Genomic DNA, 57,671 nt, shown 5'->3' on the forward strand with positions numbered 1-57,671 from the left:
ATCGCTTTTTAATTAACCTGAGCTACCTGCTCATTTCAACTGTACCATTTTACAATGGATTCTGGCTCAGATTGTCCAGGTTCACTTCGCGCTGAGGAATCTGCAGCAGCAATTTGTTTTCGGTTACCTGATAAGAGCCGGCAGGAATGGTAGTTGGTTTCAGGGCAATTTCCCTTTGTCCGTGTGCATTCATGACCGCTACAGCTGTTCCTGTGCGTACCAGGTCATACCATCTGTGGTTTTCAAAGGCAAGTTCCACCTGGCGTTCGTGGTAGATGGCCTCCCTGAAGGCTTGTTGGGAAGTTACGTTCAGGGCAGGGATCGGGTTCCCGGAGGTTTTAGCACCCAGACCTGCGCGTAGTCTCAAGGCATTTAACAGGTTGAAAGCTTCACCATTGGCGACGAAGCCCTGCTCATTTAGACATTCTGCAATCATCAATGTCACATCTGCATACCGGATGATGGGAAAGTTGACATTGGTTTGTCCGGGTTGGACAAAACCATAATTGTACTTTTTGATGTATGGTGCCGCGGTAAATGTTCCTCCATTGGTGAAACCTTCCGCAAGGGAGACGTCCTTTCTAACATCACCAGGCTCGTATGCCGCAATGAGGTCCGCTGTAGGGGTATTCCATCCGGAGTTATAGTTGAGGTTGGTTCCCGGATCTTGTGTGACCACGTTCCCTGAATTGAAAGGTGCGAACTGGTACAGGAAGTTGCTGGCCAGGTCTGGCACCGAGCCCAGGTATTGTATTTCAAAGACCGATTCTGTGTTATTCTTGTTGGTGGGTGTAAAAATGCTGGCATAGGTACCCATTAAGGTATATCCGGTTACCTTTCTGAGTGCGGTTAGGGCATCGCCAAACTTCTTCTGGGTCATGTACACCTCACCGAGGATGGCATTGGCAGTACCCTTGGTTACACGGCCTTTGTCGGCTGCTGCGTAATCCCCGACAGCTGGCAGTTTTTCTGCAGCATCAGTAAGGTCAGCGATAATCTGGGTGTATATTTCTTCTACCGGGGCGCGTCCTTTGGACTGTGCGTCCGCAGGAACTTTGACAACGTCCAGACGTAATGGTACCGGGCCAAACTGCCTGACAAGGTTAAAATAATGAAATGCGCGTAGTGTTTTCACTTCACCGATGGCCTGGTTTTTTGCCTGGTCGGACATCGGAATGCGGTCGACGTGGTCCAACACATCATTGCAGCGCGCAATTCCGTTGTAACTCTGCTGCCAGAATCCTTGCAGGAGTGTGTTGGTAGAGTTCAGCTGAAACTGGTCGACAAACTCCCGGTTTTCCTGTCCGCGTTCCGGTGGATTGTATTGAAAGGTGGTATTGTCGGACCTCATTTCACCAAACATCCAATAGTTCAGCAAGCCCAGGTCGCGGAGGGTACGGTAGGCACCTACAACGCCCTGTTTCAGGTCGGCTTCTGTGCGCCACCAGCTGGCACCATTCAGTTCTGATTCTGAGGGTTGTTCCAGTAAATTCTTTTTGCATCCCGAGATGGAAAGACTGATTCCTAGCAGGGAAAGGCAGATATATTTAGTGTATTTTTTCATGTTGTGTTTCATTTTAAGATTAGAAAGTCATGTTGAGACCGAAAGTCATCACCCTTGGCAGCGGGTAGCTTACAAAGTCGCGACCCGGCGTCAATACACCAGAGTTTGCGGTGGTGGCTTCCGGGTTGGCGCCGCTGTAGTTGGTGAAGGTGACCAGGTTCTGGACGCTTGCATACATGCGCAGGTTTTTGATGAATTTAGATTCTGTGATGAACTTCTGTGTGAAATTGTATCCTAAAGTGATGTTTTGAATTTTCAGGTAATCGGCATCTTCAATCCAGGAGCTGTTGACCTCCCGGTAGAGGGTGCGGCCGCCATTGGTGGTTGGTGTTACGCCATCACCAGGGTTTTCAGGAGATCTCCATCTGTTGAGCACCTTGCGGTCGACATTGAATACACCATCAATGTTTGTAAGGAACTCGTTCGCAGTTTTCATCAGCTGTCCGCCTTGGGAGCCTACCAACAGAATGCTGAGGTCGAAATTTTTGTAGTTGAAGTTGTTGGTGATCCCGTAGATGAAGTCGGGCTGCGGGCTGCCGATGACGTCAAAATCTTTCACCGCTTCGATGATGCCGTTGCCGTCCACGTCTTTATATTTTGCGGATCCGACGATGGAAGAGCTGTGTTTAGGGGAACTGTCCAGATCAGCCTGATCTCTGTATACGCCATCCACGACGAAGCCGAAGAATTGGCCCAGCGGTTTTCCTACTTCTGTCTTATGGGTGAAGTTGCCTTCGCCACTGCGGCCACTGTATATCGGGTCATTTTTGTAGTTCAGGGAAACGACTTTGTTTCTGTTGAAGCTGATGTTAAAGTTGGTGTTCCAGTTAAAAGCACCTTTGATGTTTTCGGAGTTGATGGAGAATTCGAAACCAGTATTGCGTACTTCACCTTCATTGATGAGGGCGTTGGAAAAACCCGACGACAGGGGCACCTCAGAATCATAAAGCATGGCATAGGTAAGCCTGTTGTAGTAGTCGGCAGTAAAGCTGATGCGGTTATTCAGGATACCCAGGTCAAAGCCGATGTCGAAGGAGTCTGACTTTTCCCAGGTCAGCTCATCATTGGCAATGGAGCCTGCTGCACGTCCGTTGGCCAGCTGGCCACCGAAAGAGTAGTTGGCGCTGGTGATCGATGCTGCATAGCGGTAGTTGCCGATGTTAAAATTCCCCGCGCGACCAAAGCTGGTCCTGAATTTCAGGTCGCTCAACCATTTGCTGTCTTTCAGGAAGGCTTCTTCTGATACCCGCCACGCAAAAGCTGCAGATGGGAACAATCCGTATCGCTTAGCTGAGCCAAAACGTGAGGATCCATCTGTACGCAGTGTACCCGTGAAGAGATATCTTCCTTTGTAGGCGTAGTCGATACGGCCCAGGTAGGACAGCAAGGACCACTTGTCTATGCCGGCACCCTGTCCATTGAGCAGTGTTGCGGCGTTGATGGTTTCCACGAGGTTATCGCCATAGTTGGTGGCGTTAAAGTTGTACCCTTCGCCACGTTCTTCCTGTGCGGTATATCCGATCAGGGCGTTGATGTGATGGTCTTTTCCAAGCTGTTTGTCGTACGTGGCAGTCAGCTCAGAAAGCCAGTTGGTGCTGCCGGAATAGGCAGTACTGGAGTTGGGTATGGAAAGGTTTGGATTCTGGTTGCCGGTTTCACCGATAACGAAGTTAGGTCTGAAGACAAAGTTGTTGTTGTTGACATAGTCCACATTCAGGCTGTACTTCACTTTCAGTCCTTCGATGGGCTGGTACTCTGCAAATCCTGTAGCCAGTCCGCGGAAGTATTTTGCTTTGGTGCTTGCAAATTCAAGTGTGTTGAGCGGGTTACCGGCGCCGATGGCTCCTGGGGAGGTAATGAATACCGTCCTGTTGCCGTTTGCATCGGTGATGGGCACAATTGGACTTAACCAAAGTGTTCTGGTCAGGATGTCGCGCTGTCCCGTTTCAAAGGAATTTCGCACCTGTGTGCTTGCTGTAGGGGAGAGGCTCATGCCGACTTTAATTTTCTTGCTCAGGTCGGATTCGAAGTTTGCCTGAATGCTATAGCGTTCATAGTCAGTGTACCTGATGGTTCCTTCCTGCGAGAGACGGCCGAGGGAAAACGAGTAGCGAGTGTTTTCTGATCCCCCACGAACGCTGGCGTCGATGTTGTTCTGCATTGCTGTTTGCAGCACTGCATCATACCAGTTGGTTCCTTCACCGTACTGGGCTGGATTTCTGTAGGCTTCGGGGATGTCTGCATCTGTAGGGATCCTTCCCTGATACCTGGCGGCATCTTCTCTGATTTCTTTTTGAAACTGGGCATACTCCGCGCCGTTCAAAACTTGTGGACGACCTTTCTGAGGGATCACCTGACTGCCGATGTAGCTGTTGACGGTTACAACCGGAGGTCCTTTTTTACCTTTTTTGGTGGTGATCATGACCACGCCGTTGGCTCCCCTGGAACCGTAAATTGCGGTTGAGGAAGCGTCTTTCAATACGTTGACGCTCTCAATATTGTCGGGACTGAGGGTGTTCAGCGGATTATAATCCTGTCCGGCGGTGTTGGTGATTGCAAATCCATCGATGACATACAATGGGCCGTCGCCAGCACCTATAGATCCGGATCCCCTGATTTTCATAGTGGTACCACCACCCGGGGCGCCGGTAGGGGAGCTGATTTGTACACCGGCCAGTTGACCGATCATCTTTTGCTCCACAGAGGCAACCGGCAGGTCTTTTACCTGGGCGGAGCTTAATGAGGCTACCGATCCGGTTAGATCTTTCTTTTGTCTCGTTCCATATCCGATAACGACCACTTCACTGAGCTGGTCGTTCTGCGCGGAGAGGGATACATTTATGCTGGCTTGCTCTGCAACGGTGACTTCTTTAGGGGTATAGCCGATGTAGCTAAAGATAAGTACGGCGCCTTTGGCAGCTTCGATGGTGAAGGCACCATTGACGTCGGTGATGCCACCTTTCTGGCTGCCTTTCACTTTGATAGAGACGCCGGGTAGTGGGCCGCCGTCGGCTGCATCAGTTACTTTTCCACTTATCCTCGGACTTTGAGCGTGTGCCGCGCTGACCCATAAGCAGAAATACAAAAAGAGCATTACAGACCCTTTCTGAAAATTACTTAGTAATTGTTCTTTCATAACATTTAAAATTTGGTTTTTACCACCCGGTTATTTGGTGTTTGCAATAGGAGGACAGATGGTATTGCGAGCAAGGTAGAGAACCCCTTTTTTATTCCCATCCTGTACTGTACTGTTCGCCTTATCGCGTTTTAAATGTTTTAATGACGGTTGTTGTAAGTGTGGTTGGGAATGCTTTTATCTTTTTCTGATGGAAATGAAAATGTTTAACCTGTTCGTTATGAGGGTTTTGTGTATTGTCTCTCTGCTGGGGGATGACATCCGGATTTTCAATTGACAATGGCAGTTGGTGGAGCTTATTTTCGTGCAAAAAAAAAATGCGCAATTTTTGCATTTCAAAAATTAGTGCAGGATTTATTTTCCTTTAACCCAGTCTTTGATCTTTTTGAAGATGTCTTTTTTCAATGGTTTTGGCTTACCATCATGAGTGATCTGTTGGTCGTATTGGTGTTGTAGTTGCTGACCATATTGTGCTTGTTGAGGATCGGCTTTGAGCATCTGGATGAATGGCAATGCCCTATCGTTTAGCGTGGCATTTTGGGAGACGGTACTATAGGCGCTGCTGATTTGATCGTCCTGGTTTTTGTGGTTGGGCAGGTGGCCATTTTCGCAGAAAAGATCGATGTGGTAAATTTCAGGATTCAGCTTTTTCAATCTTTTGGTCCCCTTCCTTTCATTTCTCCAGGGGTGTTCTCCAGGAAGAAGTTGTTGTTTCAGGAAAGCTTTGTTCCAAAGCGTGGCCTGGTGCGACATTAGGAAGCCACTCGCCTGATTGTCGAGGAGACTAAGGTTAAGCCCTTCCAGGAAAAGGTCACTTTGTTGCGTTTTAAAAACTTCAGAAGAGTTGAGCTTTACCTGTTTCCATTGGTTGGCAATGGATAGTTCAATGAGCTCTGCCATTGCTTTTCCGCTCACAGGTTTACTTAGCCACATGTCTTCCTGAAGATAGATGATGTACTCTTCTTCCACAAGATCCAGTAATTTTGAAAGCCTGTCGCTCCATTCTCCTTTGCCAGACTGGATGTTGCTGAAGTTTTCGAGCGAAACGCTCAGTTCTTCAGTGGCAAAATAACAGTTGACAGCAACATCAGAATCCCAGTATTTATTGAAAAAATAACCAAAGGCCCGGTAAAGCAGCTGATAGCGGTCACAGCTGTGTACAATTAAAGCGACCTGGTTTGTTTTCATTGAATTGGATAGGTGTGTTTTGAGTTTCAAAGATAGAAAAAAGATCCAAGCGGCAGATGGTGGGCTGCACGAATTGGTCACATGGTGTGGATTGTATTTAAGTATGATGAAATTACTGATATGTGAAAGCTATTTTTGTTTCATTACGCCCTCTTTAGTGTAATTATTTTCTTTCGTAAATCTAAAGTGTTTTTGTTGTTTAATGATATAGATTAATTTAATGCTGTGTATTAACAGTATGAAATTTAGAAATGATAGAATGGGTAGCGAGTGAAAACATCAAAATTATCTGATCATCATTTTTGTGATCAATATTATGTGATATTGATCTTTTAACGTTCGGTTTTATGCTTTTTGTGTTAAAAAAAATGAATTCCCTAAACGCTTGATCCTAAATTTACTAGGCTTCCATTTATAGCAATTATTTGAAGTTTCTCCGACTTATTTATTTTTTTTCAAAACAATGAGGAACAATTTCTGTTTTTGTACAAACTATGGTAATAATAGCCATCTCAGGCCTTGTTGTTTCCCCCTAAATAAAGGGGGCCGGAATGGATCATCCTTCAGAAAATTTAGATTGATTGATATCGGGTACTGCATTGTTTGGGATGAAAAACTAAAACGTTTTATTATTTATTGATGTCTATCCAAATAGCCCCTAAACCACCACAACAAAGGCAATTCCCCTGCCCTGAACACATGTATTTTACAAATTTCCAATTATATAACCTAAAGAACAATGATGAAACGAAGACTAACTGAGTTCATAAGGCCAGGTTCGGCTTTATCGGCCAGTCTGATGTTTGTTGCCCTGGGATTAAATGCCACGAGCCTGGAAGCTGCAAACCTGAAAGTAATGCCGAGTCCTATCAGAACCATTTCAAACTTCAAGTCCCAGGAGATTACCGTTACCGGTGTCGTAAAAGATGAGAAGAATTTACCTCTGCCCGGTGTAAGTGTAAAGATCAAAGGTCAGCCGACCGGAGTTTCCACAGATGCTAGTGGTAAATTCTCTATTAAAGTGTCCAGCAGTACTTCTATTATCACGTTCACTTTTGTGGGGTATAAAGCAAAGGAAGTGGTTGTTGGCGAGCAGAAGACAATGGACATCAAGCTGGATCCGGAAAGTACAACGCTGGAGAATGTAGAAGTCGTGGCCGTCGGTTATGGTAACCTGTCGCAAAAGGAAGTGACTTCCGCGGTGGCTCACGTAGGTACAGAAGATTTCCGGCAGAGTGGTGCAAGGAACCCACTGGATTTAATCCAAGGTAAAGTTGCAGGTCTGCAGTTGTCACGTCCAGGAGGTTCTAACCCGAACTCATCCGTGCAGGTGCAATTGAGGGGAGCAGTAACCACACAGGGCAGTGGGGCTCCGTTGTATGTAATTGATGGTATCCCTGGAGGTAATCCTGATCTGTTGCAACAAGACGATATCGCCTCTGTAGATATCCTAAAGGATGGTTCCGGTGCTGCGATTTATGGTACAAGTGCCAACGCCGGGGTAATTCTGATTACCACCAAACGGGGTAAAACAGGGCCGCCGACAATTGATTATTCTTCTTATGTGAGGAAGGAGTACCTTCAAAATAGACCGGATTTCCTTACTGCAGCAGAATTTCGCGAAAAGATTAATTCCGGAGCGCTTGATCAGGAGGATTTTGGAAGCAACACAGATTTCTTTGACGGATTGATCAATCATGATAACCTTTCTCATAATCACAACCTGGCCTTGTCGGGGGGAACTGAGCAGACAACTTATCGTGCGAGTCTGAACTACAGAAATCTTGCAGGTTTGAGTCGTGAGAATGGACGTGAAGAATATAGTATGCGTTTCAACGTCAACCAGAAAGCATTTGACAACCGTGTGAATATACAACTGAATCTTGCGACAAATGTGAATAAGGCTAATTTACTAGGTGGTGGCGGATGGGAAAGTGAATCAGCTAAAAATCCTACCTTATCCAATTATAATCCAGACGGCTCTTTCCGTTATGACCTGACCAGTACCAATGAGTTTGCCAGACTTGAACTGGAAACTAATAAACGAAAACAGCAAACTTCTTCTGCTGATGCGAAAGTTGATGTGGAAATCCTGCCAGGATTGAAAGGTTCCGTATTCGGATCGATCACAAGAGATGCCTATACCGATGGCCAGTACCGCTTTCTGAAAAGTGAGGACTCCATGGAAAATACTGATTTCCCAGGCGGCGGTTATGCGTACAAAGGGGATTTTCTTTCGCAGAAATACGCTGTTGAGCCAACCTTGAGCTACTCGAAAAAGTTTCTTGACAAACATGATTTTACTGCCATTCTAGGTTATAGTTACAGGTACGAGATGGAAGAATCCTCGAATGCCTCAAACCGTGGTTTTCTGAACGACCAGTTTCATGAGGATAATTTGGGGGCGGGTGCTGCGCTTGGAACAGGAAGAGCGTCGATGGCCAGTTCGAAATTCGATAATGCTTTTGTTGCTTTTTTTGGTCGTATCAATTACTCTTATAATAATAAATACCTGGCACAGGTTATCCTTCGTAGGGAGGCTGCTGCAAGGTTTGGTGATAATAACAGATGGGGAAACTTCCCTGCAGTATCCTTAGGATGGAACATTTCGGAAGAGGATTTCATGAAGGACATTAAATTCGTTAGTTATCTGAAGCTAAGGGCTGGTTATGGCGAAACGGGAAACTCGCCCGCAAATGCCATGAGAAATGTATCCAGGTTAGTCCTGGGCACAGGAGGGAAATATCTATTCCCTGACGGAAACTACTATCAAACTTATGGGCCGTTGAGGAATCCAAATGCTGACCTAAGATGGGAGCGAAAAAAGGAATTTAACTTCGGTATTGATTACCGGTTATTTGACAGCAGGCTGTCTGGGTCGATTGATGTATTCAGCAGAAAAACATCCGATCTGCTGGATAGCTACGATACACCACTTCCTGCTTATGTCAGGGAAAGCATCTTCACAAATGTTGGAACGATCAAGTCTACTGGTATTGAATTGGGACTCGGTTATCAGGCGATTCGCGAGGGAGATTTCAAATGGAACTTTGATGTGACTGCCAGTACTACAAAAAACACTCTGGATAGCTATTCAAACAGTCTCTTTAAACGTCTGTATATTCAAACAGGAAATATAAACGGCGCTGGAGATCTTGGCCAGGCTTTTACTACTTATGAGGGAAGTAAAATTGGTACTTTCTATGGGAAACGCTTCGCTGGATTTACACCAGAAGGCAAATGGCTGTTTTATAACAGAAATGGAGAAGCGGTGACGAACGATCAGATCAACAATTCAAGAAATGACCGTAGCGTCAGCGATCTTGCTCCAATTGGTAATGCTGTACCTAAATTCTATATGTCAATGACTCAGAATTTCAATTACAAGAATTGGGATTTAAGGATCTTCATGAGAGGTAAATTCGGATTTGACGCTTTGAATACAACTGCCTTAACCTATGGAAATAAAACCTGGAGCGGGAATCTGATTAAAGATACCTTCACCAAATATGCCGAAATTAATGATACTTATATGTACTCTGACTATTACCTGGAAAACGCTAGTTTCCTTAAAATTGATGAGGTGACGTTGGGTTATAATTTCAACTTCAAGTCCAAGGGAATCCGAAATCTGCGCATCTATGCGACAGGACAAAACCTGCTGACATTTACCGGATATTCTGGTAATGATCCCGACTTTATATTGGATACAGGAATTGGAAATGAAGTGGATGGCAGATCGTTAGGTTTAGATACAAGAGGACCTTATCCTAGCTCTAGATCGATACTGCTGGGTGTTAATGTTGGATTTTAAATTAGTTGAAATGAAAGGAAAATATTTAATATATACTACGTTGGTTGCCGCTATGTGCGTCGCCAATGGTTGTACAAAAATCGAAGAAGGTAACTACGATGTGGTGCTTGCTGACGATTTTTACACGAACAAAAATGAGGTGATTTCTGCGGTATTGAGACCTTATACACATGCCAACGCATGGGTAACCCCATCTGGGCAGGATAACTGGTGGAGGGCTTCAGAGCTGTCGGCAGATCAGCTGGCCTGGCCAACAAAAGGGCGTCACGGTGAGGATGGTGGAAAATGGAAACGTCTGCATTACCATACCTGGACTGTAGATGAGGCCGGTATTAACCAGGCTTGGATCCTGTTATTTGGCGGACTTGGCTATTGTAATTCTCCTATAGAGATCATTAGTGCTGCAGACTTGAGTAGAATGGGAATTACGGAAGAGGAAAGACAATCCTATTTGGCTGAACTAAAATTATTCCGTGCATTCCATTATCTGAAAGCCATGGATCTTTGGGGAGGACTTCCAATTGCAACGAATACTACTGATCCGCTTAGACCAGCTACGTCTTCGAGACAGGAGATCTTTAACTTCGTAGAGAAGGAGATCAAAGACAATATTGCGGCCGCACCGAAATTGTCCCGTGCTATGGTTGGAAGAATGTCCCAGGCAGGAGCCTATGCAATGCTTACTGAGCTGTATCTGAATGCTGAAGCCTGGACGGGTACTCCGCGCTGGGATGATTGTATTGCTGCTGCTGATATGGTCATCACAGGTCAGGGTGGTGCCCAAAATGGAACCATGGCCCTGGATCCAAACATCACTGACCAGTTTAAGACTACCAATGACTTATCAAAAGAGGCGATCTTCTCTATTGCTTATAATTATACCATCGCCGCGTTTGAACCTTCATGGCCAGGTGAATTTTATCACTTTAAACAACGTGAGATCTATGGAGGTGGCCGTAATGGCAATGATGGTATCGTATTGATCCCTGGTGTTTATACTACATTTGGCGACAACGATCTTCGTAAGTCAGAGTGGCTGTTGGAAGGACCTCAGTTAAATTTCGTTACCGGAGCGCCGGTTACAGGATCTGAAGAGTATAATAACCAGCCTTTGGTTTTCGTAGACAACATCAGGAAAAACAGATCTGGTTCCACGGTATCCAACATGAGCGAAGGGGAAGAAAACAGCGGTGTTCGTTTTAACAAGTATAAACTTGGTAACCAGGCTGCCGGACTGGGAGGTATTCCTATTGATCCAAACTATAACAATACAGATTGGAATGTTTATCGTTTAACATGGATTTATTTTGCTAAAGCGGAAGCAATCATGCGTAGAAATGGTGGTGTTGCAGATGCAACTGCATTACAGTTGATCAATGACTGTCATTTGAGAGCTTTCGCTCCAGCTAATCAGGCCGCTGCCACGTACACTGCCGCCACTTTGACTATGGATGAGTTGCTTGCTGAACGTGGAAGGGAGTTTATCTTTGAAGGTTTTAGAAGGCAGGATTTGATCCGCTGGAATAAGTTTACTACTGCTACATGGTGGGATCATAATGCGTCGGCAACGACCCGTAACCTGTATCCTATACCACAGCAACAACGTGATTTAAACCCTAACCTGACCCAAAATCCAGGTTACAATTAATCCGGGCTTTCTGCAGACTTCAATCTGAAAATTGTTGTGCAGTTAAATCGACTTAATCATATAAAAACGGCGCCTGAGAATCAGGCGCCGTTTTTATATTTCATTTTGGGCTAGAATTTTTCTTTCATCCCCATCAATCCCAGCAACCCACCCGTATGCAACGCAACGATCCTTTCCTCAGGTCTGATCTCACCGGCCTGCTGAAGGTCCTCTATCGCAAAGCACATCTTTGCTGTATAAACCGGGTCAAGGAGCACGCCATGTTGTGCCACGAAAGCTTTGATGAAGCTGATCAGCTCTGATGTAGTCTTTGCATAACCACCAAAATGATAATCGTAGTGCATGATCAACTGATCGGATTCACCGGTATATTTAATGATTTCTTCCCTGATGAATTCCGCGCCTTTGAGCACGGGGATGACATGCAGTTTAGTTTTTCTATGATGTTTCAGTATTCCTTGTAAGAGTCCTGCTCCAGTGGTTCCTGTGCCTGCGGCACAAAATAGATGTGCTGTATCTTCCGGCAGCTCGTCGATGATCTCTGCACATCCCCTGACTGCTTCTATTCCTGCGCCTCCTTCATCCACATAGATGGCATCGGGATCATTGCTGAAATGCTGTTCAAAAAGTAAGTGTTTGTTCCGATAAGCCGTTCTGTCGGTAAAGAGAAGTTTCATGCCATACAGTTTGCACAGCGTAAGTATTTCATTATTGACGTTTTCGCCACGTACGAATGCCGTGGATTTTAACCCGCTTCTGGCAGCTGCGGCGGCGGTGGCGACAAGGTGGTTGGAGTAAGCACCTCCGAAGGTCACCAGATGATGACGTTGGAGGTGCGATGCTTTTTCTAAGATGTACTTTAATTTACGCCATTTATTCCCTGAGATATAAGGGTCAATTAAATCATCTCTTTTAATCCAGTACTGTTGTAGGCAGGTGTGTTTTAACTGCTGTAGCGGACTGTAAATATCTGTAAACATAGATACAAATATAACAGCCTCTGTTCAGCCCCGGATATTATGGTTTAAAATAGATCTTCCTGATCAGGTAAGGAAAAAAGTTAAGGACAATCTTAACGTTTTGAGTAAAGTTTTTCATAAGCGTAGGTTTTTAACATTTTCATAAGTATTCACTTACAACGATCACGGTTTATCAAAAAGCAGACCAAATTCTTTTTTTTGAATTATGTAATTGTTAAAGATTAGTTTTGTAACCGAAAACAAAAGAGCAGGGCGCTTTTACGTTAGCATAATACTGAAAAAAAATTGATGGAAAATAGCAACAGCGTGCAGGAACTGGAAGAGCAGGATTTATACGAACACTTTAATATTGTTGTAGATAAAGGACAGTCTTTATTGAGGGTCGACAAATTCCTGATGGGACGTATGGAAAATGCTTCACGCAACCGCATACAAAATGCCATTGATGCAGGCAATGTTTTAGTGAACGGGAAAACGGTGAAGTCCAGCTATAAGGTGAAACCTGCTGACGAGATCTCGATTGTCTTTCCTCATCCTCCACGCGATACGGAAGTTTATCCTGAAGACATTCCTCTGGACATCGTTTATGAAGACAATGACCTGCTGGTGGTCAACAAGCCTGCAGGGATGGTGGTACACCCTGGGTACAACAATTACACTGGCACGCTGGTGAATGCACTGGCTTTTCACTTTGAGCAACTGCCGCAGCTTCCAGGTAACGAAGGCCGCCCGGGACTGGTTCACCGTATTGATAAGGATACTTCAGGACTCCTGCTGATCAGCAAGAACGAGATCACCATGACCAAACTGGCAAAGCAGTTTTTTGACCACAGCATCACCCGCAAATACATTGCCCTGGCATGGGGAGATATTGCTGAAAATGGGACGGTTACGGGTTTCATCGGACGTAGTCTGAAGAACAGGATTGTGATGGATGTCTACGACGATGAAGAAAAAGGTAAGTGGTCGGTAACACATTATACGGTATTGGAACGTTTAGGATATGTAACTTTAATCAGCTGCCAGCTTGAAACTGGCCGTACACATCAAATCAGAGCACATATGCAGCATATCGGACATCCTTTATTCAACGACGCCAATTATGGTGGCGACAAAATTGTTAAGGGGACGACCTTCAATAAATACAAACAGTTTGTTCAGAATTGTTTTGAAATCATGCCTAGGCAATCGCTTCATGCGCAGACATTGGGTTTCATCCATCCGACAACAAAGAAATATATGGAGTTTGAAGCTCCCTTGCCTGCAGACTTTGATGGCGTATTGAATAAATGGAGAAACTATATCGTTCAGCCGTCGTAAATGAACCAGGAATACATTTTACATAATGATGAACTGGTCTCGGTAAACCATCCGATATTGGGCGTTAAAAACCGCGCCTTCAGGTATGGAGATGGTCTGTTTGAGTCCATGCGGATGTGTAACGGCAAGCTGAAGTTTCCGGAACTACATGCAGACCGTCTTACTGCGGGAATGAGGGCGCTGAAGATGGATGGTAGTAACCTGATGGATGAGTATTTCCTGAAACAGAAAACTGCAGAGCTGAGCAAAAAGAACAGGTTGAAAGACAATGCCAGGTTCAGGTTGTCTGTTTACCGGGAGGGCGACGGACTATATACACCCGAGAGCAATAAGTTTGGTTATGTGCTGGAAGCTACCGCGATGGAAGACAGTATTTATGAGCTGAACCGGAAGGGGCTGATCATCGACGTATACGATGAGATCACCAAACCTGTAAATAAACTGTCCAATTTTAAGACCACCAACTCACTGCTGTTGTCATGGCCGGACTCTATAAGAAACAACACCGCCTGGACGAGGCTTTTCTATTGAACCAGCATGGTTTTCTTTGTGAAAGTATCAGTTCCAACATCTTCGTGGTGTACGATCAGCAGATTTATACTCCCGCCTTGTCGGAAGGTTGTATTGCGGGAGTGATGCGCAATGTGGTTATGGGTATGGCAAAATCGAATGGTATTCCCATGGTTGAAGCACAGATCAATCCTGAAGTATTGAACGAGGCCGAAGAAGTGTTCATTACCAATGCTACCGGTGGCATCCGCTGGGTGATGGGCTATGGCCGCAAACGATATTTTAATGAAATCTCAAAAGATTTGAGTGCCAGGCTGAATCAGTTGTAGCCTGGTTGCTTTTAAAGGCGCATACCCCTTAAAAACTCTTCTACGGTCATTCTCTTTTTACCTTCATACTGAAGGTCTGTCAACTTGATGAAGCCGTCTTTAGTGCTGAACTTCAGGAAGGTTTTTCCATCAGACAGAAAGCCGCCTGCGGCAATACCAGGTTCTGTTTCTTCCATTTCCGCACTAAAAACCTTTAGTGTTTTGCCATTCAGCAGCGTGTAAGCAGTAGGATATGGGCTGAGCCCTCTGATGAGGTTGTATATTTTCGCAACCGGCTGGTTCCAATCAATCAGGCAATGCTCCTTGAAAATCTTCGGTGCATGTTTCAGTTCGCCACTTTGCGGCTGTGGTTGCTCCTGGTAATCGCCCGACTCAATTGCCTTTACTGTTTTGACCAGCAGACCTGCGCCTGTTGCCATTAGTTTATCGTGTAAATCGCCCGCAGTGTCATTGTTCTGGATCTCGACTTTTTCCGAGAAGATCACGTCACCGGTATCGATTTCATGTTTCAGGAAAAATGTGGTGACGCCGCTTTCCTTTTCTCCATTAATGATGGCATGGTTGATGGGTGCTGCGCCGCGGTATTGTGGCAGGAGGGAGGCGTGGAGGTTGATGGTGCCCTTGGCAGGCATGTTCCATACCGCTTCTGGCAGCATCCTGAAGGCGACCACTACCTGTAGGTCGGCATTGATGGACTTCAGCTCTTCAAGAAACTCAGGGTCTTTTAGTTTCAGGGGTTGTAACACCTTGATGCCTTTCGCTACCGCATATTGCTTAACAGCACTTTCCTGGATCTTCTGGCCTCTGCCGGCAGGTTTGTCGGCCGCTGTAACTACGGCTGCAACATCAAAACCAGCTTCTACCAATGCGTTTAAAGAAGCGACAGCAAAATCGGGGGTACCCATAAAAACTAATTTCATCATCCGTTGTTTTAGATAACAAAATAACTAAAAATTTCACGCATATCCTGCTCAAAATATATGTTTCAGACCCTGGAGGAAATTAAAGAAAGTGGATTGGTCTATGTAACAGATAGTAAACCTGGCATATATAGAAAGGGTAAACCCGGAAAATTCCATTACGAAGATAAGGATGGTAAAACCATCACTGATGAACACCATCTGGCAAGGATCAAGGCGCTGGTACTGCCCCCGGCATGGACTTCTGTATGGATCAGTCCCAGGAAAAATGGTTACCTGCAGGCAACGGGCATCGATGTGGCTGGAAGAAAACAATATCGGTATCATGCCGACTGGACCTCGAGGCGTTCTGATCAGAAGTACTTCCGCTTACTGGAGTTTGGGAAAACACTTCCTGTAGCGCGCAAACGAATTGCCCGTGACCTTCGAAGAAAAGATTTTGATGAACAGAAGGTATTGGCCATCTGCCTGGAGTTTATGCAGAAAACACTGATCAGGATTGGCAACGAGTCCTACAAGCAGCTGTATGGCAGCTACGGATTGAGCACACTCAGGAACAAACATGTTAAGATCCAGGGGAATCAGCTGAAGCTGAGTTTTATTGGAAAGAAAGGCGTACAGCAGGAGCTGAAACTCAATGATAAAACCCTTTCTAAGCTGGTGAAAAAATGCATGGAAATTCCGGGACAGGACCTCTTTCAATATTATACCGAAGATCATGAGCGCCGGGGCATAGACTCAGGCAAGATCAATAACTACATTAAGGAGATCACAGGCGATGACTTTAGTGCTAAGGATTTCAGGACTTGGGGTGGTACGCTGGAAGCATTGCGACAACTTGCAGTCTGCTGTTCCAATGTGGAAGAAATACAGCCTAAGAAGAAGGTGATCGTACAGGTACTGGATTGTGTAGCAAGTAAACTCGGCAACACCAGGGCAGTATGCAAAAGCTCTTATGTGTATCCGCTGCTGCTTGAAGCTTTTGAAAATGATACTTTAGGGAAATATCTCAAAAAGATTGATGTCAGTAAAGCGCATACGAAGTTCGGAATGGAGAACGATGAGAAAGTGCTGATGCAGTTTTTGAGAGCAGCCAGAAAAGCAAAGGTTGAAAAAAAAGCGCGTTAACGCGCTTTTCTATTAATTATCTTTCGGTGCTTTTTTCACCGGGTCTACAGGTTGCTCACTTTTTTCCCTCTGCTTCGCCGGATCTTTAAAATGAGGCTCTTCCTCAGTATAGTCTTTATCTTCAGGCTTTTTTACTGCCTTATCACCAGCGGGAACTTTGTCTTCCGGAATTTCCTCTTTATAATTGCTGCTGGGTTTATCATTCTTTTTCTTTGGCTCGCTGTTCATGATCTTCGCTTTAAGGATATAACAAGTACTGTTCGCGCATTGTTTTATAACGGCTCAGACCTGGTTCCCAGCTTTTACGGATTTCATCTTCCGATTTGCCGGCGACGATTTGTTCTTTTAGGGTGGACACTCCGACGAGCTTGTCAATATTGCCCATCTGGTTGCTTAGCTTGTAGTTGAAAAAATCAGCTTTATTTGGCGAAGCTTTATAGAGCGCTATCAGCCATTCCAGTTTCAGCTTTTTCTCCTTACGGATGATCGCTGTGTCATAATTTCTCAGGTCAAGGCCATAGCATACCTGATCCTTAAAGATCGGCGTCTCGGCCATGCCCTTAATGCCTTTAGGGGTAAATGAAAAACTATATTTTCCTTTCAGTGCAGGTGCGCCCAGCACTGTAAATGGAAATTGGGTGCCGCGTCCATGATTTAGATATACTCCTTCAAAAAGACAGGTGGTAGGGTAAAGTAAAATGGATTGTGCCGTATTCAGGTTCGGTGATGGTTTTACTGGAAGTTCATAAGGCATATCATGGTTATAATTGGCCACTTTAATGACCTTGATGCGGCATTTCACTTTGTCTTTCAGCCATCCTTCGCCATTCAGCATCTGCGCATATTCTCCAACAGTCAGGCCATGGACAATGGGAATAGGCTGCAGGCCGATCCCGGAAACCAGTTTAGGGTCCAGAATCGGACCGTCAATGTAAAAACCATTGGGATTGGGCCTGTCAAAGATCATTACTTCCTTATCGGCTCTTGCACAGGCCTCCATCACGTGCTGCAAGGTGTTGATATAAGTATAAAACCGGACACCGACATCCTGAATGTCAAATATCATAATGTCTACATCGGCAAGGTCTGCTGCGGTGGGTATGGAGGTTTTTCCGTATAAAGAAACTACCTTGATGCCGGTTTTGGTATCCACAGCATCATTTACATGCACACCTGCGCTGGCATTTCCCCGGAAGCCATGCTCAGGGCCGAAGATCTTGACAATATTGACGTCCAGCTTCAGCAGGCTGTCGACAGTCGTTTCCTTTCCGATGATGGAGGTTGGGTTGACAACCATGCCCACGCGTTTGCCTTTCAGATAGGGGAGGTACAATTCAGTTTGCTCTGCCCCGGTGCGTAAGGTTGAGTCCTGTTGCAGGTTGTTTTCTTTGACTGTTACCGGTCTCGGGGTAAGCGTATCTATTATTGACACACTACGTGTGGAGGTTACGGGGGCGCTGGTGCCACAGGCCAAAAGTGTCAGGCTGATCAATGCCGTATGCAGGATATTTGCTAATGGTGGTATCATAGGGATAAAGATAATAAAATGTCAATGATCTGGTTTTCTCTATCAATTACCATGCAGAGATCAAATATTTATCCCATTTTTGCGGAGTCACCAATATTGAAAAACGTTGAACACAGAATATTTCATAGCGAGCCGGATTGCCATTAAATCGTCGCGAACATTTTCTAAGCTGATTGTACGTATCGCCATTGCAGGGGTGATGCTGAGTCTGGCGGTGATGATGCTTTCTGTGGCCATCATTAAAGGCTTCAAAACTGAAATTCAAGAGAAGGTACGTGGATATATTGGTGATGTGCGTATTTTTAAATTTGACCTCAACAACTCCTTTGAGCTGAGCCCTTTTGTGCCGGGAGCAGAAACCATCAGTAAGCTGAAAAAGAATCCGCAGGTGGAGTATTACCAATCTTATGCCACCAAACCGGCCATCATCTCTGCCAATGATGAGGTGGAGGGAATCAATTTTAAAGGTGTCGATAAGAACTACCACTGGGATTACATCCGTGAACACCTGGTGAGTGGCAAGGTGATCAATTTCGCCGACAGCGCGGCGGCGATGAACCAGATCATGATCTCTCAGTTTACAGCGAACCGCTTGAAATTGAAAACTGGCGATGACTTTATCATGTACTTTGTGCAAAATCCGCCGAGGGTGCGTAAACTCAAGATTGTGGGCATTTACAACATTGGTGTCGAGGAGATCGATAAAGGTTTTGTAATCGGGGACATCAACGTCATCCGCCGCCTGAACAAATGGAAATACGATGAGATTGGAGGTATTGAGGTGAGGATTAAGAATTTCTCAAAGCTCAAGACGACTTCTATGGACATCTATACGAATCTGGAAGTCAACCTGAGGTCTGAATCTGTTTCTGAATTCTTCCCGGCCATCTTTACCTGGCTGTCTCTGCTGGATGTGAATACCAAGGTGCTCCTGATCCTGATGATGATTGTTGGTGTGATCAATATGATCACTGCACTCCTCATTATGATCCTGGAGCGTACAAACATGATTGGGATGCTCAAAGCCTTTGGTATGGCGGATTACAGTGTCATGAAGATCTTCCTCTACAATGCATTGTACCTGGTCGGAATAGGTCTGCTGCTTGGGAATATATTGGGATTGGGCATTGGGTTCATCCAGAAATATACACATGTATTCAGCCTCGATCAAGGGTCGTATTACTTGTCTTACGTGCCGATTGAATTCCATTTTGTTGACGTGCTGCTGCTGAACATCTGCACCGTACTGATCTGTCTGGTGGTGCTGGTCGTGCCTTCCCTGCTGGTGAGTAAGATTTCTCCGTTGAAGGCCATCCGGTTTAAATAGGCTTTAATATTGTGCAATCGCACTTTCTATTAGGTATTAATTACCGCAGTTAAAATTTTGCTCAATTCCTGATGCTTGTTGTATACCATTAGATGCCCGCCATTTTGCACCCAGATATCCACCTGATCTGGTTTTAAAGGGAGCAGGTGGTCTGCTGTCCCATGAAGCCAAATCAGGTTGAGTAATTAGATGTCCATATATCAGATCAGATTGCCCTTGGATGTTATTTTTCGCAGACAAGAAAGTTCGACTGCCCCAATCGCTGGGAACCGCGGCTTGCAGGTACCGCAACCATCCCCACAGGAAGATAATTTACTGTAGTTATAGTTCGAGGGACATAAATCACAACTTCCGTTGAAGTATAACCATGAGGAAGGTACTTAATATAGTAGCCGTCCGGATGCAGCCCCCAGATACCTCTCGGGAAATCGGTATTTGGAGTGGCGGAACCATTTAACATGGCCAGGCTCTCGATTTCTTCATAGGATGCATTTGCCCGATACATCAGTCCCCTGATTTTATTTTCTATTTCAACAATCGTTTTTGCTGGCTCAGGAAGGTTGCCGGTTAATTTTTCCATCGCTTCGCTGGACACATAATCCATGATGTTGCTGCTGAGCACAGACATGTCATTACTATTGAGCAATTTTGCAGCAACCAGCTTAAGTTCTGGCGACAGCTTACTGAAATTTGTTTTTGCAATAATGGCCCATAGCAGCAGCTGGACATCATGCTGTTCTACCTCAGGATGTTTTTCCCAGTTGGCAATGAGCGTATGGGCTACTTTTTCCTTAGGCCCGGCAAGAGGGGCAAAGAGATATCCATCACCTTTTCCTGGACCATAAGTACCAGCCTTGAGGCAGAAGCTTTTAAACGTTCCCCTGTAAAAGCCAGGCTTTAGTGTGAAGCCTGTGGTTGCTGAATAGCTGGACATCATACTGCAGAGTTCTTTCTTTACTGAGTCGGCACCAAAGTTTACCGGCATGGTTTCCTTTTTGTTGCAGTCGTCGAAATTGGTAGTGATGGGCTGCGCCTGCAGCAGCTTGAGTTGTTTGCCGTTGAGCACAGTACCTACACTGTTGTTGAGTGCATCTTTCAGTCGCCCGAACTGGGCCTTGGAGCTAATGCCGCAGATCATCATGGTGATTAGCAGTAGCGTAGCGTTGTTTTTCATGGTATAAGAGGTAAGATAAATATCCCCAAATTTAACAATTAAATATTATGTAAATTTGTAGCGATTATTATATTTTAATAAAGGTAAAGTGTCATTAGAAAAATTAAAACTTAGCAAGCAGCTGGTCACCTCGATGACCGATGCTGGTTACATCGCGGCAAAAGAGATTCAGGCGAAAACCATGTCCAGAATCCTTGGCGGGCAAGACATCATAGCTGTTGGTCCTGAAGGATCGGGAAAAACGACCACCTATGTGCTTGGCGTTTTAATGCGTATCAAATATAGTACTGATGAAGCACCGAAGGCGCTGATCCTGGTGCCTACAAAAGAAAAGGTGCTTGAGGTAATTGAGGAATTTCATAAGCTTAACAGGAACAGAAATCTTCGCATCATGGGCCTTCATGGCGTAGGTGGTACGGAGGCAGAGGTTCTTGAGCTGGTGGATGGGGTAGACATCGTAGTGGCATTGCCAACACGTGCGCGCGCCATTTACCTGAAGCTTGGTCTGAACATGAGCAAGCTGCAGATGTTTATCGTAGATGATGCGGAGCTGATTGTCAAACAAGGGATGCAGCTGCCGGTATGTGAGCTGGCACGTAGTGCCGGTAAATGCCAGCACCTGATTTTTACCACTGTTGTACACGAAAAACTGAACAATATGGTAGACCAGTTTCTGAACTATCCGACGACACTGGAAGTGGAAGATCTCGGTGAAAGCCATACCTCAACGCATGAACTGTTGTTGTATCAGGTGCCTAATTTCAAAACGAAAATCAATTTGATGAACCTCCTGTTACGTGATGACGAGGTTTTTGATAAGGTGGTTGTGTTTGTAAACACCAGGCTGACCGCACAGAAACTTGGAAAAAGCCTGCATGCGGGTAAACCGGGTTCTGTGGCCGTGCTGAACCCTTTATTTTTTGATGAAGAAGGTTTTGATCATATTGAAGACTTCAAGGAAATACCCGAAGCAAGGGTGCTGATTGTAGCGAATGAGGGGGCTGGCAGCCTGGACTTGTCAGGAATACCTTTTATCTTCCATTTTGAGCTTCCTGAGAAAAAAGAAACTTTCCTCAGCAGGATTGTGAAAACGGATGACGCAGAAGTGGTAGCCATCACCTTCTCCACTGACATGGAACTGATTGAAGTAAAGAAGATCGAGCAGGCCATTGGTAGCCGACTAAATGTGATGGAGTTGCCTGATGACCTGGTGATTGATCAGGTGAGCAAATCCTCCGGCCTTGACAAGAGCAGGATTGTAAAAGAAAAAAATGATGGCCCTCAGGGTGGTGGTGCTTATCATGAAAAGAAGGAAAGCAATACCAAAAACTATAATTATGGCATTGGCCAGAAGGCAAAGATGACCATGAAAAAGAAACACAGCTAAGGAGCTTTTACAGGGACTTAGCTTCGTTCCAGTAAACGTCCATCTCCGCAAGTGTCATATCCTGTAAAGCTTTGCCATTTTCTTTGGCTTTGCTTTCCAGGTATTGAAAACGTTTGATGAACTTTTTGTTGGTTTTCTCCAGTGCATTTTCAGGATTGATATTGATGAACCTTGCATAATTGATCAGTGAAAACATCAGGTCGCCGAATTCCGACTCTGCTTTTTCAATGTCGATGGCTTCATTGTCGAGCGTATTGAACTCTTCTTTAAATTCCTGAAGTTCTTCTTCTACTTTATCCCATACCTGAGTTTTATTGTCCCAGTCAAAACCTACACCACGTGCCTTTTCCTGGATTCTGCTTGCTTTTACCAATGAAGGCAGCCCTGCCGGTACACCTGCAAGCACTGATTTGTTGCCTTCTTTGAGCTTGATCTGCTCCCAGTTACGTTTAACATCGTTCTCATCCTGCACTTCAACATCCCCGTAAATGTGCGGATGGCGGTTTACCAGCTTATCACATACGCTGTTCAGCACATCAACAATGGTAAAGTTATTGGTTTCCGAAGCAATACGCGCGTAAAATACCAGGTGCATCATGACATCTCCGAGTTCCTTTTTCACCTCATCCAGGTCACCTTCAAGGATGGCATCCGAGAGTTCGTACGTTTCTTCAATAGTGAGGTGGCGCAGTGTTTCCATGGTTTGTTTTTTGTCCCACGGGCATTCTGTGCGCAGTGTATCCAGGACATTAAGTAATCTGAGGAAAGCAGAAGCGGGATCGGAGGCGGTAGCAGGGGCAACATGATTGGGCATTGATGTGCTGTTTTTAAAAGATTTATTTACTTTAGGATAAAGGTAACCATCATTGTGATGAAAAACGAAAAAGCGCACTATTCCTGCTCTTCCAGTTTGATGTTTTTCGTGATGCGGTATACTTTACGTTTCTTCGCCGGTTTATCTTCGCCACCAAGGAGGACGCCCCATGGTTTCAGACTGTCTATCCTGTCAAAGATGATCTTGAGCATGGCCAGGTAAGGGATACAAAGAAACATCCCGGAGATTCCCCATACCATTTCGCCAACGACGATGCCTATAAAGGCAAACAGGGCATTGATCTTTACCTTCGAACCTACCACGAGCGGCATCAGGATGTTGCCGTCCAGTGCGTGGACAGCGACGAAAGCAATGATGACCAACAGCACCTTTGCCACGCCGGCGGTAGCAAAAGTAATCAGCACACTGATCAGCAGGGCTGTGAAGATGCCTATGTAGGGGATGATGTTGAAAATTCCGGTAATCAGCCCCAGCAGTACTGCATATTTGACGTTTAACAGCCAGAGTACAAAGATCATCAGCACGGTGACGATAAACATCTGCAGGAACAATCCGGTGATGTATTTCTTGATGATATACTGGATTCTTTTGACGATCTCCGATACTTTTTCAGTGTGTTCTTCTTTGAATACTGAGGTAAGAAAGGTAAAAAGTACCCTTCGGTAGTTGAGGATAAAAAAAGTGAACAACAGCAGGAAGGAGAGGAACAGAAGTGTCGATGATAAGGTCATTAAGGTAGCGCCAAGCACCGAGGCGCTGGTAGCCAGAGCAGTAGACGTGCTGTCTTTCAGGTAGTCAATTTGTTTTTGTGTATTCACCCCGAAGGTAGCGGAGATCCATCCCTGTACATCATGAAAGGAATGTTCTGCCTGTTGCTTCAATAACGGCCAGTCTGCCCACAGGTCGGTCAGCTGATTGGCCAGGAAAAAGAGGATTGCGGAAATTACAGCAATCATCAGCACCACCGACACGATGGCGGCGAGGCTTCTTTTAAACTTCCATTTGGTTTCCATGAAGTTGGCCAGTGGCATCAGCAACAGCGACAACAGGAAGGAAGTGAGCAAAGGTGCCAATAATGTCTGTCCCAGGATGGCCAGATAACCGACGCAGATGATTGAAAACAGTACCATTGCCAGTTTGGTGTAGAAGGGTTGAGACATAATATTCATAGATGAGTTTAACCAGTGGTAATTTAGATGTAATTTTCAATTAAATACAAATGCCCTGCCATTTTTTGCTGGCAGGGCACGTTTAGATCTAAAGGTTGTTAAGCTGTTTTTATTTCCAGCTGCTTGCCTCATCCAGTATGGCAATGTCTTCGACGTCAAGTGATATGGATGCTGCTTTTTTAAGGTCTTCCAGTTGCTCCAGACTGGTTACACTGGCAATTGGGGCCGTAATAGAGGGACGGGCGATCAGCCAGGCCAAAGCTATGCTCGCCTGATCGGCGCTGTACTGTTCTGATACTTCATCCAGTGCTTTCAGAATCTTAAAGCCTCTGTCGTTCAAATAATTTTTTATGCCACCTCCTCGCTGACTTTTATTTAAGTCAGCCTCAGAACGGTATTTCCCGGTAAGAAAGCCACTGGCCAGTGCATAGTAGTTGATGACGCCAAGTTGATTTTCTACAGCAATCTGTTCGAATTGCTTTTCGTAATCTTCTCTTTTGTAAAGGTTATATTCGGGCTGCAGGGTTTGGTACTTTGGCAGGCTGAGTCGCTCAGAAGTTTCCAAGGCAGCCTTTAGTCCTTCCGGGCTGTAATTGGATGCACCAATCCAGCGTATTTTACCAGCTTTGATCAGCTGGTCATAGGCTTCCAGTGTTTCTTCAATGGGTGTATTCGTGTCTTCGTAATGAGACTGGTAAAGGTCGATGTAGTCCGTATTCAGTCTTTTGAGGGAGGCATCAACGGAGGAGATGATGTAATCTTTTTTCAAGGAGGCTCCATTGCCCATATCAGCACCTACTTTTGTCGCAATGATCACGTCATTGCGTCTTCCGCGTGCTTTCAGCCATTTGCCGATGATGGTTTCGGATTCTCCACCTTGATTACCGGGTACCCATCTTGAGTATACATCCGCAGTATCAATGAAGTTGAATCCTGCATCGACAAAGCCGTCCAGTATTTCAAATGATTTCGCCTCGTCAATGGTCCATCCGAAGACATTGCCACCAAAGGTGATGGGGTAGACAAATAAATCGGTATTGCCTAATTTTCTTTTTTCCATATCGAGTATCTTAAGGTTAAGGATTGAATAACAAATCTAAACAACGAGGGTTTGAGCCATTGTCCTGAATTTGTAATATCCGGCTTATTCTCCGATAAGATTAACTTATGGATGACAAATGGGGGTTTATAAAGCTTTCGTTGCCCGCAGCATTTCTCTTTTTCCCGGTGCTCCTGGTAGTTTTTCGATGGTAAAGCCTACTGCTTTCAGGGCACGTTTTAGCTTACCGGTAATGGCATAGGTGATAAATACGCCTCCCGGTTTCAGAAAGGTGCCTACATGGGCAATGATCTCATCACTCCACATCTCGGGTTGGTGCTGCACGGAGAATGCATCGAAATAAATCAGGTCGAACAGGGGGGGCGAAGTAAAGTTGGCAAGGGTAGTGTGGGCGATGTAGAACTGCTGATCTGCCGTGATGGAGATCGGCTCATTCAGCGCCAAAGCATAATTGTCTTCCAGTCCCTTCCATACCAAATCGGGTACATATTGCTGATAACCGGTCGATCGCAGCTCTTCCAGGCTCAGCGGAAAGGCTTCAATGCCGGTATAGTTTAGTTGCAGCTGTTGATTGATACAATGATCGAGGGTGAAGAGAAAGTTTAATCCGGTGCCGAACCCAACTTCCAGGATGTTGATGGAAGATTGTCGGAGGGTAACATGTTTCAGACCCGCTTCGATAAAAACATGTTTGCTTTCTTGTACAGCCCCGTGTTTACTGTGGTAATGTTCGCCGATGGTCTCGTTAAAGAGGGTATTCGAACCGTCGGCTGTTGGTGTAATCTTATTCATGGCACAAATTAGCTGCAATAATACCAATTTTTTATGGCAGCTGGTCCCGCGGTGATGAGCGGGCAAAGACAAAATGGCCTGCAAGGCAAATATTGTGCGCCGCAGGCCATTCAGGGTCAGTTACCACATTCTTATCCTATCTTCAGGTTTTTTATACAATTTGTCACCGGGTTTGACGTCGAAAGCCTCATACCAGGCGTCCATGTTTACCGGTGCACCGATGGTTCTATATGGACCTGGCGAATGCGGATCTGTTTTGATCAGCTGAGCGGCAGTTTCGTCGAGAATATTGCCCCTCCATACCTGTGCCCAGGAAAGGAAAAAGCGCTGGTCGGGTGTAAAACCGTCGATCTTTTCTGTCGACTGACCTTGTTTGGTGAGCTTGAAGGCGGTATATGCGGCGTTCAGCCCACCAAGGTCGCCAATGTTCTCGCCCATGGTCAGTTTGCCAATAACATGGATGGTATCCAACACGGTATAGGCATCAAACTGTTCTCCAAGTGCCTTGGTTTTTGCTTCGAACTTCTGCTTGTCTTCGTCGGTCCACCAGTTGCGCAGGTTCCCATCTTTATCGTACTGACTTCCGGAATCATCAAAGCCATGTGACATCTCGTGTCCGATGACGGCACCGATACCACCATAATTTACAGCATCGTCGGCATTGGGATCAAAGAAAGGAAACTGAAGAATACCGGCAGGGAAAACAATTTCATTCATCGTCGGACTGTAATAAGCATTTACCGTTGGTGGTGTCATGCCGAAACGCATACGGTCAACGGGTTTACCCAGCTGGCGGATCATATCGTTGTATCCCCATACACCCGCATTGCGCAGGTTTTGAAAATAGGTTTCGCGCCGTATTTGTAGTCCATCGTAGGTCTTCCATTTTTCAGGATAGCCAATTTTTGGAACAAAGGCATGCAGCTTGGCAAGTGCTTTTTCTTTCGTTGCAGCACTCATCCAGTCGAGGTTTTTGATCCTGATCTCGAAAGCCTTACGCAGGTTGTCGATGAGCTCCGTCATGCGCAACTTTGCCTCTGGTTTGAAGTATTTTGCGACATATAGCTGGCCGAGCAACTCGCCAATGGTGCCATCGGTCAGCTGCGACATGCGTTGCCATCTTGGCGTCTGTACTTTTTGGCCCGACTGTGCCTGGCTGAAAGCAAAACTCGCATTTACGAAGGGACTGCTGAGGTTTGGAGCCGCCGATTTAAGGACGTTCCATTCCAGGTAGGTCTTCCAGTCGGCCACGGGGACGGACTTCAGCATGGCGTCAAGTGTCACGAAAAACTTGGGTGCAGATACAAGCACCGTATCCTGGCCGGTTACTTTAAGGTTGTTGAGCATCGTGCTCCAGTTGATGTTCGGCGTGGTTTTACTGAAGGCTGCAACGGTAAATTTGTTATAGGTTTTATAGGGATCACGCTGCTCTACACGGCTCATCTGTGCTTGGGCAAGCTGCTTTTCGATCGCCATTACTGTAGTGGCTTTTCTGGTGGCCTCATCGGCAGTGCCGCCGGTAAGTGTAAACAGGCTGACCATATACTCTGTATAGGCGCCGCGTATTTTAACACTTCGGCTGTCGTCTTTCAGGTAATAGTCCCGATCCGGCAATGTCGTTCCGCCCTGACTGAACTGTACCATATATTTGGTGACATTCTTGCGGTCCTGGCCCACGTAAAACCCGAACATCGGGCTGCCGATTCCGGAAGTACGCATAAGGGTAGCCTGCATCAAAACCCCCTTCAGGTCCTTTATGGCTTTCACTGTGGCGAGATCCGCCTTGATGGGTTGGTAACCCAGTTTTTCTATCGCTGCACTGTCCATAGCCGCTGCATAGAAGTCGCCAACTCTTCTGGTGACAGATCCTGCAGGGGCGGACTGGTCGGCAGCAGCGGCTTCCACCAATCCTTTCACCGCATTGATGTTGAAGTCGCGGAGCAGGTTGAAGCTTCCCCAGCGCGTTTCCTTGGCTGGAACGGGATTGTTCTTGATCCAGGTACCGCTGGCATATTGATAAAAATCATCGCCGGGTTTCACGGAAAGATCCATATTCGCAGGATCGATAAATTTTGTGGTAGACTGTGATTGAGCGGAATAGCCGACGGCCAGCATCCCGCAAACAGCGAAAAGGCTTTTCAGGTTTGTATGCATAAAAGGTAGTTAGTTAATTCTTGAAATAGCCCTGGCAAAGCGCCATGCCGCTTTACTTGCTATTTCTTAAAGGCCGAATGTAGAGAATGACAGGTAGGAAACCTTAATTCCAATAAAAATATTACTTGTTGAACCAGTAATACAACTTCGCTAACCCAATCTTCCTCATGACATCATGTGTGAAAGAAAATATCTTAATCGCTTTCATAGCTTGGAGTATTTATATCTATTTAACATTTTTTAACATATTTTATTGTGTGCTCTATAAAATATAGGGCTCGGGTCGGGAGGGTAGCTGTTGTTTGCAACCGCTGTTAATTGTTACATTTGGCCCATCAATTCAAAAAAGATGAAGAAATTTTTATTATTAAGTCAGCTGCTCTGCGCCTCACTGTTCGGTGTTGCACAGCAAAAAATGCTGACCATGCAGGATGCAATGACGAATGCGCGTACTACATTGGCACCGCAAACCATGCCTCAACTTCAGTTCATCTATGGAACGGAGGAATACGTGTATGCGAAAAGGTCTGGCGACGTGGTGGAATGGATGAGCGGAAAGGCAAATGACCCCTCAGAACACACCTTCCTCTCCTTATCGCAGCTCAATAAAAAACTTCATACAGCGGGGCAGGATACGGTGCAGGCGATGCCATATATCATCTTTAATGAGGGGCCTGAATGGATCATGTACATCAACGGTGCTAAAGTGGCATTTGACCCTGTAAAAAATACCTACAGGACAATACTGACGGCAGAGCTCGGACAAAAAGCAAATGTAGAAGAGGGAAGTGCCGGTTATGTGGCCTACCTGGATCAATCTAACCTCTTTGTTGCGAAAGGCGCTGATGTAAAACAAGTGACCTCAGATGGCAGCAGCGATATCGTTTACGCTTCCTCGGTACACCGTGATGAGTTTGGCATTTCTAAAGGTACGTTCTGGAGCAACTCGGGCAACCAGCTGGCCTTCTACAGGATGGATCAGAGCATGGTGACAGATTATCCTATTGTCGACTGGACCTCGCGCCCTGCCAAAAATGTGAACATCAAATACCCTATGGCCGGTGATAAGAGTCACCATGTTACCGTAGGTGTTTACAACGCAGCAACAAAAACTACAGTTTACCTGAAAACTGGTGAGCCTGCGGAACAGTATCTTACTAACATCGCCTGGAGCCCGGATGACAAATACATCTTTATCGCCGTCGTCAACCGTGGGCAGAACCATATGAAACTGAACCAATATGATGCAACAACAGGGAACTTCATGAAAACGCTGTTCGAAGAAAAAGACAGTAAATACGTGGAGCCGCTGGTGCCCATGTTGTTTCTGAAAAATGATGCCTCCAGATTTATCTGGCAAAGTAACCGCGACGGTTGGAACCACCTCTACTTATTCGACCTCAGTGGTAAACTCCTGAAGCAGCTGACAAAAGGGAACTGGGAAGTGCTGGAGGTAAAAGGCTTCACTACGAACGGCGATCAGCTATTTTATGTGTCGACAGCGGAATCACCCATCACCAGAAACCTCTATTCCCTGAATATAAAATCAGCTAAATCTACACGGATGACGAAAGGCTTCGCTGTTCATAATGCACAGGTCAGCAGCTCTGGGAAGTCTGTCATCGATCAATACAGTAAGCCTGATCAGCCCCGCATCATACAGGTGCTGGAGCCTGCTACAGGAAAAGAAAAGGTGCTGCTGAAAGCTGTAAACCCATTGGCCGACTACGCCACGGCAAGCTCTTCTATATTTACCATTAAAAGTGATACTGGCGACGACCTCTATTGTAGCCTCTACAAACCGGTAGGCATGAGTGGCGCCGACAGTACTAAAAAACACCCCGCAGTGGTGTATTGGTATGGTGGCTCCCATGCCCAGCTCATCACCAACAGCTGGAACGCCGGTGCTGGCGACTACTGGTTCCGGTATATGGCGCAACGTGGTTATGTGGTGCTTACCATCGACACCCGTGGTAGCGATAACAGGGGCAAGGCTTTTGAACAATCGATGTTTCGCAGGGTTGGCGATGTGCAGATGCAGGATATGATGAAAGCAGTGGGATACCTAAAGGGTCTTCCTTATGCAGATACGGAGCGCATGGGCCTCTTTGGATGGAGCTTTGGCGGTTTCAATACAGTCGACTTCATGCTGACACACCCCGGTGTGTTTAAAGCCGCGGTTGCGGGCGGTCCGGTCATCAACTGGAACTTCTATGAAGTAATGTACACCGAACGTTATATGGATACTCCTCAGGAAAATCCTGAAGGCTTCGCCGCAACCAACCTGTCGGACAAAGTGCAAAACCTGAAAGGAAATCTGCTCCTGATCCACGGCCTGCAGGATCCGGTAGTGCTACAACAAAATACGGTAGATTTTGTGAAACATGCAGTCGATAAAAATGTGCAGGTTGACTATATGATCTACCCTGGACATGAGCACAATGTGACCGGCAAAGACCGGGCACATCTGTATCAGAAAGTTACGGATTACTTCATGCTGCATTTGCTCAAATAGTCTTTCTTCTTTAAAAAAAAAAGCCGGTATGCGCTTCGGACTCAAAATCTTTTGAAGGAAAGATTTTACATGTCCTCATCGCACACCGGTTTTTTTTTGCATCATCCATTGGTAATTTCGCATATGCAGGTGGCAAATCCGAATTTGTGAAACAGATGTGATGGTGGTTTTGCCGGAAAGGAAGGAATCCGGTATGGCGCAGGTTGGGAGCGGAAAAAGGTTTTTGGGAATGTGGTTTGTGTATGATTTTGAGATGTGAAATATTGACGAGAGATGTTTTTTTGAGTGTGATGCATTTTATTGAGTGTGTTGAGGTGTCCTCATTCAATGTTTGATGCATTTTATTTGAGTGTGTTGAGGTATCCTCATTCAATGTGTTTAGGGTGTTTTTCCAGACGATATGCCAGATGTCTTTTTGATGTGAAATCAATAGTAGGGTTAGACATGGATGAAAAAGAAAGCGGGAATGATCTCCGACCACTCCCGCTTCATCTAAATTAACGCTCTCACATATAAAGACGTCAATCCAGGTCAAATATTGTATGCGGGTTTAAAAAAAATGTGCTGAAGTGGAGATTGTCGTGAATGCTGACCGGAGGACCGGATAAATTACTGGCGAATATATTTTAGGTTGAATTTTTATTTATTTGCGTTTTTTAGGCCGTTTTTTATGTTGAAGCGGAAGTAATTAATTTTTTTTTTCACTTTCAAAAGTAGCTGACAGGCGCGTTTATTTTTCAAAAAAAGACTTTGACAGAAAAGTTGGAATTGATTGGCTTTATGGCAGTACACCAGATATAATACTCATTTTCACTGTCTTTATGTTCCTTTGAGCATCTTTAGTAGCTTTTTTGTTCTTTAAATTAAATCTTTTGTCTTTAAAGTTTGTTTATTAAGTTTGTGTTCTTGTTGATGAAATCTGGTTTCCTATTAAGGTGTCTGTGTTTTGTCTTAAGAAAACAAGATTTATTATTATGCTACTAAACATTCAAGTTTCTGAACAATTACGTAACTTCAATAGAAGGCCACGTATCATGAAAAAAAAGCTGACATTAGTCGTCGAGGAAGAAGTAATTAAAAAAGCAGGCCTATATGCTGAAAGGACAGGGAAAAGTTTGTCTGAATTGGTTGGGCGATATCTGGAAACATTGGGAGAAGAGGGAACGGATACTAGCCAGCTGTCTCCTAAATTAAAAAAGCTAGTTGGAGCGGTTAAGTTGCCTGCTAATTTTGATGAGAAGAAAGAACTCCGTGCTTACCTGGATCGCAAACACTTATGAGAAATGTATTTGTTGATACCAATGTTCTTATCGATCTTCTGGGAGACCGGGTTCCTTTTAGTAAATCCGCGATAGAATTGTTTGATCTTGCAGAGAGGAAGAAAGTCAGGCTTTATACTTCCTCACATTCGTATGCTACAACACATTATGTGCTTAGAAAAGAAATGGGAGAGCAACAATTGCGTGATCTGCTCTACTTGACGATGGATTATATTGATCTGATTGCTATAGATACCTCAATTATCAAAGAAAGCGTTCTCTCCAATCATGAGGACTTTGAAGATGCAATTCAAATATTTGCCGCAAAATCAGTCGCGGCGATGGATATCATGGTTACCAGAGACAAGGACCTGGAAAATTTTAAAGACGCGGGAATCAGGATACTGCCAACAGAGGAAGCGATCCAGTGTTTATTTGAGTAATCATCATGGCTGTTTCCTGGAAAACACCATCGTTCATACGCGAAATGAAGACAGTTTCAAGCATGAACGTAAACGGTATGCCTGCAACAGAAGTTTGGCTAATGATGAAGATTGAAGTGTGATGATTGGCTTGGTTAAATCATCGCAGAAAATTGAGAAAAGAATTGCTGAACCAACAAAAATGAACAACATGCTTTTCCGGATGCGGAAAAAAGCCCGCGGTTATAAGCCGACATGCAAATGTTTTCTCCTTCAAAAAAACATTTGGGAAGGCGAATAACTGACGGCTTTTTTCTTTCCGTATTAAAAAGCTATTTTTGTGCTTCAACAGATACTTTTTCTTAATAATGAGCATTTCTACAAAATACGATCCGGCAGCAACTGAAGATAAATGGTACAGCTACTGGATGTCCAAAAAGTTTTTCCATTCTGAGCCTGATGAGCGCGAGCCTTATACGATTGTGATTCCGCCACCGAATGTGACGGGGGTATTACACATGGGCCATATGCTCAACAACACGATTCAGGATGTCCTGATCCGTCGTGCACGTATGCAAGGTAAAAATGCCTGCTGGGTACCAGGAACGGATCACGCATCTATTGCAACGGAAGCTAAGGTGGTAGCGATGCTGAAGGAACGTGGGATTGACAAAAAAGACCTGAGCAGGGAAGAGTTTCTGAAATATGCATGGGAGTGGAAGGAGAAGTACGGAGGAATTATCCTGGAGCAATTGAAGAAGCTTGGTGCGAGCTGCGATTGGGACAGGACGCGTTTCACAATGGAGGATGACCTTTCAGATGCGGTGATTGACTCGTTCATTCACCTGTACAAAAAAGGACGGATTTACCGTGGCGTACGGATGGTGAACTGGGATCCTGCGGGAAAAACAGCGGTATCTGATGAAGAAGTAATCCGTAAAGAGGTTAATCAAAAACTATATTATATCCGGTATACGGTGTCCGGGGGTAACGATCAGGAATTTCTGACGATCGCTACGACACGTCCGGAGACCATCATGGCGGATGCGGCCATCTGCATCAACCCCAATGATGAACGTTATTTCCACCTGAAGGGTAAGAAGGTTTTTGTACCGCTGATCAACAGGGAGATTCCTGTGATTGAGGATGAATATGTCACAATGGACTTCGGTACCGGCTGTCTCAAGGTGACACCGGCGCATGACCTGAATGATTACGAGCTTGGTGTAAAACACAAGCTTCCGGTGATTGACATTCTCAATGATGATGGTACACTGAATGAGCTGGCGGTGATCCTCGTTGGTGAAGATCGCTTTATCGCAAGGAAGAAGGTCGCCAAACTGCTGGATGAGGCTGGGCACCTGGAGAAGGTCGAAGATTATAAATCGCAGGTGGGTTTCTCGGAACGTACTGATGCGGCCATTGAGCCGAAGCTTTCCATGCAGTGGTTCTGTAAGATGGATGAAATGGCTAAACCGGCACTGGATGATGTGTTAAATGGTGAGGTGAAGCTTATTCCTGAGAAGTTTGTGAATACTTACCGCCACTGGATGGAAAATGTGCGCGACTGGAACATCAGTCGGCAGCTATGGTGGGGGCAGCAGATCCCTGCCTGGTATGACGACAAGGGTAACTGGGTGGTATCTAAAACCAAGGAAGGCGCGCTCGAGGAATTCCTGAAGCTGAAAGACATTGATGGTGTATTTACGGAGGCTGAGGCTGCGGGTTTCAAAAACCAGCTGGCACCATTCGTTCATCAGGATCCTGATGTGATGGATACCTGGTTCTCCTCGTGGTTATGGCCAATATCTGTATTTGATGGGTTTAAAAATCCTGACAATAAAGAGATCAACTACTACTATCCGACCAATGATCTGGTTACGGCACCGGAAATTTTATTCTTCTGGGTAGCGAGAATGATCATGGCTGGACATGAGTTCAGAGGGGCAAAGCCTTTTACCAATGTGTACCTGACGGGTATTGTACGTGATAAGCTCGGCCGTAAGATGTCCAAGTCGCTGGGCAACTCGCCGGATCCAATCGGGTTGATTGAGAAATATGGCGCAGATGGTGTAAGGGTAGGGATGCTGTTGTGTTCTCCTGCCGGAAATGACCTGATGTTCGACGAAAGCTATTGTGAACAAGGGCGTAACTTCGCCAATAAAATATGGAATGCCTTCCGCCTGGTAAAAGGATGGGAGGTCGATGCGTCGTTACCTAACCCTAATGGACAGGCGATCCTTTGGTTTGAAAGCCGCTTCAACGAGGCATTGGCAGAGATTGAAGAAAACTTTAAACAATACCGTTTGTCAGAAGCACTGATGACGTCTTATAAACTGGTATGGGACGATTTCTGTGCCTGGTATCTGGAGATGGTGAAGCCTGCTTATCAGCATCCTATTGATGCAGAAACGCTGCGCGTGACCATTGGCTTCTTTGAGAAGATCCTGACCCTGCTGCATCCTTACATGCCTTTCCTTACGGAAGAGTTATGGCACGATGAGCTGTTCGGCGAAAAAGAGGAAATGGATTGCTGTATCGTAGCTTCCTATCCAACTGTTGGCGCTTCAGATGCACAGCTGCTGAAAGATGTGGATGTGGTGAAAGGCCTGGTTGCTGAAATCAGAAATGTACGCAACACCAAGCAGATCTCTCCAAAAGAAGCGTTGCCACTGTGTATTAAAGTGAATTCGGCTATCGATTATAAAAAATGGCTGAACATCATCTCCAAGCTGGCAAACATCAGCGATGTGGAGTTTGTTGCGGATAAAGTGGCCGGGGCCGCGGGTTTTATGGTAGGGAACGACGAGTTCTTTATCCAGCTGAATGAAACCATAGATGTGGAAGCAGAGAAAGAAAGGCTGACCGCTGAACTGACTTACCTGCAAGGATTCCTTAAATCGGTAGATGCTAAACTTGGTAATGAGCGTTTCGTGCAGAATGCCAAACCGGAAATCATTCAGAATGAAAGAAATAAAAAGGCAGATGCGGAAGCTAAAATAGCAATCATAGAAAGCCAAATGGCATCTTTGGTGTAGCTGCCAGCTGCTCGCTGTTGAAGGTTAAAAAAAGACCTGTATACGCTTCGGACTCAAAATCTTTTGAAGGAAAGATTTTACATGTCCTCATCGTACGCAGGTCTTTTTTTGTCAGCACCATTTTTGGATGCCCATCTTGTTATGAGGCGTAATTCGCCATAGAAGCCAGTCTTTTTATGGAGGTTAATCTTGTGATGTTAAGTTTAGCATCTTATGCTGGTCTACGTGTTATTATAGTTGCGAACTATGTAGTTTACATGTTGTGCGGGTCTGCAGTATTGTAAATTAGCTGGTTTTCCTGTCTTGCTGTCTTTCAGACTGAGATTGATCTTCTGATACTCCTTTCTTCCAGTAGCCGTAAGCGGAGAGTTCTTCCCGCCGGATGCCTATTTCCGTAAAATAATTTCTCAGATGTCTGACCACTCCGGCTTCAGCAGCGGTAAAGATATATCTGGTGCTGTACGAGGGGATGAGCACATTGGTGACGGCTTCCAGCAGGATGTCGAGATTATGGGGCTCGCCAAAGATCCATTTGATCTCTACCTGTGAATTGGTTTTTATGGGCAGCATGTCTTCAGGATCATGAACATGGATCAATGCAATGCCTTTGGCTTCCGCAGGCAGGGTTTCCAGCATCACGCTGATGACTGGTAAAGCAGTATGGTCGCCTGCCAGCAGGTACCAGTCGGCTGCAGGATACAGGGCGCTGGTTTTATCTTTCATGGCCACTTCCAGCTGATCACCTTCCCGGGCATTGATGGCCCAGGCAGAGGCCGGCCCTTCATCACCATGTGCAACGAAGTCGATCGTCATTTCCGCGGCTTCCATGTCGAGTGCACGGAGCGTATAGGTTCTTCGCGAGATGTGCTGTTCCGGGGCTTTTGCCGGTATGAATATCTTGTTGTTCGCGCCTACAGTGAGGTGGGCAAACTGAGGGAGGTCTGCACCGGTCAGGACAACTCTGATATAGTGTGGTGTGAGGAATTGTTTTCGTTTTAAGCTGAGTGTGCCGCGGATCACTCCCGGGCTGATGTTGACGTCTTTCATTTGCGATAGTCAGTTTATTGATTTGTTAAGGGACAAAGTTTGACATTACTATGGGGGTAGTTCAGGTATGATTTTATTATTTTTAGGTATATTTTCATGATGGCACAAGAACGGCAATTTGATTCCCTGGTGATTACAGCGCAGGAAGTAACACATGTGGAGAAGCATCTGCACATTCACAATTACTATCAGTTTATTTTCATCAAATCGGGTCGGGGGAAACATCACCTGAATGGCGAAGTGATGACGTTCGGACCCGGGGATCTGTTTTTTGTAAGTCCTCAGGATGAACATTCATTTGAAATTGATACAGTTTCTGAACTGATCAATGTACGTTTTTCTGAATACGGTAAGGGAAAGCTGAAAACTCTGCAGAAGGCCTGGACAGAAGAATTTGCGGGTCTGAAGAAGGGGCGGTCATTGCTGAACATCAAAGTTACCTTTTCAGCACAGGACCTGCTTGTGGTAGAGCGGATTTTTGAACTGCTGGCCCTGCTCAAAGATGAGGTGCAACATAATGAAGCTGTCATTTATATTCAGCTGATTGCCTTAGTGTCTCTGATTGAGCGGAACCTCAGTTATGGTACTGGCACTATTGCGGAGCTTAAAGTGGCACCAGACCGGAGAAAGTCGGTTGAATTGCTCCTGTCATACATCAACAGGCACATCTCCCAACCAGAAAAGCTTAGTGCTGCAGCGCTTGCTGCCAAACATGGTCTTTCTGTCCATTACATTGGTTTGTATTTCAAACAGCATCTGGGGATGAATCTGCAGGCATACATTAACGAGTGCAGACAAACGATTATTGCAAGGAAATTGCTACAGGGATCGGCATCCATTGCTGAGCTGGCTGCGGAGTTTAATTTTACGGATGTAAGCCACTTCAACAAGCGGTTCAAACAACATTGGGGCCTTAGTCCGCGGCAGTACAGGCTTAGTCGGCTTCGTTCTCCTGAGCCTGATCTACAAATTCTTTGATCTTCAGCAGACGGTCGTAGAAGCACTCATAGGGCCGCACATTACCGTAGATTTTCAGCACATTCAGATGCGTATCCACGCAATGGGCCACATCGTTGAGCTTGGTTCCTGGATATAGTTCCAGGGTCTTTGGTAGTTCAATACCTGAAAAATAGTCTTCTAATTCTGCGACGGTCATATGGCAAAGATACTAAATTGAGTAGGCTGAATGAAGGTTGTTGATAATTGAATGATCAATCAGTCTGTCAGTAGTTCAGTCATTCGGTCAGTAGATCAATCATTCGGTTAGTCATCCCATTATTCAGTTGTTTGGTCAGCAATCGGGATGTCTGGAAACCGGAAGCCGCTGATGTGATGTTCGTAGATGTATGCCTGATTTTAAAGCGCTGTATATTCAGGTAGCTCCTGACTGAAACAGAATCTCTCCTCCAGGTGATCAATTTGTGCATAACAATGTCTCAGACCATTGGTAACGACCAGCCATTTTGCCTTATGTACAGAATTGTAACGGGCGGCCTGATCAAATACTGCCTGTGTGATGCTGACGGAGGGGGCTTTACATTCAATCACCATGATGCGTTGCCCATCTGTATTGAAGATGACAATGTCACTTCTCTTTTGAAGCTGGTTCAGGTTCAGTCCTCCTTCAATCTGTATCAGTGATTTCGGGAATTTTTTCTCCAGGATCAGGTATTGGATAAAGTGCTGTCTCACCCATTCTTCGGGAGTCAGCACGAGGTGTTTTTTACGTACTTCATCAAAAATGAAATGCCTGTTGTCCTTTAGCGTGATCCGGAAAGGGTAGGGCGGTAGGTTGAGTGCAGTGGGTGTAAATGCCATTATGTGCAAAAATAACCTTTAATATTTAGTTTTTAGCCGTTACATTTGGATAAATATATGAGTGCTGCCGACATAATCAAAGATATCAAAGCGAGAAAGTTCAAACCTGTCTATCTCTTACATGGGGAAGAACCTTACTATATAGACCAGATTATCCATTATATGGAGGAACATATCCTGAACGATATGGAAAAGGGCTTCAATCAGACGGTACTTTACGGAAAGGATACCGATATGGCTACAATCATGAATGCGGCCAAGCGCTTTCCGATGATGTCTGATTATCAGTTGATTGTGGTCAAGGAGGCTCAGGATCTTAAATGGGCAAAGGAAACAGAGGGAAGTAGTAAAGAAGCCGGATTTGTACTCAGTTACTTTGAGAAGCCATTGCCCAGCACAATCCTGGTGCTGGGCTATAAATATGCGAATTTCGACAAGCGGAAGAAGATTTATAAGGCCATTGATAAGAGCGGTGTTGTCTTCCAGTCGGATTTGGTGCGTGATTACAAGCTGGCGGGCTGGATTGATGACCTGGTAAAAGAGAAAGGGTATAAGATAGCACCGCAGGCGTCGGCACTGATGGCGGAATATCTTGGTACTGACCTGTCCAAGATTTCCAATGAGCTGGAGAAGCTGATGCTCAACATCAGCAAAGAAACAATTATTGATACAGACCTTGTTCAGAAAAATATCGGTATCAGTAAAGAATATAACGTATTCGAGCTCCAGAAGGCACTGGCGTCGCGAAATGTATTAAAATGTAACCAGATCATCAATTACTTTGCTGACAATCCCAAGGCAAACCCAATGGTGATGGTAATGGCCAACCTGAACGCCTATTTTACAAAAATACTAAAGTATCATTACCTGCAGAATAAAGGTGACGCCGCTAAGGAACTGGGCGTCAATCCCTATTTTGTGAAGGATTATGAAGCTGCTGCCCGGAGTTACAATCTGAACAAAACTTTCGATATCATCAGTTTGCTCAGGGAGTACGACCTCAAGAGTAAGGGCGTCGATAGCACAGGAAATACCACGGATGGTGAGCTGCTAAAAGAGCTGCTTTTCAAAATGATCCATTAATCATTCATTCCTATTTTTTACCAAAAAGGACATTTACACATCCCGGAAAGCGATGTGCGTCGCTTTTGTTGAGTATCATAGTGCAATCGTTGCTGAATTTGTTTCGACAAGATGAAGATTCAGCAGCAGTTCTATTAATGTGAGGAAACTGCCTTTAGGCCAATGATGGAACAGATCAGCGTAGTAATGAAGATTATCCGCCAAAAGCTGGCTGGTTCATTGAAAACGAGAATACCCACCAATACGGTCCCAACTGCACCAATTCCTGTCCATACGGCATATGCTGTTCCGATAGGTAAGGTCTGCGTCGCCTTGAGCAACAGGAGCATGCTAATGGAGAGACAGATGAGGAATCCCGCTCCCCAGATGATAGCAGTATTTCCTGTGGTTTCTTTCATTTTTCCGAGGCAGGACGCAAATGCTACTTCAAACAATCCTGCAATAATCAAAAATATCCAGTTCATGATGCAAAGCTCCGCAATCTGCAGGGGAATGTAGCTAAACAAATGATAAGAAATTACCTGATCCCAGCGCGTATCCGGCTTAATGATACTGGTGTAATGCCAAGATAGGAGGCAATGTAGCTCAGCTGAACTCTCTTTAACAGCTCTGGATGATGTTGCATCAGTTCCTTATAACGGTCGCCGGCATTGAAGAGCAATCTGGAAATCAATCGCTCTTCTACTTTGATGATTTCCTTTTCGACGAGCTTCCGACCCCAGTTAGCAATCTCTATATCGGTGTTGTAAAGCAACTCAAGGTTTGGATGCGCGATCTCATAAAGTATACTGTTTTCCAACAGCTCCACACTCTCGTATCCGCATGTGCCTTTCATGTAACTGTTGTAAGACAACGCAGAACTCCCTTCCATACCAAACCAAAAGGTCACATCTGTAGTAGCTGACTGATTGTAAGCCCTGGCTACGCCGGATTTGATAAAGTAAAGGGTTTTATCGATTTCATGCTGTCGGAAAAGGTGCGTGCCACGAGGATGTTTGACTTCCTGAAATTCGGCAATAAGCCTTTTCATTGACTGTTCAGAAAGGGGCATGATGTCAGTGATGATTTCTTCTAGCAGGTACATACCAGGCCTTGTTGATGATCTGTAAATATAGACAATTTGGAAGGTTATGGATGTGGTTCTTGCATAGATTGCATTGGCCATAAAAAAACCGAAGCAGCATCAGCCGCTTCAGTTCCGGGTTATTATCTGTGTGTTTGAGGATTCGTGTAAGCTAAGCGGCCGGATGCTCTTCATGTTCAATGGAAAGCATGCCATCTCCTTCTATCATAAAACAGATTAGGCCAGCAAATACAATCACCGCAAGCCATATCTGTGAATATGGACTGAGTATACTTTGAGAGAGATCGACAAATACCAGGGAAACCAGCAGTATCGGCAAGTTGAGGAGGCAGAATAACCTTGTGTGGGAACCCAGGACAATCAGGATGCCACCCACCAGGTGTAATACGATGATGACGTGTGCCAGAAGGCTGATGGAAACAGAGGCGCCTAATTGAGAACCTTCCATCAAATCTGTAAAAGCATGAAGGTTGAGTGCAAAGGCAATGCCTTTCCAGATCAATACGATCCCCAGGACTATTCTTAAATAGTCTACCCATTTTGGATGATGCTGATCACCCCATTGCTGAATTTTAGTGAGTAGTTTCATGACGTTTATATTTTGGTGAAGGATGAATTCCTTAGTATAAATCTAGGGAGTCACCTGTTTTTTTTACATGATGCGCGTCATGCTTTGTGATTGCAGTAGTCACAAAATCAAGTTGGTACTGATCACGAATTGCGGATATTCATCTTCACACGCTCAGAGGACATTATTCGGGGCTGAAGCAAGGTCTGTTAGTAGGCCAGGTGGTATAAAAAAGGGCCGTGTGGAAACCACACAACCCTAACATCTACTGTTTATCTATGAAAGTTCAAAGCTACTCTGTAGCAGCTATGCTGTTCTTGCTGTATTCTATAGAGAGGATCCCATCGCCCTCAATAAAAAAAGTAATCAGGCCAATGAGTACCAGGCAGGATAACCACAACTCTGCGTAAGGACGGAATACATCCTGCGAGAGGTTCACAAAGAACACTGCAACAATGAGAATGGGCAGGTTCAGTAAGCAAAATGTACGTGTATGGGATCCCAAAGCAATCAGCAAACCACCTACGATGTGCAGGAAGATGATCAGATGGGCTACGAGACTAATGGATACTGAAGTGCCAAGACCGGCATCTTCCATCAGCGTCGTAAATGCATGCAGGTTAAATGCAAAAGCAAATCCTTTCCAGATGAGTACTATGCCGAGCACGATCCTCAAATAGTCGATCCACTTCGGATGATTGCGGTCACCCCAATGCTGAATTTTCGTGAGTATGTTCATAACGTTTATGATTTGGTTACCTTGAATTTACGAAAAAATATATAGATCTCCTAACCTGACGTTATCTTCTTTTTCTTTGGATTAGCTTGAAGTTCAGAACTATCAGATGCTTCTATCCATCATCTTTTCCCAACTATGCACAACTTTGGTCATCAGCAGTGCATTTTCATTTTGGCGTCAGGGCTATTTGCCTTGTAATAAATTTGTTGGAAATAAAATATAATCGTTTTAGCCCTGTATTTACCTGCTGATTTCTCTATATTGGAGGACACATAATCTAACCAATTATAAAGTATGAAATCCCGATATGCGCTTCTCCTGTCGCTGGTTTCCATTTTTCTTGGAATCGCGGCTTTTACCCCTAAAGATGATGATCCTATTGAAACATTGCTGACAACTTTAAGTAAGTGGACGCAGGACCACCCGCAGGAAAAAGTATACCTTCATATGGATAAGCCTTATTACCTGCTGGGAGATACGATCTGGTTCAAGGGTTATGTAACAACGGGAGGCACCCATCAGTTATCTGCATTAAGCGGGGCTTTATATGTAGACCTGATGACGGAGAGAGACTCGTTAATCCAGTCGCTAAAACTGCCTGTAGTAAGTGGAACAACAATAGGGGAGTTCAAAATTGATGAGAACCTGACCGAAGGTAATTATCGCATAAGAGCCTATACCCGCCTGATGCGGAATGCTGACGCGGAGTATTTCTTCGACAAAACATTTGTGGTCGGAAGTCCCTTCAGCGGGGAACCGCAGGTAAGCGTCGACTATCTGCAGGAAGTAGTAAATGGTGCGCCGGTACTCAATGCAGTATTGAAATACAGAGACAGCAAAGGAGGGGCGCTAGCCAATAAGGAAGTGCAAGTCAGGCTGATGAAAGCCGGAATATCGCAGTGGAACAAGAAGGAGATGACCGATGCGAATGGAAACCTGCGCGTGGTAATCCCTGATAAGCAATTAAAGGATTTGGATGGTAGTTACCTGCGTAGTGCAATAGAGCTGGCGGACAAGAAAATCACGACCAAAGATTTTCCTGTCAAGTATGCCGGCAACTCATATGACCTTCAGTTTTTCCCTGAGGGCGGTAGCTTGTTGAATGGTGCACTGTCGCGCATAGCCTTTAAAGCAGTCGGCGTTGATGGCCTCGGTGCCGCATTGACTGGAGTAGTAACCGATCAGGAAGGCACAGAAGTGGCTACTTTCGAAAGTCTGCGTGCCGGGATGGGCTCCTTCGTGATCAAACCTGAACAGGGTAAAATTTATAAGGCAAACGTAACTTTTAAGGATGGCGGCACTAAAACAATCGCGTTGCCAAAACCGGTAGATGAAGGTTATGGACTTGGTGTATATCAGGTCAATAAAGATAGTATCCTTGTGAGGGTTTATGCTTCCACAAATGTGCTGGAGCAGAGCAAAACCAGCCCTCAACAAGTGAGCCTGGTGGTGCATACCGAAGGGGAGACGATCTTCGCTGCTCCGGTGAAAATTAGCAGGGCAATGACCTCTATCTGGCTGTTGAAGGATAAGTTTCCTACAGGAATTGCACAGTTTACTCTGTTTAGTGCTAATAATGAACCGATTAACGAGCGTATTTCATTTATGAAGGGACACAATGATTTGAAATTAACGCTTGGTAGCGATAAACGCAGTTATGCGCGGCGCGAGAAGGTAAGCATGTCACTCGATGCGAAGAACGAGGATGGAAAGCCCGTAGCTGGATCTTTCTCCGTAAGCGTATACAATGAAGACCTTTTTCCTATTGATGAGAATAAAGAAACTACAATACTATCTAGCCTGCTGCTCAGTGCAGACTTGAAAGGATATGTGGAACAACCTAACTATTACTTTGCAAATAAGGGTACTGAGGTGGAACAGGCATTGGACAATCTGATGATGACTCAGGGCTATCGGAGGTTTATATGGAAAGATCTGCTAACGGGAAAACAACCTGCAAGACCGTTATTTGAGACCGAAGATCTTGGTACTTACATATCAGGAAAGGTGGTTACCCTCGGTAATAAACCCGTTCCAAATGGCTCAGTCACAATGGTGGTCATCAAGACCGGCGAAATCAAAAAAGTGAATACCGATGCTCAGGGGCACTTTAAGTTTGATGGCATCCTGCTGCAGGACAGCGTGAAGTTTGCTTTACAGGCTAATAATGAAAAAGGTGGCAAGAATGTGATGCTACTGATGGATACCGTGGCAAAAACCACGATCATCCGCAATAAAAATATGGCTGATATGAACACGAATATCGGAGGAAACCTGACGGCCTATTTCGAAAAAACTAAGGTTCAGGATGAGGCACTGGGGGAGGTAGGAAAGCGCTACCGTACCCAAAGGCTGAACGAAGTGGTCATTCAGGCCCGCAAAAAGGGGGAGACCATTGCCTCCCAGGGAATGTTTACCATCCCCGATGTGAGTGCCGATCAATCGCTCCGCTTCTCTGCCGCGAATACCTGTCCTACTTTACGTGCCTGTCTGCAAATGCAGATGCGTGGTGTCGTCTTTAAGCGCGGTGAAACCATCAGCGGATACCCTTTTACGGTCAGAGGAACGAAAATGGCAGTGTTTGTTGATGGTCGTAGGGTGGAAACGGAAGAAGATGTGGCTGATTTGCTGGATGCGGGTACCCTGGCGCCGGAGGATGTAGTCAAGGTCAATGTTGTGACGAGCAACCAGGCTATGATCACGTTCCTTGGAGGTCCTGCACTGCTCTTCATCACAAAACGAGGTTATGAGCGGAAGCGTGAGGTAAGGCCTAACCTCGCTACGATCAGCCCAAAAGGGCTAAACAATGCCCGCGAATTTTACAAACCTAAATATGATCTTCCCGCGCAGCAGAGTGCGATTCCGGACATGCGAACCACCGTGTACTGGAACCCCTCGGTATTGACGGGCAAAGATGGCGAAGGTAAGTTTCACTTTTTCAATGGAGACGGCGTTGGAAACTATCGCGTAGTAGTAGAAGGTATTGATGGTGATGGGAACCTGGCGCGTGCCGTTTATCATTATACTGTTGCGGGCGGGCAGACGCTTCCGTTAACAAAATCTGAAGAAACACAGACCATCACTGCTCCGCTGGATTCCCTTCAGGATCGTATGCCCGCAGAAAAGGCTTATCTGCATACGGACAAGGATTTTTATAATATTGGCGATACGCTTTGGTTCAAGTCATACCTCTTTGATGCGGCTTCCCTTGCTGCAAGTAATAAAAGTGGGTTGTTGTATGTGGAGCTGACCGACGACAGCGCGGAGGTCGTGCGGCGCATCAGCATCCCCATCAAATCCGGTTTGGGCTGGTCGCAGCTTCCATTGCCAGCCAACGTCTTCCATGAAGGGGGGTATACGTTGCGGGCATATACCAATTGGATGCAGAATTTTGAGGAACAGCGCTTTTTCAAGAAACGTCTCTACCTCAGTATGCCCGCCAGGGATGTCTGGCTGGTCACTTCTACTACTACGCTGGATAAGGAGGAGAAAGCGCTGGAAGTGAATCTGCGATTTAATCGAACTGATCAAACCGCCGTTGCGGATAAAGAATTAGAACTGAGGCTTTATGAAGGGCCTCTTTTTTTGTATAAAGAGAAAATGACCACCAACTCCAATGGTGAACTGAAATTTACTGGCCGCCTGATGGAGAAATATGATGGTAAAAACATGAAGATTGAAGTTCGGGAGATGAACTCCAATAGGGTGCTTAAAGTGGTCCATGTCCCACTCAGCATCAGGCGGCAGGGAAAAATAGATTTACAGTTTCTCCCTGAAGGAGGGCAGCTGGTGGCTGGGATAAAATCTCTGGTCGGACTCAAAGCACTGGGTGAGGATGGTAAATCAATTGATGTGGAGGGTCAGGTGTACGACAGCAAATTAAATCCCGTAGCCACTTTTAAAAGTGCGCATAAAGGCATGGGAGCATTTGAGCTATTTCCGCTGCAAGGGGAAGTGTACACGGCTAAATTGTCGCTCGCTAATAACGCACTTTCTACCGTTTATAAGCTGCCTGCTGTGCAGGGGGCGGGAACCGTATTAAAAGTCAGCAATCCTGAGGAAGACAGTGCTGTTGAAGTCTCGGTGCTGGGTACAATGGCGACACAGGCTGTGTCTGGAACTTACTATCTTATCGCAACATCCGCAGGTAAGGTCGTCTTTTCTTCAGTTGTCGAGCCCGGCAAAGAAGTCATCTCCATCTCCAAGAAATTTTTCCCTACAGGCATTGCGCGCCTAACCTTGTTGAAAGATAAGGTGCCGGTCAATGAGCGGATATTTTTTGTAGATCATCAGGACCGGCTTCAGGTGACGGTCAGCGGGGAAAGGGATAAGTATCATCAGCGGGATAGCGTCTTATTACTGGTGGAGGTAAAGGATAAAGATGGTGTACCTGTGAAGGGTGGTTTTTCGATGGCCGTGACGGACAATAGTCAGGTGGAGGCAGATACAGCTGGTAATTACAGTGTTGCAGCATCACTATTACTCAATGCTGAATTAAAAGGTTTTGTGGAACAGCCCGGTTATTATCTGAGCCGTAATATTGCCGGAAGCTGGCAGGCCCTGGATCACCTGATGCTCACTCAGGGCTGGACGGGTTACAGTTGGAAAGATGTTTTTTCTAAACCGAAGGATCCAAAGTTTAAAGCGGAAAAAGAACCTGTCATCAGGGGGAGGGTAACGAATGCATGGAACAAACCTGTTAAAGGGGCGCAAATGGTGATATCTTCTAAAAAATCGAGCATGATTCATCACCTGATGACAGATTCTTTGGGGCGTTATACACTCGGAAATATTTCCCAGGCTGATTCAAACTCCTTCTTTATCCAGGCCAAAAACCCAAAAGGAAAGACCATGAACTTTGGCGCAGTGACGGTCGAGAAATTCGAACCTGCCGATGTTCCGGATTCCATTTTATGGCAGGCGATGCCTTTTTACGTCAATGGGAATACCAAGCAATTGAAATATCTTGAGAATAAGGCCATTGTGGAGGGGAGTAGTGTGGACCCACTGGTGTCAGGTATCGCCTTGCAGGAAGTAAACATTTCTGAAAAGAAGGTCATCCCGAAATCGATCAACCCAAATGGCCCAGGCAATGCCGATCTGATTTTTGACAGGAATGATATCGTCGCTTCTGAGACCATAAACCTCTATGATCTTCTTAAACAGAAATTGCCAGGTTTTAGAGTCCGAAATGGTGGGCTTTGGTACAACAACCACATCGCAAAACTTATTATCGATGGTCAGATGCTGATTAACAGAGGGTACTTCGACAGTGCATTGCTTGGAGTTGAAGGTGCTTCGGATGAGGTCATCAGAGATCTTTTAAAAGGTTTTAATAACTCAGATTTTAGGGGTCTGGAGGTTGCCTATAGCGCCAAATATATGCGTAGTATGGAAACGTACAGGTTTTTTCGGGATCCATTAAAGACAGAGGGGCCTGATGGTGATCTTATAGTGGATAATCTGAAACGAGAACGGTTTCCTAATTACAGGGACATCTATATCATGATCACAACTGCATCGGGTGCAGGTGCCAGAATCAATACTCGTCCCGATTATGCGACCTATAAAATGGTTACCATTATGCATCCTAAACAATTTTACAGTCCGAATTATCAGGTTCAATCGGTTAATGACAAGCAACCAGATCTTCGGGCAACGCTACTCTGGGTGCCCAACATCTATACAGATGCAAATGGCAAAGCACAAATCAGTTTTTACACGTCTGATGTGCCTGGAAGATATAACATCAATGTACAAGGGGCAGATATGAAAGGTGCCATCGGTGGCGGAAATAACTCCATTATCGTTGGGAACGAGTAAGATTGATGTTCATCAGTACAACGGCAAAAAGAATGAGAATGATGCCCAACCACTGAAGGAAGCTCACAGACTCTTTTAACAGCAAATGTGCCATGATCACAGAAACAGGGATCTCGACCGCGGCAATGATGGCTCCTAATCCCATACCGGTAAGTGGCATTCCCCTGGTAAACAGTAACGGGGGAAGAATAGTGCCGAAGAACGAAAGGATCAGTCCCCAGCGCAGGAGTATATCAAATGAAAAATTCAGATTCAGGGAGCTATGAAAAATGCACATGATGGTGATGAGTCCTCCCGCAATGAGAAATAGACTGCGCTTTAACGGCGGAAGGTGAAGGGCAATGCTATTTGATGCATAAACTGAAGCCGTGTAGGAGAGAGCTGCCAGTAGTCCCCAGCCTATTCCAATCCAATTGATCTCCACGGACTGCTTAAGCAGATTGGTGGCGAGTACCGTTCCCGCTAAAATAATGAAAACAGCAATGATCTTTCTTGTTCCCGGTGCTTTTTTGTGCAATATCATTTCCAGGATCACCCCCATCCATACGGTCTGCATCAACAGCACAATACCGACACTTACCGGGATGTATTGCACAGCCATATAATAAAAGATACTGGTCAGCCCCATCGATGTTCCGGCAGCAAGAAGTTGGAAGATGCCCTTTGATCCCTGTGGTTTTGAAACGTTCACAGGCTGTCTCTTTTTGAAAATTGTCAGAATGAGCAGTCCAAGGAAACCCAGACTGAATTGTGATAGGGTTACTTCTGCTGTAGTATAGCCTTCATGATAGGCCATTTTAACGAAGGTCGCCAGCATGCCGTAACTGGAAGCGCCCAGCGCAACAAACAGGCTTCCTTTAAGTATTTTGTTATTCATATATGGTTTTGATGGTCCAGTTTATATCAGTGAAAAACACGGATAAACTGAATATTACTTTCGATATGGCTCGTCCATTGACGAAAGATCGGACAAAAGTAGATTTTAAAATTGCAAACCTGGCGATTTAGACAACTTGTAACGGTTGCCTGACAGAGGCAGTGATGAGATCATTAGTCTTTTGCTTGAATTATGGTGTGAAAGGTTTATCGGAGATTGTTACTTTTGCATCAATAACATGAATTAAACAATTACACAAATGAACCATTGGTTAGTAAAATCTGAACCTTTTAAATACAGCTGGGATAAATTCAATGAAGATGGCCGCACCTTTTGGGATGGCGTAAGAAACTATCAGGCGCGCAACAACCTCAAAGCCATGAAGGAGGGAGACCTCGTATTATTTTACCACAGTAATGAGGGGAAACATGTGGTTGGTATTGCCAAGGTTGTCAAAGAATTCTACCAGGATCCAACTACCGATGATACCAACTGGGTAGTCGTTGATCTATCGCCGGTAGAGGCGCTTAAAACACCCGTAACGCTGGAACAAATCAAGGCGGAGGAAAGTCTGAAAGACATTTCTTTAATCCGACAAGGACGTTTGTCGGTAATGCCCCTGAAAGCAGAAGAATTTGACAAAATCCTTGAAATGGGTTCTGTTTAAACAGCCTCTTTCACTGCTTTCTTTGCAGAAAGCAATCCGATACTCATAATGATACTGGAGCCCAGGACCACGAGGAACAAAAACGCGGTGCCTACCTCCGGTATCTTTAAATACGCAGGAAGGTTGAAATACAATAAGATGCTGATCAGCCCTCTTGGTGCAATGAAAGTCTCTGTACCACTGTTTTCCTTCCTGAAAATCTTCAGGTAGAGGAACCTGATGAAAAAGGTGCTGGCCAAAATGATCAGCCCGTTGGCGATCACAATGTGGTCATTCAGCGCGTAGATGTTCATCGTAAACCCGAAAATCACAAAGAAAAATGTCCTGATGATAAATGCACTTTCCGCGGAGAGCTGGTACAGCTGTGTCAGGTCATTGGACAGGTTTTTATAAATGAAGATGCTCCTGAAGTACGCATGTTCAATCGCATCGGCATTGTTAAGGAACAAGCCGAAGGAAAGTACCAGCACGAGCGACGACAGGTGGAAGGATTGTCCGATGGCGTATACCATGATCAGGATAGAGATGATCAGGAAAAACTTAATGTGATGCGAGATCCTGCCCATCAGGTACAACAAAGTCACACAGGAGATCAGGGAAAGAATGATGATCAGTGCCGTATTCAGTGCCAATCCCGTAAATGACGAAAATGAAATGTGCGGGTTGGAAATTGCAAAATTGAAAATGATGATACCCAGGATGTCAGAAAAAGAAGATTCATAGATGATAAACTCCTTGCTCTTTTTATTCAGTGCGGCAGCAGAAGGAATGGCGATGGCCGAGCTGACCACACTGAAAGGGATGGCGTTCGTAAAACACGTATACAGGTCTTTTCCCGTGATCTGGTAAATGATAAAGGTAATGACCAATATAGTAACCGTCAGAATGAATAAAGCGGAGAGGAAGGCCCCTTTGATCAGCTTATTCTTTTCTCTTTCATATTTCAGTTCCAGTGAGCCCTCAAATACAATAAGGATCAGTCCCACAGTACCGAGGGTAGGGAGGATGGTCAGGAAATCAAAGGTGTGCAGTTCCAGGTGATCGATCAACACCCGCAGTCCTATGCCCAGCAACAATAATAACAATACGGAAGGCAGTTTCGTCTTGCTGGCGATCAGGTCGAACAAGTAAGAGAAAATGACGAGACCGCTTAATATGATGAGGATGGTATAGGTGGTCATGAGGTCTTTTTATGATTCAGGATGCTGAGGGCACCTGTTAGTCTTTAAAAAATAGGGCTTTCAACTCTGTCGCATCATGGGCATCCATTTTTCCGCTCAGCACCAGGCGCAGCTGCCTTCTGCGGAGTGCCCCTTCATACAGTTCAATCTCGTCGGCAGTTTCTGCCTGAAGCTCAGGAACCGGAATGGTCCTCCCGCTCTGGTCTACTGCAACGAAAGTATAATAAGCCTCATTGGATTTCATTCGGGTGCCTGAAGGGATATTTTCTGCCCAGACATCCAGGCGAACTTCCACAGAAGTGTTGAAAGCGCGTGTCACTTTGGCTTCAATAGTAATCACATCACCCAGTTTGATGGGTTGCTTGAAGGATACGTTATCTACCGATGCGGTCACAACGATCCTGTTGCAATGTTTCTGAGCTGAGATCGCAGCAGCGATGTCCATCCAGTGCAGCAATCTGCCCCCCATTAGGTTGTTTAAAGTGTTGGTGTCATTGGGAAGTACCAGCTCATTCATGATGGTGAAGGAGTCCTTTGCGCTTTTCATCTTTTTACTCATACCCGGCAAAAGTACGTAAAATTGAACAGACCTCTACTTTTTGAGGGTATTCATCGTGCTGTAACCGATGAGCTCCTCCCATCGGGCGCCGGGTCTGCGGTAATAAACGAAGATCTGGTAGTTGTTCTCCGTCTCGAAAAAAGAGCCTTCAAATACGGTCTGGTCCACTTTTCCGGTTTGCTGGTCCTGCCATACATATTTGTAATCGTACAGACCTTGTTTTAACCTGATATTGCCCAGAAAACGCTTCTTTGAGGCATCATAGGTCAGCCTGCTGGACTCCTCAAGGGTATAGTTGTTGAAACGGCCTACCACAAAAGCTATCCCGTTTGTCGCAGGCGGCGGCGCATTCAGGCTGAACTGTACATCCGCATAATCGCTGTCCGTATCATTGTTCCTGCCATCCTGATTTCTGATGAAGAAGTTGCCATTTTCGTCAAACTGGTTGGTGTACTTGGCCGTGTTGCGGTTGACGTCAGTGAAGAGCAGCACATCAATGTTGTTGCTTTCCCTTATGATGTCATGCACATTTTCAGCTTTGTAGCGGAAGCTGCGGAAGTCAAATTTGCGAAACTCAGAGCCAGCGGGAAAATCATTCGCATTCAGCTCGTTAAATACCAATGCCCCGTTCCTGATGAAAGGAGGTGTGGTGTTGAGTTTTGCCGTTTGAGGAATGCCGTTCTGCATGACCACCGACTTGAGCGTCTGCGCAGGGTTTTGCAGCTGACTGGTCTGATTGATGGTAAAGTCAATTTTCTGATTGCTGAACCTGGTCGACACGTCGGAGCTGGGGGCTACCGTCATGCCAATGCTCACTTGGTTGTCCACGACATAAAAGCGTTGCGAGATGACGGGTTTTTGCTGATTGCCATCTTCATAGATCTTCAAAAGATAGTTTCCGGCAATCTTGGGTTTAATCTGCGCATTGGGCAGCGTCAGGGTATAATTGGTAAACTGTTGAAGTGTACCGAAAGAATATTTGTAATCATTGATGCGGTCGTCGGAAAGTCCCTCCAGATAATCCAGCGTGGATAGGCGGGACGACTTCCAGTCGGACGTGCAGTGTTCAATCGTATACCAGTAGATTTTACTGCCTCCATTGAGGTCATCAAAAGAGAATAAAAGCTGTTCCCTGCTATTCAGGGGTAACACGGGAAGCGACTGTTCTTTCTGCGTGTTGTAACACTGCACCGTTTTGATGTTAGGCAGGTATACCTTGTTATCGTATACAAATTGCCGCTCCTGTGAAACGGCAACCTGTATGCTGAACAACAGCACGAGAAAGAAAGTGCTTATCCTGATCATCTATTTGCTTTCGAGTTCCATAATATCCGCTGCGAGCGCTTCCCATTTATTCTGGGCTTCATCTAGCTGATGTTTGGCATTTACATAATTTTTATTGGCTTCAGCAAGCTTGCCTGCATTGGAGTAGACGTTCTCATCAGCAATCTCGGCTTCAACAGTTTTCACCTTTTGCTCAAGCTCAGCAATCTCCGCTTCAATTTTTTTCAATTGTTCGTTCAGCTTTTTCAATTGCTGCTGATTGTTGGGGGATGCTTTCTCCTCAACAACGACTTTTTTCACTTCCTTGTCCGGACGTACAGGGATGCTGGAAGGTGCCGCAGGCGGTCTTTTGCTGTTCCACTCTTCGTATTCCGCGTAAGTACCCGGATATTCCTTGATGTCCTTATCTTCAATGAACCAGATCTTATTGGCTACGTTGTCCAGGAAATACCTGTCGTGGGATACTGCAATGAAAGTGCCTTCATACTGCGTCAATGCCTGAATGAGGATGTTGACCGACTGGATGTCAAGGTGGTTGGTCGGCTCATCGAGAATCAAGAAGTTGGAATCTGTGGTCAGTGATTTCGCCAGTGCTACCCTCGACTTCTCTCCTCCGGAAAGGACACGTATTTTCTTGAACACATCATCCCCCGTGAAAAGGAAACAACCCAGGATGCCCCGCAACTCCGTGTCGGTATGTTTTGGCGCAAAGGCCTGCAGTTCTTCTAATATCGTGTTGTCCAGGTGAAGGGACTCCAGCTGGTGCTGCGCAAAGAAGGTGGTGCTTACGTTGTGTCCGGTTTCACATTTACCGTCAAAAGATTCTGCTCCGGCGATGATGCGGAGCAGGGTAGACTTACCCTTACCATTGGCACCGATCAATGCAATTTTATCGCCTTTTTCAATCAAACCATCGGCGTTCTCCAGAATCTCGATGTTCGGGTAGCTTTTTGTTGCCTCTTCCACACGAATCACGTGGCGGCCAGAAGGTTTGGAGAATTTAAACTGGAAGTTTACCGTTGGATTGTCGTCATCTACATCTTCCACGCGCTCCATCTTATCCAGGGCTTTCATCCTTGATTGTGCCATTTTTGCTTTGGATGCTTTGGCCCTGAAGCGCTCAATCAGGCGTTCTTCCTGTTTGATCTTGGCCTGCTGGTTTTTAAATTCTCCTTTCTGGATCTCACCGCGCAGGGCTTTCTCCTCCAGGTAGAAGCTGTAGTTTCCGGCATAAGGTGTCAGCTTTCCTTTGCGCGATTCCACAATGCGGTTCACCACCTTGTCCAGGAAATACCTGTCGTGGGATACAATCACAATCGCCCCTTCAAAACCCATCAGGTAGGTCTCCAGCCACTTGATGGAGGGTAAGTCCATGTGGTTGGTCGGCTCATCCAGTAGCAGGATGTCTGGGGTCTGCAACAGGATTTTTGCCAGCATCACCCGCATGCGCCATCCTCCGGAGAAGGTGTTCAGCGGCCTGTGCTGATCCTGGGTGCTGAAACCCAGACCTGCAAGGATCTCATTTGCGCGGTACTCGATGTTGTAACCATCCAGCGCCTCAAATTCCTGTTGCTTATCGCTCAGCTTATTCAGTACTTCTTCCGAATAGTCGGTTTCAATCTTTTTGAGTAGTTCTTCAATTTCATCATGCAGCTGGTTCTGGCGCTCAAAGGCCTCCATCGCTACGTGCAAAATGCTATGGTGTGAGTCGTAGGAAAGTAAATCCTGGTTCAGGTAACCGATTTTGAGGTCTTTCGACATCGAAACCGTTCCCGAAGAAGGGCCGTATTCTCCGACAATAATTTTTAAAAGTGTGGATTTTCCCGTTCCGTTGGCACCGATCAGTCCAATTCTCTCGCCTGGTTTAATGTGCCAGTTTGCCTCGTCGTATAAAGCTCTGGAGCCTATCAGGAATGTTAAGTCGTTTATTGAAATCATTTGGCCGCAAAAATACGATTTTGTTTGCTTTTGGAGGGTATATTATTATTGGCACAGCGCGGTTTTTATTTTTATTGCTAGGGTTATTCGGGAAACTGTGTACTTTTGCCCTTCAGCGCAGCAGATTGTTGAGTTTTTAAGGATAGCCTGACGCGCTTAGTCCATTCTAAAAACGTTTTATACCTTTCAGATGTATCGTCTTATTAAGCCCTTGTTCTTTCAGTTTGATCCAGAAAAAGTACACCACTTTGTGGTGACACAGTTAAATTGGTTTCATGACCACTTTCCACTGGGGAAAACCATGCTGCGCAGCAGCTTTGATGTCAACATCAAAGGCCTGGAGCGTGAGGTGTTCGGCATTAAGTTTAAAAACCCTGTGGGCCTTGCTGCCGGATTTGATAAAAACGGAGAATATATTGAAGCGCTGAGCGACCTGGGCTTTGGTTTTATAGAAGTGGGTACGGTAACGCCACTCCCTCAACCGGGAAATGATCAGCCAAGGATGTTCCGCCTGCAGGAAGACAGCGCCATCATCAACAGGATGGGCTTCAACAACAAAGGGGTGGATACGCTTGCTGAGCGCCTGCGCCTGCTGAAAAGTAAAGACAGCGACATCGTGATCGGTGGTAACATCGGTAAAAACAAAAATACACCCAATGAAGAGGCGGTAAATGACTACATCAAATGTTTCGACAGGTTGTTCGATGTAGTGGATTATTTTGTAGTGAACGTGAGTTCCCCAAATACGCCGGGACTGCGGGCTTTGCAGGAAAAAGAGCCTTTAATGCACATTCTGAATACCCTGCAGCAGCGCAACCAGAAAGACGGCATCTCCCGCCCGATCCTGCTGAAGATTGCACCGGACCTGACCAATGAGCAGTTGGACGATATCGTCGAGATCGTCATGGAAACCGGCATCGCCGGAGTGATTGCCACCAATACAACCATCGACAGAACGGGGCTTCATACTAAAGAATCAGTATTGAATGAGGCGGGTGGACTTAGCGGAAAACCTTTGACCAAACGATCTACGGAAGTAGTCCGTTATCTGTCTGAGAAATCAAATAAAGCTTTTCCAATCATCGGGGTAGGAGGAATTCATTCTCCCGAAGATGCGAAGGAGAAACTGGACGCCGGTGCGTCGCTGGTGCAGTTGTATACGGGTTTCATCTACGAAGGGCCAGGTATCGTCAAAAGAATTTGTAAGGCGCTGGTATAATATCAACCGCTTAATGCTCATGTCAGGCAGGGTCTGATTTCTTAATACGTCGTTATGGGCTCGTTTGGGGTCTATGTGCTACTGAATATCCGTTGTGGATGCTTTTGAAGGCGTTTTTATGGGCTCTGGCCCACCAAATCGCGAACCAATGGCTACGTGGTGGCTACGCAATGGCTATCCAGTAGCGAAAAAGGTGCGAAGGAGCACCGGACAAGGACTAGTCAAACTGGAGCATTGGGACGGATCAGCACCACAATCTAATGCATAAAAAAAGACCTTTGAATGAACAAAGGTCTTTTTTTATGTCTTTAACAAAAACTTATGCTTTCGCAGTCAGTTGATCTAAGATCGCGTTGTTTTTAGCCAATTGATCTTTAGTAGATTGTTTAGAACGGCTTCCCAATTCGATGTTGGTAGCTAATTTCAAGTTTTTCACATCTAATTTTGCGAAAGTCTTATTTCTTCTGTCTTTTCTTTTTAATCTAGTTACTGCCATGGTTTAACCCTTTATATTTTAATTTATTTAATAAATCTGAGGTCGAGAGCGGATTCGAACCGCTGTAGGAGGTTTTGCAGACCTCTGCCTAGCCACTCGGCCACTCGACCTGTTGAAATTCAGGACGCAAAAATAGTAATAATATCTTACTATGCAATTTATTTGTTCAAATTTCTGCTAATATCTGCGCATAGTATTGCAGCACAAATAGCTACGTTTAAAGATTCTGCCGCGCCAACTCTCGGAATTGTGACCGGATGGGTGATGAGCTTCATGATTTCCGGAGAAATTCCCTGACCCTCGTTGCCCAATATCACCAGTCCCTCGGTACCCCAGCCGCCTTCATAAATGCTTTTGCCGTCCAGCACTGCTCCAAATACTGGCACGGGAGTATTGCTCAACAATGGGGCGAGGTCAGTATAGTACACTTTCAGCCTGCTGAGGGAACCCATGGTCGCCTGTACCGTCTTCGGATTGTAGACCTCCACAGTATGCGGTGAGCAGATGATCTGCCTGAAACCGAACCATTCAGCCGTACGGATGATCGTCCCCAGGTTCCCGGGATCCTGCACATCGTCCAGTACCAGCGAGAAGTTTCCTTTCAGCAGTTCGATGTCCAGCCCAGAGGTTTTTGGAATGTTCACCAGCGCAAGGATACCTTGTGGCGTCTGTAATGTACTAATCTTCTCCAGTTCGGCGTTGTTTACTTCAAATAACTTTATATTTGCCGGTAAACTGGGTAATAAAGATTGATATTGAGCCAGATAGTAGATGCTGTGAACCTGGTAAGAAGATTGAATAAACTCTGCAATAGATTTTATACCTTCAATAATAAATATCCCATTTTCTTTGCGGTACTTTTTTTGATGTAACGATTTTATAAAACTGATCTGAGATTTTGAAAGCATACAATAACTTTAAAAAGAATTTCCAATTTCCTGCAATATTACTACTTATTCTCGTTTTTGTCACCGCTTGTTCCTCAACAAAATATATTGCCGACTACCAGTCGATCGTCAAAGACGTACAAATTGACAGCATCAACAAGGATTTTGAAGAAGAGGCTTACAACTATATCCAGAAAGATATCCGTCCTTCTTCCAAGTTGGGGATCAATGTGTTAATCTATAACATGTTCAATACCAAAGACGGTCGCTATAAAACGAGTAACATCAAACCACTGGGAACACCGCCTCCGATCCTGGACAGCGCCCTGGTGGAAATCTCACGTAACCAGATTGAAAAATACCTGGTGAGCAAGGGTTATTTCATGGCGAAGGTTAAATCAAGTATTGAGGTAAAAAAGAAAAAAGCAGCGGTAAAGTTCTCCGCAGACCAGGGCCCCGAGTTTAAAATCAACAAGGTCGTCTACCAAATTCCGGATTCGAGTATAAAGGGGCTCTACCTTAGCCAGCGTGCGCTGGCTTCACACCTTAATGAAGGCATGCGCTACGATGATGACTCCCTGGCGCTGGAGCGCGATTACATCTATGAGACGATGAAGGGAAAAGGGTACTTTGATTTCTCCAGACCCTACGTGAAATTCCTTGTGGACTCGAACCTAAACGCGAGCAAGGTCAATGTTACCCTGATCGTAGATGATCCCATAGACAAGCCGAAACATGTCAAATACAATGTTGGAGAGTCCAATGTGGTCATTGCTCCAGACCCTGATGGTTTTCCGGATACCATCACCCTCAATAAAAGAATTTTCAAAGGCATCAGGTATACCGACCTTTCCAAAAAGTTCCGTAGGAACCCGATTGTGCGCTACAACTTTTTACGTGAAGGAGAGCTATATAACATTGGCAATGAAAACGTTACGTACGACAGGCTCTACGACCTCAATGTTTTCAAAAATGTGAAGATCGACTATCAGAAGTCCAAAGACAGCACCACGGTGAACCCATTCATTCAGCTGATCCCACAAAAGATCATGAGTAACCGTGTAGAAGGAGAGATTCCTTTCAATGCTGGAACAGTAGGTTTTACGCTCAGCAATACCTACACAAACAACAACCTTTTCCGGGGGGCTGAACGATTTGAGTTTCAGGTCAAAGGTGGTCTGCAGGCAAGGATAGGTCAGGGTAA

The 57,671-nt window shown here is 45.4% G+C and carries 43 protein-coding genes, 1 tRNA gene and 1 pseudogene (1 of these 45 running past the window's edge); 17 read left to right on the forward strand and 28 right to left on the reverse strand.

Annotated features, from left to right (window positions below):
- Positions 1-49 precede the first annotated feature (49 nt).
- The 3 genes from PBAL39_RS22160 to PBAL39_RS22175 form a co-directional block, all read right to left on the reverse strand.
- Complete coding sequence (locus PBAL39_RS22160) at positions 50-1,564, reverse strand: RagB/SusD family nutrient uptake outer membrane protein (RefSeq protein WP_039867464.1); 1,515 nt, start codon at positions 1,562-1,564, stop codon at positions 50-52.
- Between the two features lie 19 nt (positions 1,565-1,583).
- The gene (locus PBAL39_RS22165; protein WP_008245865.1) at positions 1,584-4,700 is read right to left on the reverse strand and encodes a TonB-dependent receptor; all 3,117 of its coding nucleotides are present in this window, start codon (positions 4,698-4,700) and stop codon (positions 1,584-1,586) included.
- 354 nt (positions 4,701-5,054) lie between these two features.
- Positions 5,055-5,888: a hypothetical protein gene (locus tag PBAL39_RS22175; RefSeq protein ID WP_008245867.1), complete on the reverse strand. Its 834-nt coding sequence runs from the start codon at positions 5,886-5,888 to the stop codon at positions 5,055-5,057.
- A gap of 739 nt (positions 5,889-6,627) precedes the next feature.
- Here PBAL39_RS22175 and PBAL39_RS22180 point away from each other — a divergent pair.
- Complete coding sequence (locus PBAL39_RS22180) at positions 6,628-9,702, forward strand: SusC/RagA family TonB-linked outer membrane protein (protein WP_157274174.1); 3,075 nt, start codon at positions 6,628-6,630, stop codon at positions 9,700-9,702.
- Positions 9,703-9,712: 10 nt separating this feature from the next.
- Positions 9,713-11,350, forward strand: coding sequence for a RagB/SusD family nutrient uptake outer membrane protein (locus PBAL39_RS22185; RefSeq protein WP_039867467.1), 1,638 nt, complete (start codon positions 9,713-9,715; stop codon positions 11,348-11,350).
- Between the two features lie 110 nt (positions 11,351-11,460).
- Here PBAL39_RS22185 and PBAL39_RS22190 read toward each other — a convergent pair whose 3' ends face one another.
- The gene (locus PBAL39_RS22190) at positions 11,461-12,330 is read right to left on the reverse strand and encodes a 1-aminocyclopropane-1-carboxylate deaminase/D-cysteine desulfhydrase (RefSeq protein WP_008245870.1); all 870 of its coding nucleotides are present in this window, start codon (positions 12,328-12,330) and stop codon (positions 11,461-11,463) included.
- A gap of 288 nt (positions 12,331-12,618) precedes the next feature.
- Here PBAL39_RS22190 and PBAL39_RS22195 point away from each other — a divergent pair, with 288 nt between their 5' ends.
- Together PBAL39_RS22195 and PBAL39_RS22200 are read left to right on the forward strand one after the other, a co-directional pair.
- The gene (locus tag PBAL39_RS22195) at positions 12,619-13,650 is read left to right on the forward strand and encodes an RluA family pseudouridine synthase (protein ID WP_008245872.1); all 1,032 of its coding nucleotides are present in this window, start codon (positions 12,619-12,621) and stop codon (positions 13,648-13,650) included.
- A 114-nt stretch (positions 13,651-13,764) separates the two neighbouring features.
- Positions 13,765-14,489 (forward strand): annotated as a pseudogene (locus PBAL39_RS22200) (aminotransferase class IV).
- 11 nt (positions 14,490-14,500) lie between these two features.
- Here the strand turns inward: PBAL39_RS22200 and fmt are convergent.
- The gene (gene fmt, locus PBAL39_RS22205; RefSeq protein WP_039867470.1) at positions 14,501-15,409 is read right to left on the reverse strand and encodes a methionyl-tRNA formyltransferase; all 909 of its coding nucleotides are present in this window, start codon (positions 15,407-15,409) and stop codon (positions 14,501-14,503) included.
- 60 nt (positions 15,410-15,469) lie between these two features.
- Here fmt and PBAL39_RS22210 point away from each other — a divergent pair, with 60 nt between their 5' ends.
- On the forward strand, positions 15,470-16,537 hold the full coding sequence (locus PBAL39_RS22210) for a DNA topoisomerase IB (protein WP_008245880.1): 1,068 nt from the start codon (positions 15,470-15,472) through the stop codon (positions 16,535-16,537).
- Between the two features lie 12 nt (positions 16,538-16,549).
- Here the strand turns inward: PBAL39_RS22210 and PBAL39_RS22215 are convergent, their stop codons facing one another.
- Both PBAL39_RS22215 and PBAL39_RS22220 read right to left on the reverse strand, forming a co-directional pair.
- Positions 16,550-16,765 (reverse strand): hypothetical protein, encoded by a 216-nt coding sequence (locus tag PBAL39_RS22215; protein ID WP_008245882.1) that lies wholly within the window; start codon positions 16,763-16,765, stop codon positions 16,550-16,552.
- A 10-nt stretch (positions 16,766-16,775) separates the two neighbouring features.
- A complete protein-coding gene (locus PBAL39_RS22220) occupies positions 16,776-18,065 on the reverse strand; it encodes an exo-beta-N-acetylmuramidase NamZ domain-containing protein (protein ID WP_008245883.1) in 1,290 nt (429 codons plus the stop codon).
- Positions 18,066-18,171: 106 nt separating this feature from the next.
- Here PBAL39_RS22220 and PBAL39_RS22225 point away from each other — a divergent pair, with 106 nt between their 5' ends.
- Positions 18,172-19,392 carry an FtsX-like permease family protein gene (locus tag PBAL39_RS22225; protein WP_008245885.1) on the forward strand — a complete coding sequence of 407 codons (1,221 nt, stop codon included), beginning with the start codon at positions 18,172-18,174 and terminating at the stop codon, positions 19,390-19,392.
- A 223-nt stretch (positions 19,393-19,615) separates the two neighbouring features.
- Here the strand turns inward: PBAL39_RS22225 and PBAL39_RS22230 are convergent, their stop codons facing one another.
- Positions 19,616-20,566, reverse strand: a complete 951-nt coding sequence (locus tag PBAL39_RS22230) for a hypothetical protein (protein WP_008245886.1) — start codon at positions 20,564-20,566, stop codon at positions 19,616-19,618.
- Positions 20,567-20,654: 88 nt separating this feature from the next.
- Here PBAL39_RS22230 and PBAL39_RS22235 point away from each other — a divergent pair, with 88 nt between their 5' ends.
- The gene (locus tag PBAL39_RS22235; protein WP_039867449.1) at positions 20,655-21,953 is read left to right on the forward strand and encodes a DEAD/DEAH box helicase; all 1,299 of its coding nucleotides are present in this window, start codon (positions 20,655-20,657) and stop codon (positions 21,951-21,953) included.
- A gap of 7 nt (positions 21,954-21,960) precedes the next feature.
- On the opposite strand, the gene mazG is transcribed toward PBAL39_RS22235, so the two are convergent.
- The 5 genes from mazG to PBAL39_RS22260 form a co-directional block, all read right to left on the reverse strand.
- Entirely contained in the window at positions 21,961-22,767 is an 807-nt protein-coding gene (mazG, locus tag PBAL39_RS22240) for a nucleoside triphosphate pyrophosphohydrolase (protein WP_039867452.1), read from the reverse strand.
- A 77-nt stretch (positions 22,768-22,844) separates the two neighbouring features.
- Positions 22,845-23,957 (reverse strand): AI-2E family transporter, encoded by a 1,113-nt coding sequence (locus PBAL39_RS22245; protein WP_039867454.1) that lies wholly within the window; start codon positions 23,955-23,957, stop codon positions 22,845-22,847.
- Positions 23,958-24,066: 109 nt separating this feature from the next.
- Positions 24,067-25,017 (reverse strand): aldo/keto reductase, encoded by a 951-nt coding sequence (locus PBAL39_RS22250; protein WP_008245890.1) that lies wholly within the window; start codon positions 25,015-25,017, stop codon positions 24,067-24,069.
- A 126-nt stretch (positions 25,018-25,143) separates the two neighbouring features.
- Positions 25,144-25,809, reverse strand: coding sequence for a tRNA (5-methylaminomethyl-2-thiouridine)(34)-methyltransferase MnmD (gene mnmD / locus PBAL39_RS22255; RefSeq protein ID WP_008245891.1), 666 nt, complete (start codon positions 25,807-25,809; stop codon positions 25,144-25,146).
- A gap of 120 nt (positions 25,810-25,929) precedes the next feature.
- Entirely contained in the window at positions 25,930-27,963 is a 2,034-nt protein-coding gene (locus tag PBAL39_RS22260) for a M13 family metallopeptidase (protein WP_008245893.1), read from the reverse strand.
- Between the two features lie 349 nt (positions 27,964-28,312).
- Here PBAL39_RS22260 and PBAL39_RS22265 point away from each other — a divergent pair, with 349 nt between their 5' ends.
- The 4 genes from PBAL39_RS22265 to PBAL39_RS22285 all read left to right on the forward strand — a co-directional run bounded on the left by PBAL39_RS22265 (position 28,313) and on the right by PBAL39_RS22285 (position 35,197).
- Positions 28,313-30,478 (forward strand): DPP IV N-terminal domain-containing protein, encoded by a 2,166-nt coding sequence (locus PBAL39_RS22265; RefSeq protein WP_008245894.1) that lies wholly within the window; start codon positions 28,313-28,315, stop codon positions 30,476-30,478.
- Positions 30,479-31,512: 1,034 nt separating this feature from the next.
- Positions 31,513-31,758: a DUF6364 family protein gene (locus PBAL39_RS22275; protein ID WP_039867479.1), complete on the forward strand. Its 246-nt coding sequence runs from the start codon at positions 31,513-31,515 to the stop codon at positions 31,756-31,758.
- Positions 31,755-32,180, forward strand: a complete 426-nt coding sequence (locus tag PBAL39_RS22280) for a PIN domain-containing protein (RefSeq protein ID WP_008245914.1) — start codon at positions 31,755-31,757, stop codon at positions 32,178-32,180. Before PBAL39_RS22275 ends, PBAL39_RS22280 begins: the two co-directional genes overlap by 4 nt.
- A 347-nt stretch (positions 32,181-32,527) precedes the next feature.
- Positions 32,528-35,197 carry a valine--tRNA ligase gene (locus PBAL39_RS22285; RefSeq protein WP_008245920.1) on the forward strand — a complete coding sequence of 890 codons (2,670 nt, stop codon included), beginning with the start codon at positions 32,528-32,530 and terminating at the stop codon, positions 35,195-35,197.
- A 285-nt stretch (positions 35,198-35,482) separates the two neighbouring features.
- On the opposite strand, the gene PBAL39_RS22290 is transcribed toward PBAL39_RS22285, so the two are convergent.
- Entirely contained in the window at positions 35,483-36,244 is a 762-nt protein-coding gene (locus tag PBAL39_RS22290) for a siderophore-interacting protein (protein WP_008245923.1), read from the reverse strand.
- A gap of 96 nt (positions 36,245-36,340) precedes the next feature.
- Here PBAL39_RS22290 and PBAL39_RS22295 point away from each other — a divergent pair, with 96 nt between their 5' ends.
- On the forward strand, positions 36,341-37,222 hold the full coding sequence (locus tag PBAL39_RS22295) for a helix-turn-helix domain-containing protein (RefSeq protein WP_008245925.1): 882 nt from the start codon (positions 36,341-36,343) through the stop codon (positions 37,220-37,222).
- Here the strand turns inward: PBAL39_RS22295 and PBAL39_RS25475 are convergent.
- Positions 37,179-37,400, reverse strand: a complete 222-nt coding sequence (locus PBAL39_RS25475) for a hypothetical protein (protein ID WP_157274175.1) — start codon at positions 37,398-37,400, stop codon at positions 37,179-37,181. The genes PBAL39_RS22295 and PBAL39_RS25475 overlap by 44 nt on opposite strands.
- Positions 37,401-37,600: 200 nt before the next feature.
- The gene (locus PBAL39_RS22300; protein WP_008245928.1) at positions 37,601-38,062 is read right to left on the reverse strand and encodes a type I restriction enzyme HsdR N-terminal domain-containing protein; all 462 of its coding nucleotides are present in this window, start codon (positions 38,060-38,062) and stop codon (positions 37,601-37,603) included.
- A 57-nt stretch (positions 38,063-38,119) separates the two neighbouring features.
- On the opposite strand from PBAL39_RS22300, the gene holA reads away from it, so the two are divergent.
- Positions 38,120-39,145 carry a DNA polymerase III subunit delta gene (holA, locus tag PBAL39_RS22305; protein ID WP_008245929.1) on the forward strand — a complete coding sequence of 342 codons (1,026 nt, stop codon included), beginning with the start codon at positions 38,120-38,122 and terminating at the stop codon, positions 39,143-39,145.
- 134 nt (positions 39,146-39,279) lie between these two features.
- Here the strand turns inward: holA and PBAL39_RS22310 are convergent, their stop codons facing one another.
- The 4 genes from PBAL39_RS22310 to PBAL39_RS22325 form a co-directional block, all read right to left on the reverse strand.
- Positions 39,280-39,609 (reverse strand): multidrug efflux SMR transporter, encoded by a 330-nt coding sequence (locus PBAL39_RS22310; RefSeq protein ID WP_039867457.1) that lies wholly within the window; start codon positions 39,607-39,609, stop codon positions 39,280-39,282.
- A 53-nt stretch (positions 39,610-39,662) separates the two neighbouring features.
- Positions 39,663-40,229, reverse strand: a complete 567-nt coding sequence (locus PBAL39_RS22315) for a Crp/Fnr family transcriptional regulator (RefSeq protein ID WP_039867483.1) — start codon at positions 40,227-40,229, stop codon at positions 39,663-39,665.
- A gap of 151 nt (positions 40,230-40,380) precedes the next feature.
- On the reverse strand, positions 40,381-40,818 hold the full coding sequence (locus tag PBAL39_RS22320) for a DoxX family protein (protein WP_008245932.1): 438 nt from the start codon (positions 40,816-40,818) through the stop codon (positions 40,381-40,383).
- A 271-nt stretch (positions 40,819-41,089) separates the two neighbouring features.
- On the reverse strand, positions 41,090-41,536 hold the full coding sequence (locus PBAL39_RS22325) for a DoxX family protein (RefSeq protein ID WP_008245933.1): 447 nt from the start codon (positions 41,534-41,536) through the stop codon (positions 41,090-41,092).
- A gap of 294 nt (positions 41,537-41,830) precedes the next feature.
- Between PBAL39_RS22325 and PBAL39_RS24900 the strand changes: the two genes are divergently transcribed.
- A complete protein-coding gene (locus PBAL39_RS24900; protein ID WP_008245935.1) occupies positions 41,831-47,359 on the forward strand; it encodes a carboxypeptidase-like regulatory domain-containing protein in 5,529 nt (1,842 codons plus the stop codon).
- Here the strand turns inward: PBAL39_RS24900 and PBAL39_RS22335 are convergent.
- The gene (locus tag PBAL39_RS22335) at positions 47,340-48,236 is read right to left on the reverse strand and encodes a DMT family transporter (protein ID WP_008245936.1); all 897 of its coding nucleotides are present in this window, start codon (positions 48,234-48,236) and stop codon (positions 47,340-47,342) included. The genes PBAL39_RS24900 and PBAL39_RS22335 overlap by 20 nt on opposite strands.
- Positions 48,237-48,495: 259 nt before the next feature.
- Here PBAL39_RS22335 and PBAL39_RS22340 point away from each other — a divergent pair, with 259 nt between their 5' ends.
- Complete coding sequence (locus tag PBAL39_RS22340) at positions 48,496-48,903, forward strand: EVE domain-containing protein (RefSeq protein ID WP_008245938.1); 408 nt, start codon at positions 48,496-48,498, stop codon at positions 48,901-48,903.
- Here PBAL39_RS22340 and PBAL39_RS22345 read toward each other — a convergent pair.
- The 4 genes from PBAL39_RS22345 to PBAL39_RS22360 are packed head-to-tail and all read right to left on the reverse strand — an operon-like array spanning position 48,900 to position 53,865.
- A complete protein-coding gene (locus PBAL39_RS22345; protein ID WP_008245939.1) occupies positions 48,900-50,084 on the reverse strand; it encodes a sodium:proton antiporter in 1,185 nt (394 codons plus the stop codon). The two genes, PBAL39_RS22340 and PBAL39_RS22345, sit on opposite strands and share 4 nt — an antisense overlap.
- A 37-nt stretch (positions 50,085-50,121) precedes the next feature.
- Entirely contained in the window at positions 50,122-50,643 is a 522-nt protein-coding gene (locus PBAL39_RS22350; protein WP_008245941.1) for an acyl-CoA thioesterase, read from the reverse strand.
- A 33-nt stretch (positions 50,644-50,676) separates the two neighbouring features.
- Positions 50,677-51,948, reverse strand: coding sequence for a DUF5103 domain-containing protein (locus PBAL39_RS22355; RefSeq protein ID WP_008245942.1), 1,272 nt, complete (start codon positions 51,946-51,948; stop codon positions 50,677-50,679).
- Positions 51,949-53,865, reverse strand: a complete 1,917-nt coding sequence (locus PBAL39_RS22360; RefSeq protein WP_008245944.1) for an ABC-F family ATP-binding cassette domain-containing protein — start codon at positions 53,863-53,865, stop codon at positions 51,949-51,951.
- A 190-nt stretch (positions 53,866-54,055) separates the two neighbouring features.
- Here PBAL39_RS22360 and PBAL39_RS22365 point away from each other — a divergent pair, with 190 nt between their 5' ends.
- Positions 54,056-55,084, forward strand: a complete 1,029-nt coding sequence (locus PBAL39_RS22365; RefSeq protein WP_008245950.1) for a quinone-dependent dihydroorotate dehydrogenase — start codon at positions 54,056-54,058, stop codon at positions 55,082-55,084.
- 319 nt (positions 55,085-55,403) lie between these two features.
- On the opposite strand, the gene PBAL39_RS22370 is transcribed toward PBAL39_RS22365, so the two are convergent.
- From PBAL39_RS22370 to PBAL39_RS22380, 3 genes are all read right to left on the reverse strand, one after another.
- A complete protein-coding gene (locus PBAL39_RS22370; RefSeq protein ID WP_008245953.1) occupies positions 55,404-55,580 on the reverse strand; it encodes a hypothetical protein in 177 nt (58 codons plus the stop codon).
- Between the two features lie 39 nt (positions 55,581-55,619).
- Positions 55,620-55,690, reverse strand: a tRNA-Cys gene (locus PBAL39_RS22375).
- 48 nt (positions 55,691-55,738) lie between these two features.
- Complete coding sequence (locus PBAL39_RS22380; protein WP_008245955.1) at positions 55,739-56,488, reverse strand: RNA methyltransferase; 750 nt, start codon at positions 56,486-56,488, stop codon at positions 55,739-55,741.
- Here PBAL39_RS22380 and PBAL39_RS22385 point away from each other — a divergent pair.
- Positions 56,479-57,671, forward strand: the start of a protein-coding gene (locus PBAL39_RS22385) for a BamA/TamA family outer membrane protein (protein ID WP_008245956.1). Its footprint extends 1,234 nt past the window's final position; the window shows 1,193 of its 2,427 coding nt (coding positions 1-1,193); its start codon is at positions 56,479-56,481; its stop codon lies off the right edge, out of view. The genes PBAL39_RS22380 and PBAL39_RS22385 overlap by 10 nt on opposite strands.

It is taken from the genome of Pedobacter sp. BAL39, assembly GCF_000170795.1.
Lineage (GTDB): Bacteria > Bacteroidota > Bacteroidia > Sphingobacteriales > Sphingobacteriaceae > Pedobacter.

Coding starts and splice junctions, on each gene's coding strand:
- PBAL39_RS22335 (WP_008245936.1), bottom strand. CDS start 48,236: ATGAATAACAAAATACTTAAAGGAAGCCTGTTTGTTGCGCTGGGCGCT.
- PBAL39_RS22230 (WP_008245886.1), bottom strand. CDS start 20,566: ATGAAAAACAACGCTACGCTACTGCTAATCACCATGATGATCTGCGGC.
- fmt (WP_039867470.1), bottom strand. CDS start 15,409: ATGAAATTAGTTTTTATGGGTACCCCCGATTTTGCTGTCGCTTCTTTA.
- PBAL39_RS22190 (WP_008245870.1), bottom strand. CDS start 12,330: ATGTTTACAGATATTTACAGTCCGCTACAGCAGTTAAAACACACCTGC.
- PBAL39_RS22360 (WP_008245944.1), bottom strand. CDS start 53,865: ATGATTTCAATAAACGACTTAACATTCCTGATAGGCTCCAGAGCTTTA.
- PBAL39_RS22345 (WP_008245939.1), bottom strand. CDS start 50,084: ATGACCACCTATACCATCCTCATCATATTAAGCGGTCTCGTCATTTTC.
- PBAL39_RS22185 (WP_039867467.1), top strand. CDS start 9,713: ATGAAAGGAAAATATTTAATATATACTACGTTGGTTGCCGCTATGTGC.
- PBAL39_RS22260 (WP_008245893.1), bottom strand. CDS start 27,963: ATGCATACAAACCTGAAAAGCCTTTTCGCTGTTTGCGGGATGCTGGCC.
- PBAL39_RS22285 (WP_008245920.1), top strand. CDS start 32,528: ATGAGCATTTCTACAAAATACGATCCGGCAGCAACTGAAGATAAATGG.
- PBAL39_RS24900 (WP_008245935.1), top strand. CDS start 41,831: ATGAAATCCCGATATGCGCTTCTCCTGTCGCTGGTTTCCATTTTTCTT.
- PBAL39_RS22195 (WP_008245872.1), top strand. CDS start 12,619: ATGGAAAATAGCAACAGCGTGCAGGAACTGGAAGAGCAGGATTTATAC.
- PBAL39_RS22315 (WP_039867483.1), bottom strand. CDS start 40,229: ATGTACCTGCTAGAAGAAATCATCACTGACATCATGCCCCTTTCTGAA.
- PBAL39_RS22165 (WP_008245865.1), bottom strand. CDS start 4,700: ATGAAAGAACAATTACTAAGTAATTTTCAGAAAGGGTCTGTAATGCTC.
- PBAL39_RS22220 (WP_008245883.1), bottom strand. CDS start 18,065: ATGATACCACCATTAGCAAATATCCTGCATACGGCATTGATCAGCCTG.
- PBAL39_RS22340 (WP_008245938.1), top strand. CDS start 48,496: ATGAACCATTGGTTAGTAAAATCTGAACCTTTTAAATACAGCTGGGAT.
- PBAL39_RS22180 (WP_157274174.1), top strand. CDS start 6,628: ATGATGAAACGAAGACTAACTGAGTTCATAAGGCCAGGTTCGGCTTTA.
- PBAL39_RS22245 (WP_039867454.1), bottom strand. CDS start 23,957: ATGAATATTATGTCTCAACCCTTCTACACCAAACTGGCAATGGTACTG.
- PBAL39_RS22365 (WP_008245950.1), top strand. CDS start 54,056: ATGTATCGTCTTATTAAGCCCTTGTTCTTTCAGTTTGATCCAGAAAAA.
- PBAL39_RS22300 (WP_008245928.1), bottom strand. CDS start 38,062: ATGGCATTTACACCCACTGCACTCAACCTACCGCCCTACCCTTTCCGG.
- PBAL39_RS22370 (WP_008245953.1), bottom strand. CDS start 55,580: ATGGCAGTAACTAGATTAAAAAGAAAAGACAGAAGAAATAAGACTTTC.
- holA (WP_008245929.1), top strand. CDS start 38,120: ATGAGTGCTGCCGACATAATCAAAGATATCAAAGCGAGAAAGTTCAAA.
- PBAL39_RS22380 (WP_008245955.1), bottom strand. CDS start 56,488: ATGCTTTCAAAATCTCAGATCAGTTTTATAAAATCGTTACATCAAAAA.
- PBAL39_RS22265 (WP_008245894.1), top strand. CDS start 28,313: ATGAAGAAATTTTTATTATTAAGTCAGCTGCTCTGCGCCTCACTGTTC.
- PBAL39_RS22310 (WP_039867457.1), bottom strand. CDS start 39,609: ATGAACTGGATATTTTTGATTATTGCAGGATTGTTTGAAGTAGCATTT.
- PBAL39_RS22160 (WP_039867464.1), bottom strand. CDS start 1,564: ATGAAAAAATACACTAAATATATCTGCCTTTCCCTGCTAGGAATCAGT.
- PBAL39_RS22215 (WP_008245882.1), bottom strand. CDS start 16,765: ATGAACAGCGAGCCAAAGAAAAAGAATGATAAACCCAGCAGCAATTAT.
- PBAL39_RS22280 (WP_008245914.1), top strand. CDS start 31,755: ATGAGAAATGTATTTGTTGATACCAATGTTCTTATCGATCTTCTGGGA.
- PBAL39_RS22325 (WP_008245933.1), bottom strand. CDS start 41,536: ATGAACATACTCACGAAAATTCAGCATTGGGGTGACCGCAATCATCCG.
- PBAL39_RS22350 (WP_008245941.1), bottom strand. CDS start 50,643: ATGAGTAAAAAGATGAAAAGCGCAAAGGACTCCTTCACCATCATGAAT.
- PBAL39_RS22290 (WP_008245923.1), bottom strand. CDS start 36,244: ATGAAAGACGTCAACATCAGCCCGGGAGTGATCCGCGGCACACTCAGC.
- PBAL39_RS22210 (WP_008245880.1), top strand. CDS start 15,470: ATGTTTCAGACCCTGGAGGAAATTAAAGAAAGTGGATTGGTCTATGTA.
- PBAL39_RS22355 (WP_008245942.1), bottom strand. CDS start 51,948: ATGATCAGGATAAGCACTTTCTTTCTCGTGCTGTTGTTCAGCATACAG.
- PBAL39_RS22320 (WP_008245932.1), bottom strand. CDS start 40,818: ATGAAACTACTCACTAAAATTCAGCAATGGGGTGATCAGCATCATCCA.
- PBAL39_RS22275 (WP_039867479.1), top strand. CDS start 31,513: ATGAAAAAAAAGCTGACATTAGTCGTCGAGGAAGAAGTAATTAAAAAA.
- mazG (WP_039867452.1), bottom strand. CDS start 22,767: ATGCCCAATCATGTTGCCCCTGCTACCGCCTCCGATCCCGCTTCTGCT.
- PBAL39_RS22295 (WP_008245925.1), top strand. CDS start 36,341: ATGATGGCACAAGAACGGCAATTTGATTCCCTGGTGATTACAGCGCAG.
- PBAL39_RS25475 (WP_157274175.1), bottom strand. CDS start 37,400: ATGACCGTCGCAGAATTAGAAGACTATTTTTCAGGTATTGAACTACCA.
- PBAL39_RS22175 (WP_008245867.1), bottom strand. CDS start 5,888: ATGAAAACAAACCAGGTCGCTTTAATTGTACACAGCTGTGACCGCTAT.
- mnmD (WP_008245891.1), bottom strand. CDS start 25,809: ATGAATAAGATTACACCAACAGCCGACGGTTCGAATACCCTCTTTAAC.
- PBAL39_RS22250 (WP_008245890.1), bottom strand. CDS start 25,017: ATGGAAAAAAGAAAATTAGGCAATACCGATTTATTTGTCTACCCCATC.